Raw genomic sequence first — 56,280 nt, 5'->3', positions numbered from 1 at the left:
GATCAGCCAAGTCGTCTATGTCCAGCGCGAGAGCCAGAAGGCCATCGTGTTGGGCAAGGGCGGCAGCCGCATCAAGCGCATCGGGCAGGCGGCGCGCACCGAGCTGGAGGCGATGCTGGAGCAGCGCGTGCACCTGATGCTGTTCGTCAAGGTGCGCGAGGACTGGGAGAACGACCCCGAGCGCTTCGCCGCCTGGGGACTGGACTTCAAAGCCTGACCGTCGGAGGGCCACCATGGCCGGTGACGATGCGACCGAGGCAGCCGGCGGGCGCGCCCGTTGCGCCATAACCGGGGTGTCGCGTGACCGGCGCGACCTTGTGGCGCTCGGGACGATGCGGCCCAGTCTTGTCGAGCGCATCCGTAAGGACCACCCGGACCTGCCGGCCGATGCGCTGATCGACCGCGAGGAGGCGGCCCGTTATCGCGCCCTGCACATCACCGAGCTGCTGGAGGACGAGCGGGGCGAATTGACCGAGTTGGACCGCCGCGTGGCCGAAAGCATCGCGCGCGAGGAGACGCTGGCCGAAAACCCGGACGAGTCCTATGAGGACCGCCGCACATTCGGGGAGCGGTTGTCCGACAAAATCGCCACCTTCGGTGGAAGTTGGTGGTTCCTGAGCTCCTTCGGAGGCTTCCTGTTCTTCTGGATCGCCTGGAATGCCGTAGATTGGGATCGCTTCGACCCTTATCCGTTCATCCTGCTCAACCTGCTGCTGTCCTGCCTCGCCGCCGTGCAGGCGCCCATCATCATGATGAGCCAGAGGCGCCAGGAGGCGAAGGACCGGCTGCGGTCGGAGAACGACTACCGCGTCAACCTGAAAGCGGAGTTGGAGATCCGTCACCTGCACGAGAAGATGGACTACCTGATCCTGCGGCAGTGGGAGCGGCTGGCCGAAATCCAGCACCTGCAGATGGAGATCATCCGCGACGGCAAACGCTCGTCGAAGCCGGAATGACGGGAACGGGGCGCTGGCGCGAGCGCACTCCTCGTACTATCTTTGTTCCATGGAATGGTCGGATCGGGGCATCGTGTTGGCGACACGCGCGCATGGCGAAGCTTCCGCCGTGGCGACGCTTCTGACGCGCGGGCACGGCCGGCACGGCGGCTTGGTCCATGGCGGCCGGTCCAGCCGGCAGCGCGGCAACCTCGAACCCGGAACCCTGGTGGACGTGCGCTGGCGCGGCCGTCTGCCCGAGCATCTCGGCAGCTTCACACTGGAAGCGGTGCACGGCTACGGCACCGCGATCCTGGACGATCCGCCGCGGCTGGCGGCGCTGGCGGCCGCCTGCGCGCTCGCGGCGGAGGCGGTGCCGGAGCACGAGCCGCACCCCGTCCTGTTCGACGGGCTGCTGGCCCTGTTCGGGCTGCTGGACAGCCCGGCCTGGGCGGAAACCTATGTCCGGTGGGAGGTCGGGCTGCTGGCCGAGCTGGGATTCGGTCTGGATCTCGGCCGCTGCGCGGTGACCGGCACCAACGATTACCTCGCCTATGTCAGCCCGCGCACGGGGCGCGCGGTGTCCGCCGCGGCGGGGGAACCGTTCCGCGACCGGCTGCTGCCGCTGCCGCCCTTCCTCATCGGCCGCGGCGGGGGCGGGGCGACGGAGGTGGCGGACGGGCTGAAGCTGACCGGCCATTTCCTCGAACGCCACCTGCTGGCCGGGCCACTGCCGGCGGCGCGCGTGCGACTGATGGAACGTTACGCGAACGCGGTAGCGCCGGCCGTCTAAATCCGGTAGCGTCCCCGCCATGACGACGCAAGACCCTGCTATGGACATCCAGGACAAGCCGCTCGCCGAAGCGCTGGGCGAGCGTTACCTGAGCTACGCGCTTTCCACCATCATGGCGCGGTCGCTGCCCGACGTGCGCGACGGGCTGAAGCCGGTGCACCGGCGGCTGCTCTTCGCCATGAGCCAGCTGCGGCTGGAGCCGAACACGCCGCCGAAGAAATGCGCGCGCGTGGTCGGCGACGTGATCGGCAAGTTCCACCCGCACGGCGACGTCGCGGTGTACGAGGCGCTGGTGCGCCTCGCGCAGGACTTCGCGGTGCGTTACCCGCTGATCGACGGGCAGGGCAATTTCGGCAACATCGACGGCGACAACGCCGCGGCCATGCGGTACACGGAAGCCCGCCTGACCGACGTCGCCAAGGCCCTGCTGGAAGGAATCGACGAGGACGCGGTCGATTTCCGCGCCACCTACGACGGCGACGGGGAGGAGCCGGCGGTGCTTCCCGCCAGCTTCCCCAACCTGCTGGCCAACGGCGCCAGCGGCATCGCCGTGGGCATGGCGACCAGCATCCCGCCGCACAATGTGGGCGAGATCTGCGACGCGCTGAAGCATCTGATCAAGCATCGCGACGCGAGCATCGAGACGCTGGCCGGGCTCCTGCCCGGACCGGACTTCCCGACCGGCGGCGTTCTGGTCGAGCCGCGGGCGAACGTGCTGGAGGCCTACCGGACCGGGCGCGGCGGCTTCCGTCTGCGGGCACGCTGGACGCAGGAGAAGCTGCCCAACGGCACCTGGCAGATCATCGTGACCGAGATGCCCTACCAGGTGCAGAAGGCGCGGCTGGTCGAGAAGATCGCCGAGCTTCTGGCCGCCCGCAAGCTGGTGCTGCTGGAGGACATCCGCGACGAGTCGGCCGAGGATGTGCGGCTGGTGTTGGTGCCCAAGAGCCGCAACGTCGATCCCGACGTGCTGATGGCCTCGCTGTTCCTGGCGACCGACCTGGAGGTCCGCTTCCCGCTGAACATGAATGTGCTGGGAGCGGACAATGTCCCGCGCGTCATGGATCTGCGCGAGGTGCTGCAGGCCTTCCTCGACCACCGGCACCAGGTGCTGGTCCGCCGCTCCAACAACCGCATGCGGCAGATCGACCATCGGCTGGAGGTGCTGGGCGGCTATCTGATCGCCTACCTGAACCTCGACGAGGTCATCCGCATCATCCGTGAGGAGGATGAGCCGAAGCAGGAGCTGATGCGCCGCTTCGAGCTGACCGAGGTGCAGGCCAACGCCATTCTCGACATGCGGCTGCGCAACCTGCGCAAGCTGGAGGAGTTCGAGATCCGCAAGGAATTCGACGCTCTCATGGCGGAGAAGGCGGAACTGACCGAGCTGCTGGGCGACGAGGGGCGGCGCTGGAAGCGGATCGGCGAGGAGATCACGGCGATCAAGCGCCGTTTCGGCAGCGGCGAGCTGGGCAAGCGCCGTACCGACATCGCCGACGCGCCGACCGTTATCGACATCCCGCTGGAAGCCACGGTCGAACGCGAGCCACTGACCGTCTTCTGCTCGAAGAAGGGCTGGATCCGCGCCGTGCGCGGCCACATGACCGACGTCGAGCGGGCCGACGTGAAGTACAAGGAGGGCGACGAGGCCGCCTTCTTCGTGCACGCGGAGACGACCGACAAGATCCTGCTGTTCGCCGGCAATGGCAAATTCTACACGCTGGCGGCCGACAAGCTGCCGCGCGGACGCGGCTTCGGCGAGCCGTTGCGGCTGATGGTCGATCTGCCCAACGACGCCGAGATCGTGACGATGTTCCGGCACGAGCCGGGGCGCCGGCGGATCGTCGCCGCCGACGACGGCCGTGGCTTCCAGGTCGACGAGTCGGAGGTGATCGCGCAGACCCGCACCGGCAAGCAGGTCCTGAACCTGGACGACGGCCATGCTGCCCGGATCTGCGTGCCGGTCGAGGGCGACCATGTGGCCGTCGTCGGGAACAACCGGCGGCTCTCCGTCTTCCCGCTCGACCAGTTGCCCGTGCTGGGCCGCGGCAAGGGGCTGCAATTGCAGAAGTACAAGGATGCGAGCCTGTCGGATGTGAAGGTGTTCGTGCTGGCCGACGGGCTGACCTGGCTGTCGGGGACACGCACCTACCGCGTCACCGATCTGACCGGTTGGCTGGGCAATCGCGGCGAGGCCGGCAAGATGCCGCCCAACGGCTTCCCGAAGGACAACCGATTCGGGTGACCGTGGCGTCGGCGCTGCGCGATGGGGGTGGTGACTTCGGCACCCGGACGCGCAGCGGAGCCTTGCGGATTCACGTACAATTCCGGCATACTAGCAAAATCAATCAGGAAGCCAGAACAAGCTGGACGTGCGTTGCCCGGCAGACCGGGCCATGAACGGGGAGGATCGCTTGATCGGAGACGGAAAGGCCGCATCCCGCTGCGGCGCATCTTCGTGCCGCACGTGGCGTTCCGACCCGTCATTCCTCATGAGTTGAACCCGGGCACCGGATCGGTGTGCCGGGCGGTGCGTGTGCCGCCATCACCCTGCCGCCCTCCGGCGGTGCGGCGGGCGGTGGTGTGCGGTCGAATGACGAGAAACTGGACTGGGAGACTTCCATGAAGCGCCGTACTTTCCTGACTTCCGCTGGCGTCGGCGTCGCCGCCAGCACCGTGGCCGCGCCGGCCATCGCCCAGAGCATGCCCGAAGTCCGCTGGCGCTGCGCGTCCAGCTTCCCGAAGAGCTTGGACACCATCTACGGCGGTGCCGAGGAAGTCGCCAAGCGCGTGTCGGAAGCCACCGACGGCAAGTTCCAGATCCGCGTGTTCGCCGCGGGCGAGATCGTTCCCGGCCTCCAGGTGCTGGACGCGGTGCAGAACAACACCGTGCAGTGCGGCCACACCGTCTCCTACTACTATGTCGGCAAGGATCCGACCTTCGCCTTCGACGCCTCCATGCCGTTCGGCCTGAACGCCCGCCAGCAGATGGCGTGGATGACGCATGGCGGCGGTCTGGAATTGATGCGGGAGTTCTTCAAGGGCTACAACATCGTCCAGTTCCCCGGCGGCAACACCGGCACCCAGATGGGCGGCTGGTTCCGCAAGGAAATCAAGAACGTCCAGGATCTGAACGGCCTGAAGATGCGCATCGGCGGCTACGCCGGCAAGGTGATCTCGAAGCTCGGCGCCGTGCCGCAGCAGATCGCCGGTGGCGACATCTACCCGGCGCTGGAGAAGGGCACGATCGACGCGACCGAGTGGGTGGGTCCCTACGACGACGAGAAGCTCGGCTTCTACAAGGTCGCCAAGTACTACTACTACCCGGGCTGGTGGGAAGGTGGGCCGCAGGTGTCCTTCCTCACCAACATCAACGAGTATGAGGGGCTGCCGAAGGCCTACAAGGCCGTTCTCGAGCAGGCCTGCGCCGCGGCCAACACCTCGATGCTCGGCAAGTACGACGTCCAGAACATGGACGCGCTGAAGCGTCTGGTCGGTGCCGGCACCATCCTGAAGCCGTTCCCGCGCGATGTCATGCAGGCCTGCTATCAGGCGGCCTTCGATCTGTACGAGGAAGAGGCGAAGACCAACGAGAAGTTCAAGAAGGTCTACGAAGCCTGGCGCAAGTTCCGCGACGAGGAGTATCTGTGGTTCCGCGTCGCCGAGTACAGCTTCGATAACTTCGTCTACACCGCCCCGCCGCCGAAGAAGGGCTGACGGTTCGGCAAAGCTGGATGGCCCCGCTTCGGCGGGGCCTTTCCTTTTCAGTGCCGGAGGATGGAAGCGGATTGGGAGACGGCGGCGGGCGCGGCTTCCGCGCGTTCGAGCCGCAGCTTCGCGAGCTTCTTCTCCAGCTTGCGGATCTTCCGATCCAGTTTGCGCATCCGCTTGCGGGATGGCGCCCCGGTCCGCATGCGCTCGATCAGCGGCGATACCCGCGCCAGGATGGCCGCGCGGGCGCCGTCACCAAGGCGCTTCCAGTGCCGCACCTCCGTCCGCGTGCGGTAGCAGCCGCGGCACATCCCCGCATCGTCGAACTTGCACAGTTTGATGCAGGGATTGCCGGTGTCGGATTTTGCCATGCCTTGCTCCAGGCCAACGCGCCGATGGTCCCATCCCTATAGAGAACGGGGCGGGACGGTCAGCGGATCCGGAAGTCGATGGGGACGGCTATTTCGAGACGGTCCTGATCCATGTCGGGCGGGATCGGCGGCAGCGGCTGGGCGCGCTGGATCATCGCCTCCACGGCCTCGTCCAGGATGGTGAAGCCCGACGAGCGCTCGATGCGATGGAACAGAACGTTGCCCTGCCGGTCGATGGCGAAGCGCAGGATCGCCGTACCCTGCTGACGGGCGAACTGCGCCCGCCGCGGATACTCCTTGTGCCGGTCGAGCCACGCCCCGAGCTTCGCCAGGTAGTTGGGCGGCGGCCCCGACGGCCGCGGACGCACCGGCTCGGGCGAGGAGGGTGCCGCGACCGAGGCGGTCTGCGGCGGCGGTGGCGGAGCGGGATCGGGGCGCCGGTCCACCACCTTGCGGGTCTCGGTCTTCGGCACTGGACGCGGCGGCGTGCGCGGCTTCGGGGGCGGGGCGGCGACCAGTTCCGGGTTGTCCTCGACCGCCGTCGCGACCACAGGCGCGTCGGCCGCCTCGGCGACCACCGTCTCCTCGGGGGGCGGCTGCTCGGGTTCCGTCACCGGCACGTCCGGAGGCACCTCGGCGGTTTCGACCGGTGTGCGCACGGGATCGGGTGGCGGCGTCACGGGATCTGGCGGCGGAATCACCGCGGTCTCGGGCGGCGGCGGGTCCACCGTCGGGGTCGCCTCGTGGACTTCCGTCGGCGTCTCCGCGACCTGTTGCGCCGGCGGAGCGGGTGCCGGCAACGCCATTTCCATGAGGGCCGGCGGGGGTGGCGGCACAGCCGCTTCCGGGCCGACGAGCAGGCCACCGATCACGGCGGCGTGGAGCCCGGCGGACAGTCCGATGCCGGCGAAACGTACGGAGCGTGACATGGGATCAGCGCGCCGTCACCGGCGTGGCGGCCGCCGTCGCCGCTTCGGCCATCAGCGACACCTTGGCGAATCCGGCGTTCGCCACTTGGCCCATCACCTCCATGATGCGGCCATAGGCCACGGTCTTGTCGCCGCGGACATAGACGACGGCATCCTTGTCCGCCTTGGCGAGCTCGGCGAGGCGCGGGCGGATCTGGTCCTCGGCCAACGCCTCGTCCTTCAGGAAGACCTTACCCTCGCGGTCGATGCTGACGATCACCGGCTGGCGGGGCTGGCTGACCTTCTGGGCGCTGGATTTCGGAAGCTGGATCGGCACGCCCACCATCATCAGGGGAGCCGCCACCATGAAGATGATGAGGAGCACGAGCATCACGTCGATGAAGGGCGTGACGTTGATCTCGGCCATCGGGCGGTAGTTGCCCTCGTCGCCGTCGCCGCCGGACTGGTTCAGTGCGATCGCCATCACTCGGCCGCCTTCACCAGCGGAGCCTTGCGCACGCGCGACAGCGCCACGCCCAGGACGGCGATGCTCGCCCCCATCCTCTGCGACAGCCGCCCGAGACGGGTGGACAGCGCGTTGTACGCGATGACCGCCGGGATGGCCGCCACGAGGCCGATCGCCGTGGCGAACAGCGCCTCGGCGATGCCGGGGGCGACGACGGCGAGGCTGGTGTCGCTCGACTGCGCGATGGCGGTGAAGCTGTTCATGATGCCCCACACCGTGCCGAACAGTCCGATGAAGGGTGCCGCCGATCCGATCGTCGCCAGGAAGGGCAGGCCGGTTTCCGAATCGCGGAGCTGGGCGGTCATGGCGGCGCGCATTGCGCGTTCGATGCGGTCGCGGCGCTCGCCGCGGGACTCGTCCCCGTCATCGTCGCGCCACGCCTGCCACGCGGCCTCCACGATGCTGCGCGTGCTCTTCGGCATGGCGGCCATGTTGGTCATGGCGCTGCCCGCCCGCACCTCGTTGTCGAAGTCGCGCGCCGCGCGGCCGAGGCGATGCAGCCGCACCAGCTTCTCGATGATGATCGCCCAGCAGATCACCGAGCAAAACAGCAGCAGGAGCATCACCCCCTTGACGATCGGATCGGCCTGCAGGAACAGGCTGAGCATCGACAGGTCATGCGCCGCCGGCAGCATGCCGTGGGCCGCCACCGCCGCATCGGCCGCGGGAGCCGCGACCGCGGGCCCGCTCACGGCGGCGTCCACCGCCGGCGCGGCGATGGCAGGCGCGTTCACGGCGGCGTCCGCCGCCGGTGCGGTGACAGCGGGCGCGGGGAGGGTGGATCCGGCCGACTGGGCCAACTGGGTGGGGTTCATCGGGCGTTACCCTGAGATGCGGTAAGGTTACTTCGTGAAGGCCACGGACGACCGGCTGCTCGGTTGGACCGAGGCGACACAGTCGGTGGCGGAGACGTCGGTGCCACGGCACTCGATGACGTCGTTGAGAAGCACGCTGCCGATACCGGCGCAGGGAAGGCCGCTCACGTCGAACAGCTTGACGGTCGTCTTGGTCGGGCGCAGCGGGGCTGTGTCCACCGCCACCCGGCGGGCGATCACGCCGTCGGTACCGAAGAGCACGAGGTCGAGCTTCAGCGCCTCGTATGAGCGCGGCGACGGGTTGCTCATCACCAGATAAACGCGGCAGGATCCGTCGCGCTCCTCCAGCCGGTTGAGCTCGACGCCCAACGGTTCTGCGGCCCAGGCCGCTGCGGTGGACAGAACCGTAAGGGCGGCAAACCCGAAGGCTCGGGCGGAACGGAAGAATGAGCGATTGCAATTCATTTGCACGATCGATCCGCAACGGTTGGCCGATGTCGAATTTCTCCAACGGCCGCGGATGTTACTCGCTATGCGAACGACTCGCAATCGAGTTTATGCTGCGCTGCATGTGATGCATGGCCGATGATCCGGCAGGCGGATCGAAGACTCCGGAAAGCAGAACGGCTCCGACCCCGTTCCCGGACGCCGAAGCCGTCGTGTCTTCACTCCGCCGGTGACGCCGGTTACACCATGGCGGCGACCACCCTTTGTGCACCGTCCTTGTAAAGACGCTCAAGCGCCATGGTGACCGGCAGCACGAAGGCGGGATTGGTCGACAGATCATCCCCGAAGACCGCTTTGACACCGAGCAGAGCCGGCGCCAGCCTTGCCGCAACGGGTCCGGCCTCATCGGCGATGGCGCGGAGCTGGGCGGCCATCGGGTCACGCACATCGATCGGCTGGCCACGCTCGTCGGTGCCGGTGACGTAGCGCATCCAGGCGGCGACCCCCAGGGCCAGCCGGTCGATCGGGGCCCCGGCGGCCAGCCGGTCCCGCACGGTGTTGAGCCAGCGCTGCGGGATCTTCTGCGTGCCGTCCATGGCGATCTGCCAGGTCCGGTGCTTGAGCGCCGGGTTGTGGAAGCGCTCGATCAGCGACGATTTGTAGCGGCCGAGGTCGGCGCCCGGCGGGACGGGCAGGGTGGGGGTCACCTCCTCGTCCATGAAGCGACGGACGTGGGCGGCGAAGGCCGGATCGGCCATCGTCTCCGACACCGTCTGATAGCCGGCAAGGTAGCCGAGATAGGCGATGCAGGAGTGGCTGCCGTTCAGCAGCCGCAGCTTCATCAGCTCATAGGGATGGACGTCGGCCACCAGCTCGGCCCCGCAGGTCTCCCACGCCGGCCGGCCGGCGGTGAAACGGTCCTCGATCACCCATTGCGTGAACGGCTCGGTCATCACCGGCCACGCATCCTCCATGCCCAGCGCCGCCGTGACCGCGCCGCGGTCGGCCTCGGTGGTGGCCGGCACGATGCGGTCGACCATGCTGTTGGGGAAGGCCACCGTGTCCTCGACCCAGCGCCCGAAAGCCGGATCGCGCAGCGTGGCAAAGCGGCGGAGCAGGCGCGCCACCGTCTCGCCGTTGCTGGGCAGATTGTCGCAGCTGATCACCGTGAAGGGCGCCAGCCCGGCCTCGCGGCGCAGCCGCAGCGCTTCCGCCATGAAGCCCAGCGCGGAGCGGGGGTTCCCCGGCTCGGCGAGGTCGTGGCGGATGTCGGGGTGGTTCTCGTCCAGCGTGCCGGTGGCCGGGTCGTGGCAGTAACCCTTCTCGGTCACGGTCAGGCTGACGATGCGGGTGCCGGGGGCGGTGAGGCGCGCCAGCACCGCGGACGGGTTCTCCGGTGCCACCAGCGTCTCGATCACCGAGCCGATGACGCGCAGCCGCTCGCCGTCGGCGCCACGCACCGCGACGGTGTAGAGGTTTCCCTGCGGGGCGAGCGCGTCGCGGGTGTCGGGGCTGCGCAGCGACACGCCGGAGATCCCCCAGGCGCCGCCGTCGCGGTTCAGCACGTCTTCGGTGTAGACGGCCTGATGGGCGCGGTGGAAGGCGCCGATTCCCAGATGAACGATGCCGGTGGCGAGCGAACGCCGGTCGTAGCCGGGGGTCTGCACGGTGGCGGGGAGAGCCGCCAGACGGTCGGGGTGGAGCCTCACGGCGGTCGTTCCCTCCGGTGACTTATGATTTGCCGGTGTGTTCCGGATGATGTGGGTGGATGGTCGTCCGAAAAAGCGCCCGCCCGGTTGCCCGGAGGCACCGGGCGGGACACAGTTGGAGGAGACGCTACTCCACCCGGCAACGCGCGGCCACAGCGCGTGCCGAGTTCCTCAAAGCTTGTAGGCGGCCTTCACCAGCCGGTAGGTGAGGTCGATCGCCGTCTCGCGCGCCTCGTCCTCGTCCAGCCGGTGCTCGGCGACCAGCCGCGCCAGGAAGGCGCAATCCACGCGCCGCGCCACATCGTGGCGGGCGGGGATCGAACAGAAGGCGCGGGTGTCGTCGTTGAAGCCGACGGTGTTGTAGAAGCCGGCCGTCTCCGTCACCAGTTCGCGGTACCGGCGCATGCCTTCCGGCGCGTCGAAGAACCACCAGGCGGGGCCGAGGCGAAGGGCGGGGTAGTGCCCGGCGAGCGGCGCCAGCTCGCGCGAATAGACGGTCTCATCCAGCGTGAAGAGGATGATTGTCAGGTCGCGCTCGTTGCCGAACCGGTCGAGCATCGGCTTCAGCGCCCGCACATAGTCGGTGCGCATCGGGATGTCCGCGCCCTTGTCGCGGCCGAAGCCGGCGAACAGCGCGGCGTTGTGGTTGCGGAAGGAGCCGGGATGGATCTGCATGACCAGCCCGTCCTCCAGGCTCATGCGCGCCATCTCGGTCAGCATCTGCCCGCGGAACTGGTCCGCCTCCGCCGCTGACAGGGTGCCCTTCAGCGCGCCGTCGAACAGGCGGCGGCACTCGGCTTCCGGCAGGTCGGCGGTGGTCGCCGCGGCGTGCCCATGGTCGGTGGAGGTCGCTCCGTGATCCTTGAAGAAGGCGCGGCGGCGGGCGTGCGCGGCGAGGTAGCCGGCCCAGGTCCCGGTGTCCTCGCCGGTCAGTTCGCCCAGCCGTGCCACATTGGCGGCGAAACCCTCGAACTCCGGATCGACCACCGGGTCGGGGCGGTAGGCGGTAACGACACGCCCGGTCCAGCCGCTCTCGCGGATGGCGCGGTGATGCTCCAGCGTGTCGGTCGGTGATTCGGTGGTGGCGATCACCTCGATCTTGAAGCGCTCGAACAAAGCGCGCGGGCGGAACTCCGGCGTCCGCAGGCTGGCGTCGATGCGGTCGTAGATGGCGTCGGCCGTGTCGGGCGACAGCCGGTCGGTGATGCCGAACAGCGTCTCCAGCGAATGCTCCAGCCACATCTTGGTGGGCGTGCCGCGGAACAGGGGCCAGTGGGCGGCGAAGCGGCGCCAGATGGTGCGCGGGTCCGTCTCCACCGCAGCGCCGTCGCGGCGGCCGATGCCCAGGCTTTCCAGCGTCACGCCCTGGCTGTAGAGCATGCGGAAGATGTAGTGGTCGGGAACGACGAACAGCGTCGCGGGATCGGGGAAGGCCTCGTTGCGCGCGAACCACGACGGATCCGTGTGGCCGTGCGGGCTGACGATGGGCAGGTCCCGCACCTCCGCGTAGAGACGGCGCGCGATGGCGCGCTGCGTCGGATCGCTCGGGAAAAGCCGGTCTTCGTGAAGCATGTCCATCCCTCCCGTGCGTCTCCGCTTCCGCCCTGGACGACGCGCACGGTGCGTCTCATCCTCCGTACCACCGACTGTGCGGGTGGCTGAGCGGTCGATGTTGTAAACTTACATCTACGCCGCCGGACCATCAAGCGGTAATGTGGCCTGACCAATTGACGGCATCCTAACCCTCTGATTGGCGCACCGTCGGGCACATCGGCCGGAGCAACGGCCGTTCCCAGGGGAGGCATCGGTTTATGGAACAGACTTGGCGCTGGTTCGGTCCCAAGGATCCGATCCCGCTCGCGCACATCCGCCAAGCCGGGGCGACCGGCATCGTCACCGCCCTGCACCACATCCCCAACGGCACCGAGTGGCCGGTCGAGGAGATCGCCGCGCGCAAGCGGATGATCGAGGACGCCGGCCTCACCTGGTCGGTGGTCGAGAGCGTCCCGGTGTCGGAGGAGATCAAGACCCGCACCGGAGCTTGGCGGGCGCACATCGACGCCTACGCCGCGACGCTGCGCAACCTCGCCGCTTGCGGCGTCCGCACCGTCTGCTACAACTTCATGCCGGTGCTGGACTGGACCCGCACGGATCTCGCCTACGAGCTGCCGGACGGGTCGCGCGCGCTGCGCTTCGACGCCGACCAGTTCGCCGCCTTCGAGCTGTTCATCCTGCGCCGGTCCGAGGCGGAGGCCGAATATGGCCCCGACCGCGCGCGCAGCGCCCGCGCCGCCTTCGAGGCCATGGACGAGTCGGCGCGCGAGCGGCTGGTGCGCACCATCATCGCCGGGCTTCCGGGGGCGGAGGAGAGCTACACGCTGGACCAGTTCCGCGGCCAGCTCGACCGTTACCGTGACATCGGGGCCGACGGCCTGCGCTCGACCCTGTCGGCGTTCGTCCAGGCGGTGGCGCCGGTGGCCGAGGAGGCGGGGGTTCGCCTTGGCATCCACCCGGACGACCCGCCGCGTCCGCTGCTCGGCCTCCCGCGGGTGGTCAGCACCGCCGCCGACGTGCGCTGGCTGCTGGAACAGAGCGCGAGCCCCAGCCACGGGCTGACCTTCTGCGCCGGGTCCTTCGGCGTGCGGCCGGACAACGACCTGCCGGCCATGTTCGCCGAATTCCGTGACCGCGTGCACTTCCTGCACCTGCGCAGCACCAAGCGGGAGGCCGACCCGCAGTCCTTCCACGAGGCGCACCATCTGGACGGGGACGTCGATATGGTGGCCCTGATCCGAGTCATCTGCGCCGCGCAGCGGGAGCGGCAGGCGGCCGGCCGGCCGGACGCGGTGATCCCCATGCGCCCCGACCATGGGCTTCAGATGCTCGACGACCTGGGCAAGGTGGTGAACCCCGGCTATTCGGCGATCGGCCGGCTGAAGGGGCTGGCGGAACTGCGCGGCATCATGCGCGCGGTTCAGGTGCTGGACGCGGCCTAACCGAGGTCACCCGCCATGCTTGCCATCGATGCTCGCGCGCAGGCGTTCCCGGCTGCTGGTCAGGTGCAGCCGCATCGCCGCGCGCGCGGCGTCGGAATCCTGCCGGACGATGGCCTGGAAGATGTCCTCGTGCTGGGCGTTGATCCGGTTGAGGTAGCTGTCCATCTCCGCCGGCCGGTAGGCGGCCCGCAGCCGGGCCCGCGGGATCAGCAGCGTGCCGAGATATTCGAACAGGTTCAGGAAGTGGCGGTTGCCCGTCGCCTCCGCGATGCCGCGGTGGAAGTCCAGGTCGGGTTCGACGGTGTCCTCGCCGCCGCCGATGGCGGTGATCATGCGGTCGAGCGCGCCGCGCAGGGATACTATGTGATCGTCGCGGCGTCGTTGGGCGGCCAGCGCCGCGCATTCCGTCTCCACGCCGATGCGCAGTTCCAGCACGGCGATGACTTCGTACACCACCTCCAGCTCGGCAGCCTGGATGGTGAAGGGCGTGTTGCCGGGGTTCAGCACGAAGGCGCCGACCCCCTGCTGCGTAGCCACCACGCCACCGGCGCGCAGACTCGATATGGCCTCCCGCACCACGGTGCGGCTGACGCCGAACTCGTCGATCAGGTCCTGCTCGCTGGGAAGTTTGCTGCCGACCGGGTAATCGCCCGCGGCGATGCGCTCTTGCAGCGTGCGCGTGAGCTGCGCGGTCAGCGTCTCCCGCCGTTGCAGGCCCATCGGGCCGTCCTCCCGTCATTCTTTTCGTATTGCGAACTATAGCCACTGGGAACTTGTACGACAAGGCATCGGGTGCGGACTGCCGAAAATGGCTTGGCGAGAGGAAAGTTCACACCAGAACAATCGACAGCTTGTATGACATGATGATGTGAGGTATAGAAGCTTCAGCGTGCAACCGCAGGCGAATCCGGCGACGAATGTCGCGGACCGACGCTGTGCCGGAGCCCGCTCATCATACAACCGACACCGGCACGGACGGCACCCATCGCCGCCGCAGGAGCGTTCTCGGTATGCAGCCAGACGAACTGAAGCACGCGCTGTCTTCCGGACTGCTGTCCTTTCCGGTGACCGACTTCGACGCGGCCGGAGAGTTCGACGCGACCGGCTATCGCCGTCGGCTGGAATGGCTGTCCACCTATGGCGCGTCGGCCCTGTTCGCGGCGGGCGGAACCGGGGAATTCTTCTCCCTCGATCTGGACGAGTATCCGGAGGTCGTGCGGACGGCGGTGGACACCTGCCGCGGAAGCGTGCCCATCGTCGCCGGTGTCGGCTACGGAACCCGGATCGCCGTCCGGCTCGCCCGGCAGGCCGAGGAATTGGGGGCTGCCGGCATCCTCGTGTTGCCGCATTACCTGACGGAGGCGGACCAGGAGGGCATCGCCCGCCACGTGGCCGCCATCTGCCGCTCGGTCCGGATCGGCGTCATCGTCTACAACCGCGGCGTCTGCCGGCTCGGCCCCGAGACCCTGGCGCGGCTGGCCGACGAATGCCCGAACCTGATCGGCTTCAAGGACGGCATCGGCGACCTGGAATTGCTGATCTCGATCCGCCGCCGCATGGGCGACCGCTTCGCCTACATGGGCGGCCTGCCGACGGCGGAGTTCTTCGCGGCACCCTACCGGGCGGCCGGCGTGCCGGTCTATTCGTCGGCCGTCTTCAATTTCATCCCGCGCACGGCGATGGCGTTCCACCAAGCCGTGTCGGCGGGCGATACGGACACCGTCAACAGCCTTCTCGACAGCTTCTTCATGCCTTACGCCGCCATCCGCAACCGGCGGCCGGGTTATGCGGTCAGCATCGTGAAGGCCGGTGCCGACCTCGTCGGCCACGGCGCGGGACCCGTGCGCAGCCCACTGGTCGATCTCCGCCCGGATGAGCGGACGGCGCTGGGCGTGTTGATCGAATCCCTGGGGCCGCAGTGAGCGGATCCCGGAACTCCTGAAACCTGGACTGGGAGGAAACAAGGATGAGGAAACTTCTTTCGGCTCTGGCTTTCGCCGCGGTGGCGGGCCTTGCCCTGCCGTCGGCAGCCCGCGACTTCCGCTCGGCCGACATCCACCCGGGCGACTACCCCACGGTGGAAGCCGTCAAGTACATGGGCAAGCTGCTGTCGGAGCAGACCAACGGCCGGCTCGGCGTCCGCACCTTCCCCAACGGCGCGCTGGGCAACGAGAAGGACACCATCGAGCAGATCAAGCTCGGTGGCCTCGACATGATGCGCATCAACACGGCGCCGCTGAACTCGGTGGTGCCGGAGACCATCGTCACCGGCCTGCCCTTCATCTTCCGCGACACGAAGCACATGCGGACGGTGCTGGACGGTCCGATCGGTGACGAGATCCTGAAGTCGATGGAAAAGGAGGGGCTGATCGGTCTCGCCTTCTACGACAGCGGTGCCCGCTCCTTCTACACCACCAAGAAGCCGGTGCAGACGCTGGCCGACTTCAAGGGCATGAAGATCCGCGTGCAGCAGTCCGACCTGTGGGTCGGCATGATGAACGCGCTGGGCGCCAACGCCACCCCGATGCCCTTCGGCGAGGTGTACACCGCGCTGAAGACCGGCATCGTCGATGGCGCCGAGAACAACTGGCCGAGCTACGAGTCCTCCCGCCACTTCGAGGCGGCGAAGTTCTACACCCTGTCGGAGCATTCGCTGGCGCCGGAGGTGCTGGTCTTCTCCAAGAAGATCTGGGACACGGTGAAGCCGGAGGATCAGGCCCTGATCCGCAAGGCGGCCAAGGACTCCGTGCCCTACATGCGCAAGCTGTGGGACGAGCGCGAGATCGCCTCGCGCAAGGTGGTGGAGGCTTCCGGCGTGCAGGTCGTGACCATCCCGGACAAGACCGAGCTGATGAACGCCATGAAGCCGGTCTATGAGAAGTTCGCCGGCACCCCGACGCTCGCCAGCCTGGTCAAGCGCATCCAGGACACGAAGTGATCGTCTGACATCGAAGCGGCGCCGTCCCCGCGAGGGGGCGGCGCCGCTTCTGATTCAGGTTCCGGCGATGGTCATGCCCTCGATGCGGATGGTCGGGGCGTCCATACCGAAGCGCAGTTCCAGGTCGCTGGCCGGCTCCATGTTGAGGAACATGTCCTTCAGGTTGCCGGCGACGGTCAGTTCGCTGACGGGATGGGTGATCGTGCCGTTCTCGATCCAGAAGCCGCTGGCGCCGCGGCTGTAGTCGCCGGTCACCCCGTTCACGCCCATGCCCATCAGCTCCACCACATAGAGCCCCTGGTCGATGTCGGCGATCAGCTCGTCCCGGCTGCGGCGCCCGGCGGCGAGGTAGACGTTGGACGGCGACGGGCCCGGCGGGCCGGAGGTGCCGCGGGATGCGTGCCCCGTGGTGGACAGGCCGAGCTGGCGGGCCGAGCGCAGGTCGAGCAGCCAGGTCGTCAGCACGCCGTCCTCGATGATCGTCCGCTTCTGCACCGCCACGCCCTCCGCGTCGAAGGGGCGGGAGCGGAGGCCGCGGCGCACGAACGGGTCATCGACGATGCTGATGCCCTCGGCGAAGATCCGCTGGCCCATGCGGTCCTTCAGAAAGCTCGTGCCGCGGGCCACCGACGGGCCGCTGATGGCGCCGGTCAGATGGCCGAGCAGCCCGCGCGAGGCGCGCGGGTCGTAGACGACCGGCACCCTCTGCGTCTTCACCTTGCGCGGATTCAAGCGCCGCACGGCGCGCTCGCCCGCCTCCCGCCCGATCGCCTCGGGGGAACGGAGATCACCGCCATAGACTTTCGAGTCGAAGTCGTAGTCGCGCTCCATCCCGGTGCCGGTCCCCGCCAGCACCGACGCCGACAGCGAGCGGCGCGACACGGAATAGGATCCGGCGAAGCCGTTCGACGCGGCGATGCAGACCACGGACCGGCTCCAGCCGGCGTCCGCCCCTTCGGAGTTGGTGACGCCGGGCACGGCCATGGCCGCCTCCTCGGCGATGCGGGCCTGCTCGATCAGCGCGTCGGCCGCCGGCTCCTCCGGGTCGCAGGTGTCGAGGTCGGGCCAGTCGCGGGCGAGCTGGTCGGGATCGGCAAGACCGGCGTACTGGTCCTCCGGCACCACGCGGGCCATGGCGATCGCACGCTCCACCAGCTCCTCCAGCGCGCGGGCGCTGCGGTCGGTGGAGGAAACGATGGCCTGGCGCTGCCCGACGAAGACCCGGAGGCCGAGATCACCCGATTCCGAACGCTCCAGCTTCTCCGGCTTGCCCAGCCGCTGCGACAGGGAGAGGGAGGCGCTGTCGAACAGCACGGCGTCGGCCGCGTCGGCCCCGGCGGCCTTCGCCTTGCGGATCAGGTCTTCCAGCAGGTTCAGCGCTTCGGGCATTGGTCACTCCGGTTGGTCTCTGGCCTGTCTAGCAAATGGAGCGGCCCGTCAGGAAGGGGAAGTGGCTGATTGCGCCCGCCCGCGCCGTGCCAGCACGAGAGCGCCGACCGCCAGGATGTTCATCAGCATCATGCCGGTCACCATCACCAGCGGTTCCCCCGCGTGGATCGCCGCCACGGCGGTGGAGGCGACGGCGCCGAGGCCCATCTGCATGAAGCCCAGCAGACCCGACGCGGTCCCGGCAAGGCGCAGGTCGACACTGACCGCCGCCGTCATCGACGCCGGCATGAGGAGCCCGTTGCCGAAGCACAGAAGAACGGTGGGCAGGAACAGGACGCTCGGCGTCATGATCCCGAAGGCGAGGAAGGCCAGGATCACGGCCGGCCCCACCAGCCCGCAGAGAATGCCGGCGAAGGCCAGCGCCTCCGCGCTGAAGCGGGACGCGACGCGCGACACCGCCATGTTGCCGCCCATGTAGCCCAGCGACAGCAGCACGAAATACAGGCCGTACTCGCTGGGCGGGCGGCCCATGCGCTCCACCATCGCGTAAGGCGCACCGGCGAGGAAGGCGAAGAAGGCCGCGGTGGAGAAGCCGGCGACCAGCGCATGGCCGAGGAACAGGGGCTTCGCCAGCAGGCTGCGGTAGGCGTGCCACAGCGCGAGTGGTCCGGGGATGGGCGTGCGGTGCCCGTTGGTCTCCGGCAGCGCCATCACGCCGGCGATCCACACCACGAGCCCGAACGCGACGAGAAGGGCGAAGTTGGCGCGCCAGCCGATCCACACATCGACGAACCCGCCGACCGCCGGCCCGACCATCGGCGCCACCGCCATGCCGGCGATGACCACCGCGAGCACGGCCGTGGCGTCCTCCCGGTTCCAGGCGTCGCGGACGATGGCGCGGGCGATGACCATGCCGGCGCAGCCACCGAGTGCCTGGGCAACTCGGCCGGCGATCAGCGCGCCGATGGAGGGCGCAACCGTGCAGGCGAGGCTGGCGACGACGAAGACCGTCAGCCCGGCCAGCAGCACCGGTCGGCGCCCGAACCGGTCCGAGAGCGGGCCGTAGACGAGCTGCCCGAACGCCACGCCGACAAGGTAGAGCGACAGGGTGAGCTGCACCGTCGCCGGCACCGTGTCGAACGCCTCCGGCAGCCCCGGCATGCTCGGCACGAAGATGTTGAGCGCGAGCGGCCCCGTCATGGTGGCGGCGACGAGAAGCCAGACCGGCGGCGGCGTCGCGGTGGTGCTGCGGGGCATGCGGAGGGTGTCTCACGACAAACGTGCGGGGAGGCCGGAGCCTACCCGCACGCGCCGCGACCCGAGAAGCGGTATTTCCACGTGTACGATCAGCGTTGTGTCAGTGGGCGTCCTGCAGGCCGCGGGCCGGAACCGGGAGCTTGAGGGCGTAGGCCCCGTCGCCCAGCAGCGCCTGGACGAACAGAAGGACCGTCCACAGGACCGGGAATTCGTAGCCGCCGCCGGCCGACGCGAACATCCAGCCGTTCGGCAGGTGCTGGACCGTGGCGCCGACGAGGATCGGAACCAGGGCCAGCGCGATCCAGCGGGTGTAGAGGCCGAGGATGAGGAGCAGGCCGCCGCCGAGCTCGCCCAGGATCACGGCATAGGCGAAGACGCCCGGATAGCCGATGGTTTCGAAGAACTGGACGGTGCCGGGAACGGTGAAGACGAAGACTTTCAGCAGCCCGTGGGCGACGAGGAGAACGCCGAGGCTGACCCGGAGGATGAGCGCGGCGTAGGGGGCGGTGCGGGTGTCGATCATGGTGCGATCCTTCCAATCGGGGGGTGTGTGCTGGAGGGGATCTAACCGTAACCTCACGTCGCGATAAACAGCGGTGTGGAGCAAGAATTGTGCTCCATTCAGCAACAATGGCCGGGGAATACGAGCAGGTCGGTGTGCCCCACCAGCATTTCACCGCTGACCGCCGTTGCCCGGCGGAAGGCCAGCCACGCCTCCGCCTCGGCCACCGACACCGCTCCCAGTTCGACGGCGGAGCGGGCGTAGCCGGCGCTCGTGGCCATCACGAGCGCGGCATCCGCGCCGGTCAGTGTCCAGGGACTGTCCGCCGTCCGCACCTCGCAGCCGTACGACTCCAGCGACTGCCGCATATGAACCGTTGCGTCGGGGCCGAGCGCCGGGCCGAAGCCCTTGTCGGTCCGCTGGTGGTCGTTCAGCGCCCGGATCATGACGGGATCAAGCGGATGGGCCGGCGTCCACGTCGTGTTCCCGTCATAGGTCAGCACGGCGTAGAGGGGCAGCCGCGCCGCCGCCAGCCGCTTGGCGAAGCGGTCGAACCATGCCGCGGACACCAGATCGAACAGCGCGGCGGCGGTGACCAACGTGGCCCCGTCGAGCGGCAGCGCGTCGATGTCCCGCAGGTCGGCGGCGATGCGTTCGGTTCCCTCAGGCGCCCCGGCGGCGGCAAGAGCAAGCAGCGCCGGGTCGTGATCCACCAGCCGCCAGCGTTGCGCCGGGGGCAGGCGGGGAGCCAGGGCACGGAGGTTCGACCCCGTCCCGCAGCCGAGGTCGACCACCGTAGGCCGGTCCCCCGCTGCGGCGACGGTCTCGGCGAACAGCGACGGCGCGCGCGCGGCGTGGTCGGCCGGCTCACGCAGGGCCAGCCAGCCGGGATCGAAGCCGCTCACCCTTCGACCGGGCCTTCGAACCAGGCTCGGGCGACGTGCGATTCGTTGAGCGTGACCCGCATGCGGGCGATGTCGCTGGACCGCACGCCGAGCCGGCCGCTGCGGCAGGCCGTGGCCATGGCGTCGAAGATGTGCCGGCACAGGAACTCCGTCGTGGTGACCTGCCCGCGGAATTCCGGCACATCGTCCAGGTTGGCGTAGTTCAGCGGCTTCAGCACGGCCTTCAGCTCGTCGAGCGCGCGGCCGATATCGACCACGATGTTGTCGGCGTCCAGCGTCTCCCGCATGAAGGCCACATCGACCACGTAGGTGGCTCCGTGCAGGGCCTGGGCGGGGCCGAAGACGGGGCGGGGCAGGCTGTGGGCGATCATGATGTGCTCGCGGACTTCGACGGCGTACATGCGCGGGGGCTCCTGATGGTTCACGGGTAGGTGACGCGATGGCACAGCGCGCCCGGCCGGTCGAGCAGGGCGGGCAGAGCCGCGGGAAGCGAGGCGAACGGTGTCTCGCCGGACAGCAGCGCGTCCAGCCGTTCGTCGGCGAGCAGGGAGAGCGCCAGCTCCAGCCGCCGCCGGTACGGCCAGCGCGGGCGGCGCGCCGGTGCCACGCTGCCGACCTGGGAGCCGAGGATGGTCAGGCGCTGGCTGTGGAAGGCGCCGCCGAGCGGCACGGCGACCGGGGCCTCCCCATACCAGCTCAGCTCGACCACCGTCGCCTCGAATCCGGCGCAGCCGATGGCGGTGGAGAGACCGGCGGCGCTGGCGCTGGCGTGGAAGACAAGATCGCAACCCGCGGGCGCGTGGTCCGGATCGGCGCAGGCGATGCCCAGCGCCGTCGCGACCGCCGCGCGGCCGGGATCGATGTCGATCAGGGTGACCGCGGTGCCGGGCATGCGGCCGCACAGCCACGCCACGAGGCAGCCGACGACGCCCCCGCCCACCACCGCGATGCGGTCGCCGGGCCGCGGTGCGGCGTCCCAGCAGGCGTTGAGCGCCGTTTCCATGTTGGCGGCGAGCACGGCGCGGGCCGGCGGCACGGTGTCGGGGACGGGCAGCGCTTCGCTCGCCGGTATCGTGAAGCGGGTCTGGTGCGGGTGCAGGCAGAAGACCGTGCGACCAGCAAGCTCAGCGGGGCCATCCTCGACCACGCCCACCATCTGGTAGCCGTACTTGACCGGGAAAGGAAAGTCGCCCTCCTGATGCGGGCCGCGCATCCGCTCCCGCTCGCTGTCCGGCACCCGGCCGGACCAGATCAGGGATTCGGTGCCGCGGCTGATCCCGCTGGTCAAGGCCCGCACGCGCAACTCTCCGGCAGCCGGTGCGGGGGCCGCGGCCGGACGGATCTCCGCCCGGTGCGGTGCGACGTACCACAGGGCGGATGCGGAATCGGACATGCGCGTGTCATCCATGTGCCGTTCCCGGCGTAAGAAGCTGCATCGCCCCCCTTGCGGCGGCGGCCCGCAGCAACATGTGGCTGCCGGCCGGAATGACCACCCTCCGAAGGAGCCCCTATGACGACGTCCGCCGCATCCGATTGCCCGAACCCCGAGGCCGCCCCCGTGGAGGGGCTGGCCGGGCGGCGCCTGCTGGTGGCGGGGCTGGCGCTCGCCGGCGCGGCGGGGCTGGGATGGGCCATGGCGGCGCTGCTGGCGACCAATGGCTGGCACTGGCTGGAGGTGCTGGTGCTGCTGCTGTTCCTGGCGAGCCTGCCCTGGACCCTGCTCGGCTTCTGGAATTCGGTCATCGGCTTCGTGATCCTGCGGCTGGCCCGCGATCCGGTCGGGCTGACCTGCCCGGCGGTGCGGCGGGCCGGTGCCGAGGAGCCGGTGACGGAACGCACGGCGGTCGCCGTCTGCATCCGGCACGAGGACCCGCAGCGGGTGTTCCGCCGGGTCGCCACCATGCTGGAGAGCCTGGAGGCCACCGGCCATGCGGGAATGTTCGAGTTTCACATCCTCAGCGACAGCGCCCGGCCCGAGATCGCCGCGGCGGAGGGGGCGGGATTCGCGCGGCTGCTGGGTCGGCCGGGGTGGGAGGGTCGGCTGCATTACCGGCGGCGGGGGCAGAACACCGGCTTCAAGGCCGGCAACCTGCGCGAGTTCGTGGAGCGGGTGCGCGGGCGCATCCCCTTCATGATCGTGCTGGACGCCGACAGCCTGATGACCGGGGAGGCGATGGTCCGGCTGGTGCGCGTCATGCAGGCCAATCCGCGGCTCGGCATCCTGCAGACGCTGGTGGTCGGGCGGCCGGCGGAGAGTGCCTTCGCGCGGGTGTTCCAGTTCGGCATGCGGCATGGCATGCGCACCCACACCACCGGCATCGCGTGGTGGCAGGGGGACAGCGGTCCCTATTGGGGCCACAACGCCATCATCCGGGTGGAGCCCTTCGCCCGCCATTGCCACCTCGCCCCGCTGCCGGGCAGCCCGCCGCTCGGCGGTCCGGTGCTCAGCCACGATCAGGTGGAGGCGGCGTTGATGCGGGCCGCCGGCTGGGAGGTGCGCGTGATCCCGGAGGAGACCGGAAGCTGGGAGGAGAACCCGCCCAGCCTGCCCGACTTCGTGAAGCGCGACCTGCGCTGGTGCCAGGGCAACATGCAGTATCTGCGCATCGTCGGGCGGCCGGGGCTGCTGCCCATGGGCCGCTTCCAGCTCGTCAACGCCATGCTGATGTACGCCGGCGCGCCCCTGTGGATGCTGATGATGGCGGCGGGTCTGGGCCTTGCCGTCGTGACGCAGCCGGGCGGCGGCGAGCCGTTCCCGTTCGGGCTGGCGGTTGGGCTCTACGCCGGGGTGCTGGCGATCGGGCAGGCGCCGCGCATCCTGGGTGTGCTGGACGTGCTCCTGCGACCGGAGGAGAGGCGGCGTTATGGCGGCACCGGGCGGCTTCTCGCCGGATGGCTGGTGGAGACGCTGTTCTCCTTCATTGTCGGGCCGCTGATGATCGTGGCCCAGACGGTGTTCCTGGCGGGTCTGGCGCTCGGCCGGCGCGTGGCGTGGGAGGCGCAGAACCGCGACGGCCACGCCGTGCCGGCGGGGGAGGCGGCGCGCGGGTTGTGGCCGCAGATGTTGTTCGGCCTGCTGTTCGGCGGTGCGCTGTGGGCGCTGGCGCCCGGTGCCCTGCCGTGGGCCTCGCCCACCCTGGTCGCCTGCGCGCTGGCGGTTCCCTTCACCGCGCTGACGGCTGGTCCCCGGCTGGCCCGTGCCATGCGGCGCACCGGTCTTTGCGCGGTGCCGGACGAGATCGAGCCAGCGCCGGAGCTGCGGCGGCTGGAGTCGGCGGAGGACCCGGAGCCGGCTACGCCGGTGCCGGCGGCCACGCCGTCTTTTGCATCCTGAGCAGCAGGTCGGCCAAGCCCGATACGGCGTGGCCGACCAGCGTCTCTCCCCTTTCCGCGCTGGCAAGCGACGGGTTGCCGAGCACGCCCGCCGGGTTGAGGTCGCCGGTCATCCAGGCCCAGTGGGCGGGGCCGTCGGGCGGCAGGTCGTGGGGGTGGGTGACGGGGGAATCGGCAGCGTGCTCCATCCGGACCAACGCCGGGTGCAGGTGCAGCATCACCGATGTTTCGATCCAGCCACCGTGCCAGTCCAGCGCCGGGGCACCGGGCGGGGCGGTTCGGCCGGGTTCGGCCAGCGTCTCCCAGTGGGATTTCACCACCAGCAGGCCGTGATCGGCGCGCAGCCTCATGGCTGTGATATCGATGGCGGGTGGATTGCCGCCGTGGCTGTTGAGGATCAGGAGACGGGTGAAACCCGACCGCTTCACCCACACACCCAGCTCCGTCCAGGCACGGACGAGCAGTTCGGCGTCCAGCGACAGGGTACCGGGAAACCGGCCATGCTCCGGTGACCAGCCCACCGGCTGGACGGGGAGGGCGACCGCCTCCGCGTTCGGTGCAGTCCGCGCGGCGGCCTTCAGGATGCCGTCGAGGATCAGGTGATCGGTGCCCGTGGGCAGATGGGGGCCGTGCTGTTCGGTTGCGGCGACGGGCAGGATCGCCACCGCGTCCGCGGGCAGGGTGCGGAAATCCGCCGCCGTCATCTCCTGCCAGAACCGCAGCATGGGCCCTCCCGCAAGGGTCGATGCGCGAGCCTAGCAGGCGATGACGGTGATGGCCACCGGCCGGGTCAGACCGTGGTGCGACGGCCGACAAAGAGGCGGTAGAGGACGAGCAGGATGATGGCTCCGAGAACGGCGCCGATGAAGCCCGCCCCGTCGCCGGCCCGGTACCAGCCGATGGCGGCACCCAGATAGGTGGCCACGAAGGCGCCGGCGATGCCGAGCAGCGTGGTCACGATGAAGCCGCCCGGATCGCGGCCCGGCATCAGGAACTTGGCGACGAGCCCGGCCAGGAACCCGATGATGATCGTCCAGATGATTGCCATGAGGCTCTCCTACGTCATGTTTCCGCCCGCCGGGCGGGTCACGGGATCATCAACGGTCGAGAGCGGGCTTGGTTCACACCCCGAAGGTCCTCTCTTAGGGGTGAGGCATTCCAGCCACGCTTCAGGATGCCAGGAACGCCTCCACCGCCTCCCGCCGGGGGATCGGGGCGACGGCGCCGAAGCCCTGGGTGGACAGGGCGGCGGCGGCGTTGGCGTAGCGGGCGGCGGCCCGCGGCTCCGCCCCGCGGGCGAGCTCGGCGAGGAAGGACCCGGCGAAGGTGTCCCCGGCCCCGGTCGCGTCCACCGCCTTCACCGTGCGCCCCGGCACCCGCTCCCGCCAGTCCGGCGACGCGACGAGCGAGCCCTGCGGCCCCAGCTTCACCGCGACCAGCTTCGCGCCCAGCTTCAGGTAGAAGTCGGCGATGGCGTCGGCGTCCTCCAGCCCGGTCAGGGCTGTGGCGTCATCCAGGCTCGGCAGCAGCACGTCGGCCATGGCGGCGGTGGCGTTCATCACCGCGCGTGCCCGCTCGATCGGCCACAGCCGCAGCCGCAGGTTGGTGTCGTAGCTGACCTTGGTCCCGGCCTTGCGGGCGGCGTCGATGGCGGCGAAGACGCTGTCGCAGGCGTCGGCGCTGATCGCCTGGCTGATGCCGGAAATGTGCAGGAACTTGGCGGATGCGACATAGTCGGCCGGCACCTGCTCCGGCTTCATGCGGCTGGCGGCGGAACCCGCCCGCATGTAGCTGAACTCGTGCCCCTTGGCCCCGTGGGTGACGAAATAGATGCCGGTGTGGGCGTCGGGGTTGCGGAGGACGCGGGAGGTGTCGATCCCCTCCCGCTCCCACAGCGCCATGAAGTCGTCGCCGAAGGCGTCGGTGCCCAGCGCCGTCAGATAGCCGACGCGCGCCCCCTGGCGGGCCGCGGCGACCGCGCTGTTGGCGGTGTCACCGCCATGGCCCTTGCGGTAGAGCACGGGGTCGGTGGAGGCCGGATCCTGGTTGAACTCCAGCATCGGCTCGCCCATGCAGACGATATCGAGCGCCATCGCGGCGGCCCTCCCTGTTCCGTTGTCGTTGGTGCTCGCGGGTCAGCAGGCGGCAGTGCCGAGGATCTGGCGGGCGACCTGGGCGATGGAGTCGCGGTCGCCGCGCGCAACGGCCTTCTCGTCCACCAGCTTGCCGCCCATGCCCACGGCGATGGCACCGGCAGCGCGGTAGGCTTCGATCATCGGCGGCTCGATGCCGCCGGTCGGCATCAGCGGCACGTCGGGGAAGACGGCGCGCAGAGCCTTGACGTGGGACGGACCGCCGGCGCTGCTGGCCGGGAAGATCTTGACCACGTCGGCCCCGGCGGCGACGGCGGCCAGCACCTCGGTCGGCGTCATCGCGCCCAGCATGACCGGGATCCCGTGGGCGCGGCAGGCGGTCGCCACGTCCGGCACCACGGCCGGGGAGACGATGAATTTCGCCCCAGCTTCGATGCAGGCCTGCGCCACCCCCGGATCGGTCACCGTGCCGGCGCCGATCAGCAGGTCGTCGCGCCGCGACAGCTCGCGCAGCAGCCCGACCCCGTCCGGCACGGACATGGTGATCTCGAAGGTGCGGAACCCTTCCTCCGCCAGCCATTCCACGGCGCGGGCGGCGGTCTCGCGGCTCGCGGTGCGGATGACGGGGACGACGAAGCGTTCGCGCAGCAGCGCCAGCACGGCGCGGGAGTCAGTCATCGGTCTCGGTCTCCAGAACCCGTTTGGTTTTCAGGGCGTCCTTCATCTGGCCCAGCCGCCCGGCGGTGGTCGGCGGCAGCAGCAGGGCCACGCCCACGGCGATGGCGTCGATCACGGTGAGGTGGGCGAGGCGGGACACCATGGGGGTGTAGACGTCGGTGTCCTCGCGGACATCGACGGCCACGGGAATGTGGGCGAGGCGGGCCAGCACGGAGTTCGCCGAGGTGATGGCGATGACCGTGGCGTCGGTCCGCCGCGCCCGCTCCACAGCCTCCACCAGCTCGCGCGTGCGGCCGGTGTGGGAAATGGCGATCACCGCGTCCTCGCCGCCCAGCGCGCTGGCCGCCATGATCTGCATGTGCGGGTCGCGCCGGGCGACCGCACCGGGGACGAGGCGGAACAGCTTGTGGGCCGCATCCTCCGCCACCACGCCCGACGCGCCATAGCCCCAGATCTCCACCCGGCGGGAGCGGGCGATGGCGAGCGAGGCCCGCTCCACCGCCACCGTGTCGAGCGCGTCGTGCACGCGGACCAGACAGTCGATGGCGGCGGCGAACACCTTGGACACCGCGGAACCGGCGGTGTCGTCGCGCGACAGCTCGATCTGCGACAGCGACACCCCGCCGCCGTCGCGCACCGCCACATCCTGCGCCAGCCGGATCTTGAAGGCGTTGAAGCTCTCGAACCCGATGGCGCGGCAGAAGCGCAGCACCGACGGCTCGCTGACCCCGGCCATGCGGGCCAGATCGGCCATGCGCCCGGCGATCACGGCACCAGGATCGCGGGCCACCACGTCCGCCACCTTGCATTCGGAGGCGCGAAGCTGCCCGCGCAGGGAATCCATGCGCGCCAGCAGGGGACCAGCCACCCGCGGCGCACCGTCCATCAGATCGGTCATGTAGTATAACTACAACGCGCCGTTGGCGGGGTCAACGATTGCCGGGCGAGGGCGGCGTGGCCGTGCGACATCGTGCGACACTTTTCGATGCACGGCATCGTGTGTCGCACGGTCGGAAAGGGAAGATTTTCCAACAGGTTCAACAGCTTGCGCCTCGCCACCCGGACCCGGCCGTGCGACAGGTGTGTTGCACGGGGTTCGGTGGTTGCGGGCGGGGCTGGCGGGTGGAACACGATGGCTTCCTTGGCGACCGGATAAAGGAATATTTTCATATCATATAAGGAACAATCCGGCAACTCTGGCATCCGGCGATGGGCGGTCCTGATGATTCACCATGCCCGCAAGGCGGGGCTCTGCTATGCTGGGGGACATGAAGCAGCCGCAAGACCATGGTTCGAAGCAGACCGGTGATGGACCGCGCACCAAGCGGACGCGGCGCCCGCCGGCACGGGCCAGCCACGCCCGCAGCGGGCAGGGCGGGGTGATGCCGCGGGCGGGGGCAGCGCCATCGGTCGCCGGTGCCCCGCGGCGGGACGCGATCCTTGCGGGCGCGACCGGGCCGCGCACACCGGTTCCGGACCTGTCCGGGGACGATCTGGTCGCCTACATCCTTGGGCTGGCGAAGACGTGTCCCGAGCGCGACGCTTAGAGCAGCGGCCGGTGGCATCGGGCACCGGAGATCCCGATGCACGCTGCAACGCATACACGATCTGGACCGCGGACGGGGTGTTTGCGTCGTCGCTCCTAACGTTCCAGCAGGAGTATGACCCGCTGGCGCTTGCCATGAGAATCGCGGCGTTCATCACCTGGAAGCGATCGGGGGGCCATGGTCGCCTAACGACGGGGGACAAGGCGTCCGGCTACGACCCGACCGGGACGACGATCATCCACGCGCCCTATGTCTCGGAGGGGATCCACCATTTCCACATGGACTTGAAAGGGACCGAGCCGCTTCTGGCGTATCGGCTCGATGCCCGGACCTGCGAAGTCACCCTCATCTGCCTGACGACACACCGCGCGATGTTCCATCAGAACGAACGGTCGTGGATGAGGCGGTACGGCGGCACGTGGCGGAAGCGGTCGCTCGCTCCCGCATGATGCGGGGCAAGGACGCCGGACCGCGTGGAAGGCGGAGCCGGCGTCGCCCCGACCCTACGCGAAGGCCACCGGGGTCGGCATGAACACGGCGCGGGTGATGGCGGCGGAGATGGCGTCCTTGGTGAAGGGTTTGCGGACGACCTGGCCGAGGTGGCGGGCGTCCTGCTCCTCCAGCACGTCGTCGAAGCCGGTGACGAAGATGGTGCGCAGCGAGCGGTTGCGGCGGATCTGGCGGGCGATCTCGACGCCGCTGTCGCCGTCGGCGAGCTTGATGTCGAGAAGAGCCAGGGTGGGGCGGGCGGATTCCATGATCTCCATCGCCTCCCGCTCGTTGGCGGCGGTGCCGCAGACGACGTGCCCCATGTCGGCCACCAGCGACTCGATCTCCATGGCGAGGATCGGGTTGTCCTCCACCACCAGCACCCGCTGGGTCAGTGCGGCGCGCACCGTGTCGCGGGCGTGGGTGAGGCGTTGGTTGGCCTCCGCCGGGGTGACGTGCATGACCGCCGCCGCTTCGGCCAGCGCCAGCCCTTCCAGGGCGACCAGCAGATAGACCCGCCGTTCGCCCTCCGGCAGGGTGGCGAGCGCGCGTTCGATGGGGTGGGGGGAGGCGACGGGGCGCCCCTCCCCATCGTTGTCCTCGTCGAACAGCAGGTTGAGCAGGGCGTAGAGCGGAACACGCGTGCCGTCGGGCAGGCCGAAGCGCTGCGGCGCCATGACCGCGACCTCGACGCCGCGGGTGACGAGATCGTCGCCGCGCTCCGTCGCACCGGTCAGGGCCCGCGCGTAGCGGCGCAGGAACGGCACGTGTTCATACAGATTCCGAGCGTAGACCCGCATGTCCTCGATTCTCGCGCCGGGCCGGCCGGAGAGTGCGGAACGGCACACCCCGGACAGGGACAAGATTGATCAGACGCTAACGTATCACGGCGCGGTCGGATGTCGAACCGTTCAAAAGCCTTAACCGCCTCTCCCGTTGGTTCAGGCGAAGGTGGGTGGTGTCAGCGGGCCTCCAGCAACTTTCGCGACCGCCACTGCCAGGGTTTTTCCACCTTGCCCGCCCACAGGCCGAGCCGCCGGCTGACGGCGTAGGCTTCCGCCTCCTGATAGGCCGGCGACAGGCTGCGGTAGGCGAAGGCCCAGCCGCGCAGGACCATCGCCCGGCCGAGATCCACCCCGCTCACGCGGCATTCGCCCATCTCCTGCCCGTTGCGGTCACGGTCGGCCACGGTGCACTCCACCTCGCCACCCTGGATCAGGCCCCGCAGGACGGCGGTGGAACTGGCGAAACAGTCATAGGACCGCCCGCCGCGGGTCAGGCAGGTCTGGCCGGGATCGGGCGCGTCGATGCCCATCAGCCGCACCGGCCGGCCGTTGACCGTCAACAGATCGCCCTCCACCGCGATGCCGGTGCCGGTGACGCGCTGGTTGGGGACGGAGGGGGAGGCGGGCGACCTGCCGGTCTGGGCGGCGGCGGGCGTCGCCAGCAGGAGCAGGGTGATGACAGCGGCAAGCCGCTCAGAACAACGTCGGCTGCTCATGGAGCGGAGCGATGCAGGCTTCGTCGTCGTTGCGGACGTTGCCGACGCGCGGGCCGACCGGCACCGCGTCGAGCCGATCGTCGGGCGCCGGGCGGATCAGGGTTTCCGCGACGGAGGCGGGCGTTTCCGGGTTGAGCCAGGCGTCCCAGTCGGCCTCGTCGACGATCACCGGCATGCGGTCGTGCAGGGGGAACAGCGTGGCGTTGGCCGTGGTGGTGACGATGGTCACCGTCTCCAACGGCGTTTCCAGCGGCGGGCCACCCTTGGGGCCCTTCCACCGCTCCCACAGCGCGGCGAGCGCCATCGGGCGGCGGTCCCGCCGGCGGATCACGTAGGGCTGCTTGCGCTTGCCGCCGTCGGCCGCGGCCTGCCACTCGTAGAAGCCGTCGATGAGGATGAGCGCGCGGCGGTGCTTCAGCGCGTTGCGGAATGCGGGCTTCTCCGCCACCGTCTCGCCGCGCGCGTTGATCATCCGGTTGCCGATCGACGGGTCGTCCGCCCAGTGCGGCACGAGGCCCCAGCGCAGCAGCGCCAGATGCCGGCCGGTCTCGTCGGCGCGGACGGTGGCGATGTCCTGGGTCGGCGCGATGTTGTAGCGGGGCGACAGGTTCGGCAGCTCCGGAAACCCGAAGAGCCGTTGCAGTTCGGCCACCGGCGTGGCGAGGAGGACGCGTCCGCACATGCGCCGATTATGGGGCGGGCGGGGCTGCATTGCCAGCGCGCGCGTGCCCGCGGCCTTTGCGCGCCGCATCATCTGGCCTATCTTCGGCGGCAAGGGTTACGAGAGAAGGCGATCACGGCATGACGAAGTTCGGCATCGGCCAGCCCGTTCCGCGCACCGAGGACGCGAGGCTGCTGACGGGCGGCGGGCGTTACACCGACGATGTGTCGCTGCCGGGGCAGGCGTACGCGGCCTTTGTCCGCTCGCCCTACGCGCACGCGGACGTGACGGGGATCGACAGCGCGGCGGCCCTGGCCGCACCCGGCGTGCTGGCGGTCTACACGGCGGCCGATCTGGATGCGGCCGGCATCGGCCCCATCGAATGCCAAGCCCCCGTGCGCAACCGCGACCGCAGCCGCTGCGCCAACCCCAAGCGGCCGGCGCTGGCGCGTGGCCGGGTGCGGCATGTGGGCGATCCCGTCGCTGTGGTGATCGCGGAAACGGTCGACCAGGCGCGCGACGCCATGGAGTTGGTCGCGGTGGAGTACGCCGAACGCCCGTCGGTCAGCGGCACGGGCGAGGCGATGGAGCCCGGCCGGCCGCTGGTGTGGGACGAGACGCCGGACAACCGCTGCTTCGACTGGGGCATGGGCGACGAGGCGGGGGTGGAGGCGGCCTTCGCCGCCGCCGCCCGCGTGGTCGAGCTGGACCTGATCAACAACCGCGTCGTCGCCAACCCGATGGAGGGGCGCGCCTGCCTCGCCGCGGTGGAGGAGGGCACGGGGCGGCTGGTGCTGTACGTGTCCAGCCAGGGCGTGCACGGGCTGCGCAAGCAGTTCTCCAGCATCTTCAAGCTGCCGGAGGAGCGGTTCCGCTTCCTGACCACCGACGTCGGCGGCGGCTTCGGCATGAAGATCTTCAACTACCCGGAATATGTGGCGGCGCTCTTTGCCGCGCGGGAGCTGGGGCGGCCGGTCAAGTGGACGTCGGAGCGGACGGAGGGCTTCCTCAGCGACGATCACGGCCGCGACCACGTGACCAAGGCGCGGATCGCGCTGGACGCCGAGGGTCATTTCCTGGCGATCCGGGTGGATACCATCGCCAACATGGGGGCGTACCTGTCCAACTACGGCCCCTTCGTGCCGACCGACCTGATGGCGCCGATGCTGGTTGGGTCCTACCGTACGCCCGTGCTGTACGCGCGCGTGCAGGGCGTGTTCACCAACACCCAGCCGGTCGATGCCTACCGCGGCGCCGGCCGGCCGGAGGCGGCCTATCTGCTGGAGCGGCTGGTCGATCACGCCGCGCGCGAGGTGGGCATCGACCCGGTGGAGATCCGTCGCCGCAACTTCGTCCCGGCGACGGCCATGCCCTACAGCACCCCGCTCGGGCAGGTGTACGACAGCGGTGATTTCGCGAAGAACCTGGACGACGCGCTGGCGATGGGCGACCACGCCGGGCTCGCCGCCCGCAAGTCCGACGCGGCGCGGCGCGGCAAGCTTCGCGGGGCGGGCATCTCCACCTACATCGAGGCGTGCTCGGGCGGCGGGCCGGAGCAGGCGACGGTGGAGGTGGCGGGCGACGGCCGCGTCGTGCTGTTCATCGGCACCCAGACCAACGGGCAGGGGCACGAGACCGCCTACAAGCAGATCCTGGCCGACCGGCTGGGCGTGCCGCCCGAGGACATCGAGGTGGTGCAGGGCGACACCGACCGCGTGTCCTTCGGCAGCGGCACCGGCGGTTCGCGCTCGGTTCCGGTGGGCGGGGCGGCACTGGCGGAGAGTGCCGGCAAGGTGGTGGCGAAGGCCAGCGCCGTCGCCGCCGACCTGCTGGAGGCGGCACCGGTGGACGTGGAGTTCAAGGACGGCGCCTTCACCGTGGTCGGCACCGACCGCGCCGTGAGCTGGAAGGAGGTCGCCGCCAAGGCGGCCACGGCAGCACCGGGCGCGCCGGCCTTTTCGGAGATGGCGCAGTGGACGCCGCCGTCCAACACCTACCCCAACGGCACGCACTTCTGCGAGGTCGAGGTGGACCCGGATACGGGCGAGGTGGAGGTCGTGTCCTACACCGTGGTGGATGATTTCGGCATGGTCATCAACCCGCTGCTGGTGCAGGGCCAGATCCATGGCGGCGTCGCTCAGGGGATCGGGCAGGCGTTGCAGGAGCGGGTGGTGTTCGACCCGGAGTCGGGCCAGCTCCTCACCGGCTCTTTCATGGACTACCAGCTCCCCCGCGCGGTGGACATCCCGCCCATCGCCATCAAGCTGAACTGCGTGCCGAGCACCACCAACGCGCTGGGCATGAAGGGCGCGGGGGAGGCCGGGGCCATCGGCTCGCCGCCCGCGGTCATCAACGCGCTGGTGGACGCGCTGTCGGTCTACGGCATCCGCCATGTGGACATGCCGGCCACCCCGCAGGCGGTGTGGTCGCTGATCCAGGCGCACCGGACGGCCGCCGCGGCGGAATAGGCGGGAGGGTCCGGGCCGCCGGCTGTTGTCTCCATCGTTGGAACTCACCAACGATGGAGGAACCGGCCGTGAAGACCAACCTGACCGTCGATATCGGACTGGACGTTGCGGACCAGCGGGAGGCGGAGCGCTTCGAGGAGGCGCTCGCCGGCTGGCTGAACGGGCAGAAGGGCGTCACCGACATGCGGGTGCTGCACAACAGCGACCTCAACAGCGCCGCCTGGCGCCAGTCGCGCGCCCGGGTGTTCGGCTCCGAGCGACCGAGCCCCTTCAGCCGGCCGGGGGAGACACGCTGAGGGCAGACCGCCGCCCCCGTCCCGCGCGCCGTGTCACGCGGTCGGCACCAGCCGGCGCAGCCGCTTCAGCCGGGCGGCGACTCCGGTCGCCGGCTCGGTTTCCGGCTCCGGCGCGGCGCGGCGGGAGGGTTCCGGCCAGCGGATGAGTTCGAGCTGGCCGTTCTCGTCCTCGACCAGCGCGGTGCAACTGTCCACCCAGTCGCCGTCGTTGTAGTAGGTGATCGCGCCGATCTGGCGGATCTCCGGGTGGTGGATGTGGCCGCAGACGACGCCGTCGACGCCGCGCCGCTCCGCTTCCAGCACCAGCGCCGCGTCGAACTTGGCGATGAAGGCGGCGCGGTGCTTCACCTTGTGCTTCAGGTAGCCCGACAAGGACCAGTAGGGATAGCCGAACACCCGCCGCCACCAGTTGAACCACTGGTTGACGAGCTGCGACACCGCCAGCGCGTGGGTGCCGAGATGGGCCAGCCACGGCGCGCGGGCGACCACCGTGTCGAACTGGTCGCCGTGGATCACCAGCAGCCGGCGGCCATCAGCCGTTTCGTGGATGTGGTCGGGCTTGATCAGGATCTGGCCGAACTCCAGCCCCACGTAATCATGCAGCACATCGTCGTGGTTGCCCGGCACCAGGATCACCCGGGTGCCGCGCCGCGCCTTGCGCAGCAGCTTCTGCACCACGTCGCTGTGCTCCTGCGGCCAGAAGCGGCGGCGGCGCAGGCGCCAGACATCGACGATGTCGCCGACCAGATACAGCGTCTCCGCCTCGCATTCGCGGAGGAAATCCAACAGCCGCGCGGCCTGACAGCCGCGCGTGCCGAGGTGGACGTCGGAGATCCACACCGTGCGATAGCGCCGGTCGGGGGATGTCGACATGCTCGTCCTCGTCAGGCCTTCCGTAGCGACCGTAGGCGCACATTGTGCACTGCCGAGGGGCGGAACGAAAGCCCCGGTTGCCGCGCAACGGCGTTGCGCGACCGCCGGGACGTATGGTCACACGCAGCGGCCGCCGTCCACCTCCAGGCAGACGCCGGTCAGGAATTCCGCCTCGTCGGAGCAAAGGTACAGCGCGGCGTTGGCGATGTCGGACGGCAGGCTCAACCGCCCGAGCGGAATCGTGGAGCGGAACTGCGCCCGCTTGGCCTCGGTGTCCTCGCCCATGAACAGGTGCAGCATGCCGGTTTCGCCGGCCACCGGGTTGATGGCGCAGACGCGGATGCGATCCGGCGCCAGCTCGACCGCCATCGCCTTGGTGATGGTGATGGCCGCACCCTTGCTGCCGTTGTACCAGACCAGCCCCGGCCGCGGCCGGACGCCGGCGGTGGAGGCGATGTTGAGGATCACCCCGCCGCCGCCCTGGGCGCGGAACAGCGGCACGGCGTGCATCGCGCCGTGATAGATGGACTTCACGTTGGTGGCGTAGACGCGGTCGAAGGTCGCCTCGTCCACCTCCGTCATCGGCATGTTGCGGTGGGTCCAGCCGGCGTTGTTGATGAGGATGTCGAGCCGGCCCCAGGCGTTGACGGCGGCGTCGATCATCGCCTTCACGTCGGCGCCGACGGTGACGTCGGCGGTCACCGCGACCGCGTCCGCCCCGACCTCCGCTGCCACGCGGCGGGCGGCGTCGCCGTTGATGTCGGCCACCACCACCTTCGCCCCCTCGGCGACGAAGCGCTTGACGATCCCCTCGCCGAACCCCGACCCGCCGCCGGTGACGACGGCGATCTTCCCTGCCAGACGCATGATTGTTCCTTTCCGACGCGTGAATCCGGTCGTCAGTCGTGCTTGATCGCCACGGTCTTGACGACGGAGAAGCCGTAGAGCGCCTCGAAGCCCTTTTCGCGGTTGAAGCCGCTCTTCTTCATGCCGCCGAAGGGCAGCTCCACACCGCCGCCGGCGCCGTAGTTGTTGATGAAGACCTGACCGGCACGGATGCGTTTGGCCATCCGCAGTTGCCGGCCGCCGTCGCGGGTCCACACACCGGCCACCAGCCCGAAGGGCGTGCCGTTGGCGAGCCGCACCGCCTCCTCCTCCCCGTCGAAGGGGGTGGCGGCGAGTGCGGGGCCGAACACCTCCTGCTGGGCGAGCGGGCTGTCTTGCGGCACGTCGCCGAACAGCACGGGGGCGACGTAGTAGCCGCCGGTCGGCGCGCCGTCGGCGATCCGCCCCTCCGCCAGCACGCGGAAGCCGTTGTCCTTGGCGGTCCGGATCATGCCGGCGACGCGGTCGCGCTGCTTCTCGTTGATCAGCGGGCCAAGGTCGCGGTCGTCCAGCGCCGGGCCGACGGTGAGCGCCGCGAAGCGCTCCGCCACCATGGCGGTGAAGCGGTCGTAGATGGAGCGCTCCACCAGCGCCCGGCTGCCGGCCGAGCAGGTCTGGCCGGCGTTCTGGATGGCGCCGCGCACCACGAAGGTGACGGCCTGCTCCAGATCGGCGTCCGCGAACACCACCTGCGGCGACTTGCCGCCCAGCTCCAGCGTCACCGGCACGATGTTGCGGGCGGCGGCCTGCTGCACGAGCACGCCCACCTCCTGGCTGCCGGTGAAGGAAATGTGGTCGATGCCGGGGTGCGCGGACAGCGCCGCCCCCGCCTCCTCGCCATAGCCGGTCACGATGTTGATCGAACCGGCGGGGAATCCGGCCTCCACCGCCAGCTTGGCGAGGTAGAGCGTGCTGAGCGACGCGTCCTCCCCCGGCTTGACCACGCAGGCGTTGCCCATGGCGAGCGCGCCGCCGACGCTGCGGCCAACGATCTGCAGCGGGTAGTTCCACGGCACGATGTGCCCGGTCACCCCGTGCGGCTCGCGCAGGGTCATCACCGTGTAGCCGTTCTGGTAGGGGATGGTGTCGCCGTGGACCTTGTCGGCGGCGCCGCCGTAGAATTCGAAATAGCGGGCGCAGGCGACGACGTCGGCGCGGGCCTGGGTCAGCGGCTTGCCGACGTCGCGCGACTCGATCTCGGCCAGCGTGTCGGTGTCGCGCAGGATCAGGGTGGCGAGGCGCTGCATCAGCCGCCCGCGCTCCATGGCGCTGAGCCGGCCCCAGTCGCCCTCCAGCGCGTCGCGGGCGGCGGCGACGGCGGCGTCCACATCCTCGGCCATGCCGCGGGCGATGGTGGCGAAGGTCTCGCCGGTCGACGGGTCGATGGCGGGAATGGTGCCGCCCGTGGCGGCGTCCACCCAGCGGCCGCCGATCAGGAGCTTGGTGTCCATGACGGATCTCCGACGGTTACAGCAGGCCCCGGAAGATCAGGGAAATTCCGGGGACATAGGTGATGATCATCAGGCAGGTGATCACCACCAGGACGAAGGGCACCAGCCGCGGGACCATCCGCTCCAGACTGATGCCGGCCACCTGGCAGGCGGCGAACAGGTTGACCCCGAAGGGCGGGGTGATCATGCCGAGCGCCAGATTGACCACCATCACAAGCCCGAAATGGATCGGGTCGATGCCGAAATGAATGGCGACCGGCGCCAGGATCGGCGCCAGCACGATGATCGAGGCCGAGGTCTCGATGAACATGCCGACGATGAAGAGGAACAGGTTGACCGCCAGCAGGAAGCTCCAGCCGGCGTTGAAGGTCTCGGCGATCCAGGCGCCGATGGCGGCCGGGATGCCGGCGCGGGTGATCAGGAAGCTGAACAGCCCGGCGGCGGCGATGATGAACATGATCATCGCCGAGGAGATCACCGACTTGCGCAGGATGGGCACGAGGTCGCGCGGGGTGATGGCGCGGTAGACGACCAGGCCGACGAACAGCCCGTAGAACACCGCCACCACCGACGCCTCCGTCGGGGTGAAGACGCCACGGTAGATGCCGCCGATGATGATCACCGGCATGAGCAACGCGAGCGCCGCGCGCTCCGTCGCCTTGACGAAGCCGATGCGCCCGTCGCGGTCGGACTTGCCCCAGCCGTTGAGCTTGCACAGCGTGTAGGTGAACAGCGTCAGCGCGCCGCCGATCAGCAGGCCGGGGCCGATGCCGGCGACGAACAGCTCGCCGATCGACACCTCGGCGCTGACGCCATAGAGGATCATCGGGATCGAGGGCGGGATGATGACCCCCAGCTCCGCCGAGGTGGCCTGGAGGGCGGCCGCGAACTCCTTGGGGTAGGCGTGCTTGATCATCGCCGGAATGATCACCGCGCCGATCGCGAAGGTGGTCGCCACGCTCGATCCCGACACCGACGCGAAGATCATGCAGGTCAGCACGCAGGAGCAGGCGAGCCCGCCCTGCACCCCGCCGACGATGGATTTCGCGAAATCCACCAGCCGGTTGGAGATGCCGCCCGCCTCCATCAGGTTGCCGGCCAGGATGAAGAAGGGGATCGCCATCAGCGGGAAGCTGTCGATGGTCGTCATCAGCTTCTGCGCGACGACGATCAGCGGCATTTCCGTGAACAGCGCGATGCCGCCGATGGCCGCCCCGGCGATGGCGATGGCGATCGGCACCGACAGCGCGAACAGCGCCACCATGGCGATGAGGACGAAGCTGGTCATGGGGCGGGAATTCCAAACGATCCTCTCCCCGGCGGGGAGAGGTGGTGTTCCAGGATTGCGGCGTAAGGAAAGCGGCCCGGCATCGATCTACAGCTCGAAGATCTCGCGCCCGACGGTCGAGGTCTCGCTGGTGCCCAGGACCTCGCGGACCTGTTCCACGGCGCGGGCGAGCAGGCCGACGATGGCCAGCGCGGCGCCGACGGGGATCGCCATGTAGACGGTGGCGATCGAGATCCCCTCGCCGGTCAGCGGGTTTTCCACCCCGGCCAGCATCTGGAACTGAACGCGCCCCGCCATCTCCCAGCCGAACCACGCGATGACCAGCAGCACGCCCAGGCACAGGCCGGTGATGACGGCGATCAGGACCAGCTTGGCCGTGCCGCGCAACTTTTCGTAGAGAAACTCCACCGACATCAGCGCGCCGGTGCGGAAGGCCACCGCGACACCGAGATAGACCATCCAGATGTTGAGCGAGCGGGCGGCGACCTCCGACCAGGTGGATGGCTGTTCGAAGACGAAGCGTGTGATCACCTGCCAGAGCGACACGCAGGCGGTGAGCACCAGAAGCGCCATCGCCACGCGCAGAGTCCAGCGCATGAGGAAACGTTCGGCGGCGGAGAGGGCGGAGAACATCTGGGGGCTCCGGTGCGCGGGGTCGCCGGGCGGTCAAGCCCGGCGCCCGGTCACGGTCGGTACGTCTCGGTCAGTACTTGTAGTTCCGGATCTCGTCGATCTTCTCCTGACCGAACTTCTTGGCGTACTGCTCGTAGGCCGGCTTCAGCGCCTCCTGGAAGGCGGCGCGGTCGATGTCGGTGACCACGGTCATGCCGCGCTTGCGCAGCTCCTCCACGCCGTTGGCGGCGTCGGACCGTGCCTTCTCGCGCATGGCCTTGGCACCGGCGAGACCGGCGGTCTTGAACCAGCCCTTCTCCTCCGCCGACAGCTTGTTCCACACCGCCGGCGACAGGATGATCAAGGCCGGCGAATAGACGTGCTGGGTCAGCGACAGGTACTTCTGCACCTGGTCGAACTTGGCCGACATGATCACGCCGATCGGGTTCTCCTGACCGTCCACGGTGCCCTGCTGGAGGGCGGTGAACAGCTCGGGGAAGGCCATCGGGGTGGGCAGCACGCCCAGCGTCTGGAAGGCGGTCATGTGCACCTGGTTCTCCATGGTGCGGATCTTCAGGCCCTTGGCGTCCGCCGGGGTCTTCACCGCGACCTTGGAGTTGGTCAGGTTGCGGAAGCCGTTCTCACCCCAGGCCAGAGCGATCAGCCCATGCTTGGGGAACTGGTCGAGGATGCGCTGGCCGATGGGGCCGTCCAGCACCGCGTCGACATGCTTGAAGTCCTTGAACAGGAAGGGGATGTCGGTGAGCAGCGTGTCCGCCACGAAGTTGCCGACCGGGCCGGAGGAGGTGACGACCACATCGACCGTGCCGATCTGAGCGCCTTCCACCATCTCGCGCTCGCCGCCCAGCGCGTTGGCCGGGAACTGCTTGATGGTCCACTTGCCGCCGGACAGCCGGGCCAGCTCCTCGCCCATGGCGGTGGCACCGACGCCGTAGTGCGAGGTGGGGGCCAGCGAATAGCCCAGCTTCAGCTCGGCCGCACCCGCCACGCCGGCGGTCGACACGAGGGCGGCGCCCAGCACCGTGGCGGTGAGAATCTTCTTCAGGAACATGGGGGTCCTCCCTAGACCGTCCGTTGAGACCGTTCGTTGGCTCAGCACTCTAATGCACACGCGTTTGCGGTGCATTCATTCTTCGATCGGGCCGGCACCGGTTTCGCCGATTTTCGCAGCGCACCCGAAGTGTCCGGCCGCAACGGGGTTTGGCTCAACCGCCACCGCGGGTCAAGTGGTTGAACCAAGCAACCGCAACGCGGCCAGCGCCATCACCTGGGCCGAGTGGATCAGGTCGTCGATGCCGACATACTCGTCCGGCTGGTGGGCGAGGTCGAGGATGCCGGGGCCGTAGGCGATGCAGTCCTTGAGATGGCCGACGCGCACGATGTGCTTCTGGTCGTAGGTGCCGGGGGAGACGACCTGCTGCGCCGGGCGGCCGAGCACGGTGAGGATGGCGTCCTCCACCGCCCGTACGACCGGGCTGTCGGCGTCGGTCATGGTGGGCAGGAAGGCCAGCACCTCGCTCAGCTCGTAATCGAAGCCGGGGCGCTCGGCCTTCAGCGACTCCAGGATGCCCACGATCTCCGCCCGCACCTCCTCGGGGTCCTCCTCGATCAGATAGCGGCGGTCGAGCACCAGCCGGCACGAATCGGGGACCATGGGGGAGGGGTAGCCGCCGTGCTTCTCGATCTGGCCGCCATGGATGGAGTTGAGGTTGATGGTGGACTGGCGCGCCCCCTCCGGCACCACCGGCATGGTGGTGCGCTTGGCGGCAAGGCGCGGGATCAGCTCCGTCTCGATCCGGTGCAGCACGGCGCCCATGTGGCGCACCGCGCAGTTGCCGAGGAAGGGCATGGAGCCGTGGGCGACGCGGCCCTTGGTCTCGACTTCCGCCCACCAGACGCCGCGGTGGCCGATGCAGACGCGGTCGACGTTCAGCGGCTCCGGGATGATGACGTGATCGACGCGCGGGCGGGAGAAGTAGCCGAGCTTCGCCAGATGGCCGACGCCGCCGTAGCCGCCCGACTCCTCGTCCACCGTGCCGGAGATCTCCAGCGCGCCGTGGAAGGGGATGCCGCTGTCGAGGATGGCCTCCACCGCGATGATGGAGGCGGCGATGCCGCCCTTCATGTCGCAGGAGCCGCGGCCGTAGACCTTGCCGTCCTTCACCACCCCCTCGAAGGGATCGACGGTCCAGCCGCGCCCGGCCGGCACCACGTCGGTGTGGCCGTTGAAGTGGACGCAGGGGCCGGGGCCGCGCCCTTCGATGCGGGCGATGACGTTGGTGCGGGGGTAGCGGTCGCTGTCGCCCGGCACCCCCTCCGCCCGCACATACTCCACCTGGAAGCCGCGGGCGGCCAAGCGGCGGCCGATGAACTCGGCGCAGTCGGTGTAGGCGTCGCCCGGCGGGTTGACGGTGGGGATGCGGATCAGGTCACGGGTGAGGGCGACCGCCTCGTCGGTGCGGTCGGCGATCAGGCGGCGCAGCGTGTCGAGCTCGGGCAAGGGAGGATGATCCCCGCGAAACGGCCCGCCACCGCGGCGGGCCCGGTCACGCCAGTGTCGCGCAAGCGGCGGGGGAGGGGCAAGGCGCCCCTTACGACACCGCCGTTTCCACCGCGCGGGCGACGGCCAGCAGGCGGCGGTCCTGGCCGCGGATGCCGACGATCATCAGGCCGGTCGGGCAGGCGCTGCCGCAGCAGGGGACGGTGGCGGCCGGGCGCTCCAGGAAATTGAAGGCCGAGGTGTTGCGCAGGACCAGCATGTTGATGCGGTTGTAAGCCTCGTCGACCTGCAGCGCGTCGAAGCGCGGCGGCACGATGGCGACGGTCGGCAGCACCAGCGCGTCCACATCGGCGGTCAGCGCGTCGGTCTCCGCCATCAGGGCGGCGCGGGCGCGGGTCAGCTCGATGTACTCGGCGGCGGTCTGCTGGGCGCCGCGCTGGATGCGGCTGCGCACACGCGGGTCGTAGCGGTCACCGGCCTGCTCCAGCAGCTCGCGGTGGCGGGCGTAGGCCTCCGCGGTGACGAGGCCGCCGCGGGCGTTGAGCGCCGGGATGCGGTCGAGGATCGGCAGGGCCCGGTCCTCGATCTTGGCCCCGGCCTGGGCGAGGCGATCGAGAGCGTCGTCGAACGCCTCCGACACGCAGGCGTCGAGCCCGTCGAGAAGGTAGCTGCGCGGCACCACCAGGCGCAGCCCTTCCAGCGACGGTTCGCAGGGGGCGGTCGGCTCTTCGCCCGCCAGCACCGCGTCGATGATGGCGCAGCAGGCGATGGAGCGGGCGATCGGGCCGACGCTGTCCAGCGACCAGGAGAGCGGGAAGGCGCCGTCGCGCGGCACGCGCGCCTGCGTCGGCTTGAAGCCGGCCAGCCGGCAGAAGGCGGCGGGAATGCGGATGGAACCGCCGGTGTCGCTGCCGATCGCCGCCACCGCCATGCCGTCGGCCACCGACACCGCGGCGCCCGACGACGAGCCGCCGGGGATGCGCGTGCGGTCGCAGGGGTTGGCCGGCGTGCCGTAATGCGGGTTCAGGCCGAGACCGGAGAAGGCGAACTCCGTCATGTTGGTGCGGCCGATGATGACCGCGCCGGCGGCGCGCAGCCGGGCGATGGCGGCGGCGTCGTGCTCGGCCGGGGGCGCATCGGCCAGCACGGTGGAGCCGGCGGTGGTCACCTGCCCGCGCACGTCGAACAGGTCCTTCACCGAGATCGGGATGCCGGCGAGCGGCGAGGGGACGATGCCGTGGGTGCGCTGGAGATCGCTGGCGCGCGCCTGGGCCAGCGCCGCCTCGCGGTCGAAGCGCAGGAAGGCGCGGGCGCCCTCGCCCTCGGGGTCCTCGATGCGGGCGATGGCGGCTTCGGTCAGGGCGAGGCTGGTGGTGCGGCCGTCGGCGAGGGCCGCGGCAAGCGACAGGATGGTGTCGGTCATGGCGATGGCCCGATGATCGTGCGATGCCGGAGCCTGCCCCAGCGCCGTCGACTCGTCCACATCGCAAATCTCATGGCCGCCCGGCGTCTGTACCAAGACGTACTTGCCTAAACCGTGGGCGAAATGGCTGAAAACCGCCATGTTCGTGAGCAGACATGGCTGCCATCCCGCGATGTATGGCGTGGAACGGCCTTGGTATGGCGCTTGCTGAAGAGCAGGGCCTTTGCAACATCCAGTCTGGACGTGACCGCCGCCATGACCCGCCGCCTCGCCGCCCTCCTGACCGGCGCCGCCCTGGCGCTCGCCGCCCTGCCGGCCGCCGCCCAGACCTCCGTCAAGGTGACGCTGGACTGGGCCTTCCAGGGGCCGCAGGCGCCCTTCCTGCTGGCGGCCGAGCGCGGCTATTACAAGGCGGAGGGGCTGGACGTCACCATCGACCGGGGCGAGGGCTCCGGCGCCGTGCCGGGCCGCATCGCCGCCGGCACCTACGACGTCGGCTTCGGCGACATCAACCCGATGATCCGCTTCAAGGCGGAGCGCGACAGCGACCTGATCGCCGTCGCCGTGCTCTACGACGCCTCGCCGCTCGCCGTGATCACCACCAAGAAGAGCGGCATCACCACGCCGAAGCAGCTCGCGGGCACGACGCTGGCAGCACCGGAGACGGATTCCGGCCGGCAGCTCTTCCCCGCCTTCGCGCGGGCGGTCGGCATCGACGCCGGCTCCGTCACCTGGCAGACGGTCACGCCGCAACTGCGCGAGACGCTGCTGGCGCAGGGCCGCGTGCCGGCCATCACCGGCTTCCTGACCACCGGCATCTTCTCGCTGCGCGCGGCCGGCGTGCCGGACGGGGACATCGTCGTCATGCGCTACCGCGACCACGGGGTGGCGCTCTATTCCAACGCCATCATGACGTCGAGGAAGTTCGCCGAGGCGAACCCCAAGGCGATGGCGGGCTTCGTCAAGGCGACGCTGAAGGCGCATGTCGATGCGGTGAAGGAGCCGGAGGCCGCCATCGCGGCGCTGCGCAAGCGCGACAGCCTGATCGACCCGAAGATCGAGCTGGACCGCATGAAGCTCGCCTTCGACGAGCTGATGCTGAGCGACAACGCCAAGGCCAACGGCCTGAGCCACGTGGACCCGGCGCGCATGCAGGCGGCCATCGACATCCTGAAGGCCACCTATGGCTTCCCCAAGGACCTGACCACGGCCGACGTCTACACCGACGCCTACCTGCCGCCCAAGGCCGAGCGGTCGCTGCCCTGACGCCAGAGGAACCCACGCACGTGCATCCCTTCGTGGAGCTGGACCGGGTGCGGCTTGCCTATGGCGGCGGCACGCTGGCGGTGGACGGGTTGTCGCTCAGTGTCGCGGCGGGGGAGTTCGCAGCGGTGGTCGGGCCGTCCGGCTGCGGCAAGTCGACCCTGATGAAGCTGGTCACCGGGCTGATGCCGCCGACCTCGGGCGGGGTCATCGTCGATGGGCACGAGGTGGCGGGGCCGCTGAAGATCGCCGGCATGGCGTTCCAGAACCCGACCCTGCTGCCCTGGCGCACGACGCTGGGCAACCTGATGCTGCCGTTGGAGATCGTGCAGCCGCACCGCGCCCGGCTGCGGCGGGAGCGCGCCGCCTACGACGCACAAGCGCGGGCACTGCTGGCCTCGGTCGGGCTGGCGGGGTTCGAGGGGCGGTTTCCCTGGCAGTTGTCGGGCGGCATGCAGCAGCGGGCCTCGCTGTGCCGGGCGCTGATCCACGAACCGAAGCTCCTGATGCTGGACGAGCCGTTCGGCGCGCTCGACGCCTTCACGCGGGAGGAGCTGTGGGCGGTGCTGCAAACCGTGTGGATGGAACGGCGTTTCACCACCATCCTGGTCACCCACGACCTGCGCGAGGCGGTCTATCTGGCCGACACCGTCTTCGTGATGTCGAGCCGGCCGGGCCGCGTCGTCTCCCGCTACGAGATCGACCTGCCGCGCCCGCGGACGCTGGAGACGACCTTCACGCCGGAGTTCGGGCGGCTGGTCCACGCGCTGCGTGACGAGATCAGCCGGGTGCGCCAGACCGCGGCGGAGGGAACGGCATGATGACGCGCAGGCGGCTTGAAACGGTGATGCCCTGGGCCGTGGTGGTCGGGCTGTTCGTCCTGTGGGAGCTGGTCTGCGTGGCGCTGGCGGTGCCGGATTTCGTGCTGCCCCGCCCGTCCGTGGTCTTCGTGGCGGTGGTCGATTACGCCGGGCCGCTGTGGCAGCACGCCAGCCACACCCTGTTCACCACCCTGGTCGGCTTCGCGCTGGCGGTGGCGGCCGGCGTGCTGCTGGGGCTGGCCGTGGGGTCGTCCACGCTGGTCTATCACGGGCTCTACCCGGTGCTGATCGGCTTCAACGCCATCCCGAAGGTGGCGATCGTGCCGGTGCTGGTGGTGTGGTTCGGCATCGGCACGGTGCCGGCCATCCTCACCGCCTTCCTGATCAGCTTCTTCCCCATCGCGGTCAACGTCGCCACCGGTCTCGCCACGCTGGAGCCGGAGCTGGAGGACGTGCTGCGCTCGCTGGGGGCCAGCAAGCGCGACATCCTGATCAAGGTCGGGCTGCCGCGCTCGCTGCCCTATTTCTTCGCGTCGCTGAAGGTGGCGGTCACGCTGGCCTTCGTCGGCTCGGTGATCGCGGAGACGGTCGCGTCGAACGAGGGCATCGGCTACCTGATGCTCCAGGCCAGCTCGCGCTTCCAGATCCCGCTGGTCTTCGCCGGGCTGCTGGTGATCGCCGCCATGGGCGTGGTGCTCTATTTCGCCTTCGCCGCCGTGGAGCGCCGCACCACCGGCTGGGCGACGCGGCGCACCGAGTTCGCGGGCGGGGGTTGAGCGGCGGTGCCGGCTTCTCCATGATGGGCGCAACGGGTGGGCGGAGAGGCGAGATGACGGACGCGCTGCGGTTCGTGCTGGGGGGCCGGGTGGTGGAGGTGCCGCAGGCGGACCCCGCCATGACCGTGCTCCAATGGCTGCGCGCCAACGGGCGCTGCGGCACGAAGGAGGGCTGTGCGGAGGGCGACTGCGGCGCCTGCACCGTGGTGCTGGGCGAGCTGGACGGCGGCGGCCACCATCTGCGCTACCGCGCGGTCAACGCCTGCATCCTGTTCCTGCCGCAGATCGACGGCAAGCTGCTGGTCACGGTGGAGGATCTGGCCGACGGGCCGGAGCTGCACCCGGTGCAGCGGGCGATGATGGAGAACCACGCCTCCCAATGCGGCTTCTGCACGCCGGGCTTCGTGATGGCGCTGTTCGCCCTGCACCGGACGGGTGGGGGTACGGACGATGACACCATCCACGACGCGCTGGCCGGCAACCTCTGCCGGTGCACCGGCTACCGCCCGATCCTCGACGCCGCCCGCAGCCTGCCGCCGAAGGACCCGGCGACCGACCGCTTCGATCGGGCGGAGGGCGGTCTGGCGACGCTGCTGCGCTCCATCGCGCGGCCCGACGCGCTGACCGTCTCGGGTCAGGGCCGGGTGCTGCACCAGCCGAAGACCCTGGCCGACCTGTCGGCGCTGGTCCTGGCCCACCCAAAGGCGACGATCCTGGCCGGCGGCACCGACGTGGGGCTGTGGGTCACCAAGCATCTGCGCACCCTGCCGGAGGTGATCCACCTCGCCGAGGTGGCCGAACTGCGCACGCTGGTGGAGGGGGAGGACCGGCTGGACGTGGGAGCGGCCGTCACCTACACGGCGCTCCTGCCGGTGCTGGAGCGGCGGCTTCCGGCGTTGGCGGCGCTGGTGCGGCGGATCGGGGCGGCGCAGGTGCGCAACTCCGGCACGCTGGGCGGCAACGTCGCCAACGGATCCCCCATCGGCGACAGCATGCCGGCGCTGCTGGCGCTGGGGGCGGAGCTGGTGCTGCACCGCGACGGCCAGCGGCGCACCGTGGCGCTGGAGGATTTCTACCTCGGCTACCGCCGCAGCGACCTGCGCGAAGGGGAGTTCCTTGAGCGGGTGCTGATCCCGTACCCGCGGCCGGGAGACGTCTTCGCCACCTGGAAGGTGTCCAAGCGCCGCGACCAGGACATCTCCGCCGTCTGCGCCGCCTTCCGGCTGACGCTGGCCGAGGATGGCACGGTGGCGGAGTTCCGGGCCGGCTATGGCGGCATGGCGGCCACCCCGGCGCGCGCCCGCGCGCTGGAGGCGGCCTTGACCGGCGGGTCGTGGAGCGAGGCCGCGGTCACGGCGGCCTTGCCGGCGCTGGACGCCGACTTCACGCCCTTGTCCGACATGCGGGCAAGCGACCGCTACCGCGCCGCCGTCGCCCGCAACCTCGTGCTCCGCTTCCTCCGCCACACGGGCGGCGAGGAGGCCTACGCGCTGGAGACCGCCCATGCCTGACACGGCCCTGCCCCCCGTGGCGCGCCCGATCCGCGGTGGCGTGCACGCGGCCCTCCAGCACGAGAGTGCCGCCGGGCACGTCACCGGTGCGGCCCGCTACATCGACGATCTGCCGGAGCTGCCGGGCACGCTGCACGCCGCCGTGCGCCTGTCCGACAAGCCGCACGCCCGCATCGTCGGGGTGGACGCCGGGCCGGCGCGGCTGGCGCCCGGTGTGGCCGTCGTGCTGACGGCGGACGACGTGCCGGGGGAGCTGGACATCGGTGCCGTGATGCCGGGCGACCCGGTGTTGGCGTCCGGCCTGGTGGAGTATGCCGGTCAGGCCGTCGTGGCGGTGGCCGCCGACAGCATGATGAGGGCGCGCGCCGCGGCGAAGCTGGTCGAGGTGTATTACGAGGAGCTGCCGGCGATCCTGACCGCCGAACAGGCGCTGGAAGCCGGGGCGATGGTCTCGCCCCCCATCACCATGGCGCGCGGCGACGCGGCGGCGGCGGTGTCCGCGGCGCCGCACCGGCTGACCGGCACGCTGGAGATCGGCGGCCAGGACCATTTCTACCTGGAAAGCCACATCGCCTACGCCATCCCGCGCGACGACGGGGATTTGCTCGTCCACTCCTCCACCCAGCACCCGTCGGAGGTGCAGCACGCGGTCGCCAAGGTGCTGGGCATCCCCATGCACAGCGTGGCGGTGGAGTGCCGGCGCATGGGCGGCGGCTTCGGCGGCAAGGAGAGCCAGCCGGCGCAGATCGCCTGCATCGCCGCCCTTCTGGCGCGGGCCACCGGGCGGCCGGTCAAGTTCCGGCTGGACCGCGACGACGACATGCTGATGACCGGCAAGCGCCACGACTTCCACGTCCGCTACGACGTGGGGTTCGACGCCGATGGGCGCATACGGGGGCTGGAGATGGATCTGGCCGGGCGCTGCGGCATGTCGCTGGACCTGTCCAACGGCGTGGTCGACCGCGCCATGTTCCACGCCGACAACGCTTATTTCCTGCCCGCCGCCCGGGTGACCGGGCACCGCTGCAAGACGCACACGGTGTCCAACACCGCTTTCCGCGGCTTCGGCGGGCCGCAGGGCATGGCCGCCATCGAGCATGTGGTGGACGAGATCGCCCGCAGCCTGGGCAAGGACCCGCTTGCGGTTCGGCGCGCCAACCTCTACGGCGGCGGCCTGGGCGGCAGTCCGGGCCGCGATACCACCCATTACGGCATGCGGGTGTCCGAACCCGACCTGCTGGCCGAGTTGATCGACGAGATCGAGCGCAGCAGCGACTACCGGCGGCGCCGGGAGGGGATCGCCGCCTTCAACGCTGCCAACAGTGTGCTGAAGAAGGGTCTGGCGCTCACCCCGGTGAAGTTCGGCATCTCCTTCACCGTCAAGCATCTGAACCAGGCCTCGGCGCTGGTGCATGTCTACACCGACGGGTCGGTGCAGGTGAACCATGGCGGCACCGAGATGGGGCAGGGCATCCACACCAAGATCGCGCAGATCGTGGCGGAGGAGTTCCAGATCGACATCGACCGCGTGCGGGTGACGGCCTCCACCACCGAGAAGGTGCCGAACGCCCCGCCCACGGCGGCGTCCGCCGGCACCGACCTGAACGGCCACGCCGCCCGGCTGGCGGCGCGCGCGATCCGCAACCGGCTGACCGATTGGGTCGCCGGGCATTGCAAGGTCGGGGCGGAGGCGGTGATGTTCCGCGACAACGCGGTGTTCGCCGGCAACCACGCCATGGGCTTCGCCGAGCTGGCGAAGAAGGCCCATCTCGACCGTGTGCACCTGTCCGCCACCGGCCATTACACGACGCCCAAGATCTGGTGGGACCGCGAGAAGGGGCGCGGCCATCCCTTCTTCTACTTCGCCTGCGGCGTGGCGGTGGCGGAGGCGGTCATCGACACGCTGACCGGCGAGTACCGCTTCCCGCGCGTCGATCTGCTGCACGACTGTTCCGGCTCCATCAACCCGGCCATCGACCTGGGGCAGGTGGAGGGCGCCTTCGTCCAGGGGCTGGGCTGGCTGACCTCGGAGGAGCTGTGGTGGGACGGACAGGGGCGGCTGCGCACCCACGCCCCCAGCACCTACAAGATCCCGACCTCCCGTTGCCTGCCCGAGGATTTCCGCGTCCGCCTGTTCGACGCCCGCCCCAACCGGGAGGAGACCATCCACCGCTCCAAGGCGGTGGGCGAGCCACCGCTGATGCTGGCGCTGTCGGGCTGGCTGGCGTTGAAGGACGCGGTGGCCGCGGTGGGCGACCACCGGGTGCCGGTGCGCCTCGACGCCCCGGCGACGCCGGAGCGGGTGCTGCTGGCGGTGGAGGCGGTGCGGGCGGCGGCAAAAGCGGCGGGAGCCGCGTGACACAACGGGATTGCCGGGACATGTCCGAAGCACTCGCACCGCCGCGCGCGGGCGAAACGAAGAAGGTCGCCGTGCACGGCGCCGCGGAGATCCGGTTCGAGCGGCGGGACGGGGCGACCCGGCTCGCCACGCTGTACCACCACGACCCGCTGCGCTGGCTGATGCCGACGCCGCGGGTGGGGGACCTGCCGAACGCGGTGCTGGTCACCACCTCGGGCGGGCTGGTCGGCGGCGACCGGCTGGATCTCGCCGTGTCGGCCGGGCCGGGGGCTGCGGCGCTGGTCACCAGCCAGGCCGCGGAGAAGGTCTACCGCTCCACCGGGGCCGACTGCCGCATCGACACGGCCGTGACGGTGGAGGCGGGGGGCTGGCTGGAGTGGATGCCGCAGGAGGCCATCGTCTTCGACGGCTCGCGCCTGCGCCGCTCCACCCGGCTCGACCTGCACGAGGACGCGCGGGCGCTGGCCGGGGAGATGCTGGTGTTCGGCCGCGCCGCCCATGGCGAGCGGCTGACCCGCGGGCTGGTGCGCGATGCGTGGGAGGTGGCGGTGGACGGCCGGCTGGTCTGGGCCGACGCGCTGCATCTGGATGGCGACCTCGCCGCCACCATCGCCCACCCCGCCGCCTTCGACGGGGCCGGGGCCGTCGCCACGCTGCTGCTGGCCGGGCCGGGGGCGCCGGATCATCGCGACGCCGCGCGCGCGGTGATGGAGGGGTTGGCCGGCGTGCGTGCCGGGGCCAGCGTGGTCGATGGGCTGCTGGTCATGCGGGTGCTGGGGAGCGACGCACGGCACGTACGGCGCGCGTACGCCGCCCTGTGGAGCGCGCTCCGCTCGGCCGCGGCCGGCCTGCCGGCGCGGCTGCCGCGGCTCTGGGAAATTTAGGCGGGGTTCAGCCGGTCTCCTCCCCACCCTCCGGCCGCAGCAGCAGGGCGTAGCGGCGGATCAGCCAGACGTGGCGCTCGAACAGGATCGTCATGGCGAACAGCGCCTGCTGCACGGGGTAGGGCGGCGGGGTCTCCGACCGCAGGAGCGTGCGGCGGATGCGCTCCATCAGCTCGGCGCGGTCGGCGGTCAGGTGGATCAGCAGATCGATCGACTCCGCTTCCGGGTGGGCGGCGGCCTCCGCCAAGGTGAGCAGCAGGGCGTGCAGGCTCTCCACGAGGTTGCCGGTGAGCGGCTGGGCGCGCACCTCGGGCGGGGCGGCGGCGATGGTCCGGACCAGCTCATGCACGCTGTCGTTCAGGGAGACGACGATCTCCTGCCGGGTCTTCACCAGCACGCCACGCTCCAGCGCGCCGCGCGACAGGGGCGCGTCCAGCAGCTCGGTCAGGAAGGAGTCGATGACGCGGGCGACGCTGCCGGTCGCGGCGTGCAGCTCGTCCGGCGGGACCGGCTGCGCGGCCGGCGGCTCCGCGCGTACACTGTCGAGATAGTCCGGCAGGTGGCGGATCAGCCGCTCCTGTTCCCGCTCGACCAACGGCAGGGCGCTTTCGGCGTCCACCAGCGCCTGATCGTAGAGGAAGGCGGGGCGCGACAGCACCTCGACCCGGCTGGCCGGCAGCAGCCGGTCGAACAGGCGCGCCAGCGGCCCGTAGACAGGGGCCAGCACCAGCGCCGGGACGAGCTGGCAGAGCAGATACACCGCGGCGGCGCGGTGGGCGAGGTCGGGGACGTGGCCGTCGATGGCGTGGCGCAGCAGCGGCACGCCCTGGTGCGATTCGATCAGGAACAGGGGCAGCAGGATGGCGACGCCGACCGCCTTGAACAGCGCCTGGAACACGGCGAGTTGGCGCGGCGTGCCCTCCAGGTTCCCGGCCATCAGCCAGGTGGTGGCGCCGGAGCCGAGGCTGGCACCCAGCACCAGCAGGATCGTCGCCTCCTCCCCGAACAGGCCGGCCGACGCCATGGTGACGGCCAGGACGGACACGGTGGCGGAGGATTGCGCCACCATGGCGACGGCGGCGCCGATCAGCACCAGCAGCGCCTCCGACGAGGCGGCGAAGCGCAGGGCGGACTGCACCATCGCCAGCTCGCGCAAGGGGGCCGCCCCGCCCTTCATCAGTTGCAGGCCGAGGAAGAGGATGCCGAGCCCCAGCAGCGCCCCCACCAGATGCCGCCAGCGGGCCGAGCTGTCGAGGTCGAAGTAATGGCAGAGGCCGGTGACGCCCAGCAGATACAGCACGGCCAGCCGCAGATCGACCACCGCCAGGATCACCAGCACCGAGGTGCCGAGATTGGCCCAGGCGACCAGCGGCATGGCGCGCCGCACCGTCAGCGCCCCGGCGGAGATGAGGTTGATGACGATGAAGGTGGCGGCGTTGGTGCTCTGCGTCAGCACCCCCAGCGCGGTGCCGGCCAGCGCGGCGGTCAGCGGATTGCCGGTGGCGCGCGCCACCAGCGCGCGGAAGCGGCGGCCCACCATGTGTTGGAGGTTGCGGCCGATCAGCTTCACGCCGGTGAAGAACAGGCCGAGTCCGCCGAACAGGGAAGCGACGATCTCCACCGGTCTCAGCCCGCCCGCGCGCCGCGCACGAGGATGACGCCGATCAGCGCCAGCCCGGCCAGCAGGCTGGCGAGCGACACCGCGCGCAGGGTGGCGTAGCGGTCCGCCGCTTGCGCCTGCTGCTCCATCCGGACGGCGGCGGCGCGCCGTCGCAAGGCTTCGGCCAGCCCGTCGATGCCCTGGTCGAGCGGCCGGTCGATGCCGCGCACAGCCGTGTCCACCGCGCGTACGCTGGCCGGGTCGGCGCGGTCGAACAGCGGCAGGGCGCCGCGGTAGCGCGCCGCCAGGGTGGCGTGGTCGGCCAACAGCCGTTCCGGCGTCGCGGCGTCGATGTCGAGGGTGGCGGCGTCGTCCTTCAGCGTGGCGAGCGCCCGCGCGACCGCGCGCTCCTGCTCCTCGAAGCGTCGGAGGAAACGGTCGAACTCCACGGGATCACCGCCGCGCAGCAGGATGTTCTTCCACTCCTGCACCTGGATCTTGAAGGCGACCTGCGCGGTGCGCGCGGTGTCCAGCGCCGTTTCCAGCCGGGCCTCCATGGCCTGCTCCGCCATGTCGCTGTCGCGCTCGTGCTGGATGGCGAACAGCCCGATCAGCCCGTTCACCAGGAACACCGCGATCAACGCGCCGCCCAGCGCCGCGATCGGGCGCCGCCGCCTCGGCGATGCCGCCACCCTCTCCGCCATGCCCCGCCTCCGTCACCCCTGCGCAGGGTCTATCGAAGCCATTGTTGGTCAGGCAAGTGACGGTCCTGTTACAGTTTGGTGGAAGCCCGGCACCAGCGCCGCCACAGGTTGCGGTAGGCGTCCTCGACCGCGCGGGTGTACTGGGCGAAGTCGCCGACGGGCGAGGCGGCGAAGTGCCGGCGCAGCCCGGCGCGCAGCGGTGCCAGCGCCGCGGGGTCGGCGGCCTTGGCGGTGGCGATGGCGATGTACGCGTCCTCGTCCGTCGCCACCCAGTCGCCCATGCCCAGGCTGGCTTCGATGGCGCCGGCAACGCGTCCCGGCGGCTTGCGGTCGAGCAGCGTGACCACCGGCACCCCCATCCACAGCGATTCCATCGTCGTGATGCCGCCGCCGAGCGGGAAGGGGTCGAGGGCGATGTCCACTTGGCCGTACGCGGCGAGATGGTCGGCGTGCGCGCTGCCGCCGAGAAGCCGCAGCCGCTCCGGGTCCACGCCGTGGGCCGCGAAGGCGCTGTGCAGGCGCTCCCGCTCCGCCGGATCGCCGAGCGCCTTGTCCTTCAGCAGCAGCGCCGTGCCGGGGCAGGCGCGCAGCAGCCGCGCCCACAGCGCGATCACCGGCGGCGTCACCTTGGACAGCCGGTTCAGGCAGCCGAAGGTGATCCGCCCGCTGGCCTGCGACGGCGGTGCCACCACCGGCGGCGCGTAGGAGGGCGCCTCGAAGCCGATGCAGCAGGGCAGGTCCCAGACCTGTTCCATGAACAGATGGCGTTCGGCCGCCGGGATGGTGACGGTGTCGGAGAAGACGGCGTCCATCGTCTCCAGCCCGATGCCGTGCGGGTGCGTCCAGCCGCTGAGCTGCACCGGGGCCGGCCGGCGGGCAAACACCGCCAGCCGGTTGCCGGAGGAATGGCCGGACATGTCGACCAGCACGTCGATGCCGTCGGCGCGGATCCGCTCGGCCAGCGCCTCGTCGCCGAGACCGGCCGTGTCCCGCCACAGCGTCGCCATCATGCGGAACTCGCGCGTCATCGCGTCCTCGACCGTGACGCCGGAGTAGCAGACGACCTCGAAGCGGGAACGGTCGAGCAGCCGCAGCACCGGCCCGAAGGCGAAGGCGGCGGAGTTGACACGGAAATCGGCCGAGACATGGCCGACGCGCAGCCGTCGCTCCGGGTCCGGATCGTTGCGCAGCGGCCGGCGCACGGCGCGGAGCGGCACGGCGTGGCGCTCGTTGAAGCGCCGCCGCTCGGCCTGGAGGTCGGCGGTCGTGGCGGTGCTGTCGAAATCCATGGTGAAGATCAGGTCGGAGTGCGTCTCCGTCCAGCCCGGATCGACGGCCAGCGCACGGCGGTAGGCGGTCAGCGCCTCTGACACCCGCCCGATATCCTTCAGCGTCAGGCCGAGGTTGGCGTATTGGGTGCGGTCGTCCGGCCGGAGGACCGCGGCAGCGGCGAGGCTGCGCAGCGCGTCCGTCGGCCGCCCGGCGCGGAGCTGCGCCATGCCCAGATTGCCGTACGCTTCGGGAAACGCCGGGCGGCGGGCCAGGGCGGCGCGGTAGGCGGCCTGCGCCGCGCCAAACAGGCGCCGGGCCTGGAGCGCGTTGCCGAGCGCCAGATGATGGTCGGCGTTCGCCGGGTCCAGCGCTACTGCCCGTTGCGCCAGCTGCAGCGAGGCGTCGAGCCGCGCAAGCTCGCCAAACGCGGTGCCCAGATTGACCAGCGCCTCCGGAAGGGCCGGGGCGAGGGCGAGCGCCCGCCGGTGGCCGGCGGCGGCCTCGGCCGTGCGGCCGGCGCGCTGGTGGAGCAGCGCCAGCGCCGCGTGGGCGTGCGCGTGGTCCGGGGTGCCGGCAATGGCGCGGCGCAGGGGGGCGGCGTCGGTGGTGACGGTGCCCAGCGCGTACAGCGCATCGGCGTGCCCCGGAACGGTGGCGAGCGCACGGCGCAGGGCGCGCGCGGCCTCGGCCGGCCGGCCCAGCCGGTTCAGCGCAAGCCCCTGCTCCAGATGCGCCGCGGCCAGCTCCGGTTGCCGCCGCGCCGCGTCGGCGAAGCCCGCCGCGGCGTCCGCGGTATGGCCGGAGTCGCGGTCGGCGACGGCAAGGTTGAAGCGCAGTTCGGTGGACTCCGGGCGTAGCGCCAGCGCCTCCCGGTATAGGCGCGCGGCCACGGCGGGCGTTCCACCATCCAGCGCCCGGTCGGCCGCGGCGACCAGCGCGCGCGCGAGCCGGTCGGCGGTATCCGCGTGCGCCGGGATCAGCCGGTGCGCCGCGCGCAGTGCGGGCAACGTGTCGGCCCCGCAACCGGTGGCGTCCAGCAGGGCGGCGAGGTTGCGGTGGTGGTCGGCCATGGCGGGGGCGAGCGCCACCGCTTCCCGCAGCAACCGCAGGGCGGGACCGCCGCGCCCCGTCTGCCCGCACAGCACGCCCAGCAGATGCCGCGCGTTCGCCTCGTCCGGCACCGCGGCGAGGATGCGTCGGTACAACGTCTCCGCCTCCACCACACGGCCGGCGCCGTGGTGGTCGAGCGCGATGGACAGGGCTTCGGCGACGCTGGCCATCGGTGCGAGGACTCCGGGGTGGGACAGGCGGGACCAGACTGCCCGGAAGCCCCGGCCCGCGCCATCCCTTTCGATTACGTCCCCTCCTGCTTCACCGGCCGGTCCTGCCGGCCTCAGGCGCAGTGGATCGGCGGGTGACGGTCGTCGAACGGCGTCGCTGCTTCGAAGGCGAGCGCCATGCGAAGGAGCAGCGCTTCCTGGAAATGGTCGCCGACGATCTGCAGCCCGATGGGCAGGCCCTTCGAATCGAAACCGCAGGGAACGACCACCGACGGCAGGGCGGTGTAGCTGAAGGGGATGGTGAACTGCCGGCCGCGGCCGTAATCCTGCGCCGATGCCTTGAGCAACGGAGCGGTGGAGGGCAGGGCCGGGGTGAGCAGGGCATCCATCTGACGGAAGGCGGCCTTCACCTCCGCGATCACGCCGGGGCGTTCGCGGATGCGCTGTTCGTAGGTCTCCTTCGCCACCTTCGAGCCGACATCGATGTTGCTCTGCACGATCGGGCCGTAGAGATCCTTGGCGTTCGGCGTGTTGCGGTACTGGTCGCCCAGGATCTGGTTGAACTCGTACAGCAGCACGTCGCTGAACAGCTTGGAATAGTCGAGCTTTCCTTCCAGCGGGGCGATCTCGACCTCGGTGATCCGGGCGCCGAGCTGGGCCAGCGTGTCGGCGGCGGCCCGCACCGCGTCGGCGACGGGCTGGTCGACGTCGCGGTAGGTGTAGTTCTTGACGATGCCGAAGGTCAGGCCCTTCACGCCGCCGTCGAGGCTGTCGGCGTAGCGCGCGTGGGGCTGGGCGAAGGAGGAGTTGGGATCGCGCGGGTCATAGCCGGCCATGGCGTCCAGCATCACGGCCAGATCGCGCACGTTGCGCGCCAGCGGCCCCGCCGTGTCGAGCGACAGAGAGCGCGGGAACAGCCCGGCCAGACTGACCAGCCCGGCGGTCGGCCGGATGCCGGTGATGCCGCACCAGCTTGCGGGCACGCGGATCGAGCCGCCGGTGTCGGACCCCGTGCCGCCCAGTCCGACCCCCGCCGCGAGCATGGCTCCGGTGCCGCTCGACGAACCGCCGGGCGAGTGATCGAGCGACCAGGGATTGTGGGTGTCGCCGAACTCCGTGTTGGTTCCGGACACGCCGGCGGCGAACTCGTTCATGTTGGTCTTGCCAAGGATGACCACGCCGGCCTCCCTCAGCTTGCGGATGGTGGTGGCGTCCTCCGTCGCCATCCGGTCGCGGAAGGCCTTGGAGCCGACGGTGGTCGGCAGCCCCTTCATGTCGTAGAGGTCCTTCACCACGATGGGGATGCCGTGCAGCGGCCCGCGGTCCCTGCCGGACGCCAGTTCGCGGTCGCGCTCCCGCGCCGTCTCCAGCGCCGCGTCGCGGGTCTGGAGGATGAAGGCGTTCAGCTTCGGTTCGAGACGGTCGATGCAGTCGTAGCAGCGCCGGGTGAAGTCCTCCACCGTCAGGGAGCCGTTGCGGATGCGTTGGC

53 protein-coding genes (2 of these 53 running past the window's edge) are annotated in these 56,280 nt (G+C 70.3%); 19 read left to right on the top strand and 34 right to left on the bottom strand.

Going from position 1 to position 56,280, the window contains the following annotated elements; all coding sequences use genetic code 11:
- The 5 genes from era to HL658_RS07380 all read left to right on the top strand — a co-directional run.
- Positions 1–217: the 3' end of a GTPase Era gene (gene era, locus HL658_RS07400; protein ID WP_211109677.1), read on the top strand. Its footprint begins 686 nt before the window's first position; only the last 217 of its 903 coding nucleotides appear in the window; its start codon lies off the left edge, out of view; it ends in the stop codon at positions 215–217.
- Positions 218–233: 16 nt separating this feature from the next.
- Positions 234–956 (top strand): DUF1003 domain-containing protein, encoded by a 723-nt coding sequence (locus tag HL658_RS07395; RefSeq protein ID WP_180281267.1) that lies wholly within the window; start codon positions 234–236, stop codon positions 954–956.
- A 49-nt stretch (positions 957–1,005) separates the two neighbouring features.
- Positions 1,006–1,728 (top strand): DNA repair protein RecO, encoded by a 723-nt coding sequence (gene recO / locus HL658_RS07390; protein WP_180281266.1) that lies wholly within the window; start codon positions 1,006–1,008, stop codon positions 1,726–1,728.
- A 19-nt stretch (positions 1,729–1,747) separates the two neighbouring features.
- Positions 1,748–3,973, top strand: coding sequence for a DNA topoisomerase IV subunit A (gene parC / locus HL658_RS07385; protein ID WP_180281265.1), 2,226 nt, complete (start codon positions 1,748–1,750; stop codon positions 3,971–3,973).
- Between the two features lie 377 nt (positions 3,974–4,350).
- Positions 4,351–5,445, top strand: a complete 1,095-nt coding sequence (locus tag HL658_RS07380; RefSeq protein ID WP_180281264.1) for a TRAP transporter substrate-binding protein — start codon at positions 4,351–4,353, stop codon at positions 5,443–5,445.
- Between the two features lie 47 nt (positions 5,446–5,492).
- Here HL658_RS07380 and HL658_RS07375 read toward each other — a convergent pair whose 3' ends face one another.
- From HL658_RS07375 to uxaC, 7 genes are all read right to left on the bottom strand, one after another.
- A complete protein-coding gene (locus HL658_RS07375) occupies positions 5,493–5,810 on the bottom strand; it encodes a DUF1289 domain-containing protein (RefSeq protein WP_180281263.1) in 318 nt (105 codons plus the stop codon).
- Positions 5,811–5,869: 59 nt separating this feature from the next.
- Complete coding sequence (locus tag HL658_RS07370; RefSeq protein WP_180281262.1) at positions 5,870–6,739, bottom strand: energy transducer TonB; 870 nt, start codon at positions 6,737–6,739, stop codon at positions 5,870–5,872.
- A gap of 4 nt (positions 6,740–6,743) precedes the next feature.
- Positions 6,744–7,202, bottom strand: coding sequence for a protein TolR (gene tolR, locus HL658_RS07365; protein WP_180281261.1), 459 nt, complete (start codon positions 7,200–7,202; stop codon positions 6,744–6,746).
- Positions 7,202–8,059 (bottom strand): MotA/TolQ/ExbB proton channel family protein, encoded by an 858-nt coding sequence (locus HL658_RS07360; protein WP_246337356.1) that lies wholly within the window; start codon positions 8,057–8,059, stop codon positions 7,202–7,204. The genes tolR and HL658_RS07360 overlap by 1 nt, the downstream gene beginning before the upstream one ends.
- A 27-nt stretch (positions 8,060–8,086) precedes the next feature.
- Positions 8,087–8,428 carry a Tat pathway signal sequence domain protein gene (locus HL658_RS07355; RefSeq protein ID WP_180281260.1) on the bottom strand — a complete coding sequence of 114 codons (342 nt, stop codon included), beginning with the start codon at positions 8,426–8,428 and terminating at the stop codon, positions 8,087–8,089.
- A 317-nt stretch (positions 8,429–8,745) separates the two neighbouring features.
- Positions 8,746–10,215: a mannitol dehydrogenase family protein gene (locus tag HL658_RS07350; RefSeq protein WP_180281259.1), complete on the bottom strand. Its 1,470-nt coding sequence runs from the start codon at positions 10,213–10,215 to the stop codon at positions 8,746–8,748.
- Positions 10,216–10,386: 171 nt separating this feature from the next.
- Positions 10,387–11,787, bottom strand: a complete 1,401-nt coding sequence (gene uxaC, locus HL658_RS07345; protein WP_180281258.1) for a glucuronate isomerase — start codon at positions 11,785–11,787, stop codon at positions 10,387–10,389.
- Between the two features lie 239 nt (positions 11,788–12,026).
- Here uxaC and uxuA point away from each other — a divergent pair, with 239 nt between their 5' ends.
- On the top strand, positions 12,027–13,211 hold the full coding sequence (gene uxuA / locus HL658_RS07340) for a mannonate dehydratase (RefSeq protein ID WP_180281257.1): 1,185 nt from the start codon (positions 12,027–12,029) through the stop codon (positions 13,209–13,211).
- A 6-nt stretch (positions 13,212–13,217) separates the two neighbouring features.
- Here the strand turns inward: uxuA and HL658_RS07335 are convergent, their stop codons facing one another.
- Positions 13,218–13,931 (bottom strand): FadR/GntR family transcriptional regulator, encoded by a 714-nt coding sequence (locus HL658_RS07335; protein ID WP_180281256.1) that lies wholly within the window; start codon positions 13,929–13,931, stop codon positions 13,218–13,220.
- A gap of 290 nt (positions 13,932–14,221) precedes the next feature.
- Here HL658_RS07335 and kdgD point away from each other — a divergent pair, with 290 nt between their 5' ends.
- Entirely contained in the window at positions 14,222–15,133 is a 912-nt protein-coding gene (kdgD, locus tag HL658_RS07330; protein WP_180281255.1) for a 5-dehydro-4-deoxyglucarate dehydratase, read from the top strand.
- Between the two features lie 44 nt (positions 15,134–15,177).
- Positions 15,178–16,149 carry a TRAP transporter substrate-binding protein gene (locus tag HL658_RS07325; RefSeq protein WP_180281254.1) on the top strand — a complete coding sequence of 324 codons (972 nt, stop codon included), beginning with the start codon at positions 15,178–15,180 and terminating at the stop codon, positions 16,147–16,149.
- A gap of 54 nt (positions 16,150–16,203) precedes the next feature.
- Here the strand turns inward: HL658_RS07325 and HL658_RS07320 are convergent, their stop codons facing one another.
- From HL658_RS07320 to HL658_RS07295, 6 genes are all read right to left on the bottom strand, one after another.
- Positions 16,204–17,538 carry a TldD/PmbA family protein gene (locus tag HL658_RS07320; protein WP_180281253.1) on the bottom strand — a complete coding sequence of 445 codons (1,335 nt, stop codon included), beginning with the start codon at positions 17,536–17,538 and terminating at the stop codon, positions 16,204–16,206.
- 48 nt (positions 17,539–17,586) lie between these two features.
- Positions 17,587–18,795 carry a multidrug effflux MFS transporter gene (locus HL658_RS07315; protein WP_180281252.1) on the bottom strand — a complete coding sequence of 403 codons (1,209 nt, stop codon included), beginning with the start codon at positions 18,793–18,795 and terminating at the stop codon, positions 17,587–17,589.
- Positions 18,796–18,895: 100 nt separating this feature from the next.
- Entirely contained in the window at positions 18,896–19,318 is a 423-nt protein-coding gene (locus HL658_RS07310; RefSeq protein ID WP_180281251.1) for a DoxX family protein, read from the bottom strand.
- 98 nt (positions 19,319–19,416) lie between these two features.
- Positions 19,417–20,202, bottom strand: coding sequence for a methyltransferase domain-containing protein (locus HL658_RS07305; protein ID WP_180281250.1), 786 nt, complete (start codon positions 20,200–20,202; stop codon positions 19,417–19,419).
- On the bottom strand, positions 20,199–20,603 hold the full coding sequence (locus tag HL658_RS07300; protein ID WP_180281249.1) for a 6-pyruvoyl trahydropterin synthase family protein: 405 nt from the start codon (positions 20,601–20,603) through the stop codon (positions 20,199–20,201). Before HL658_RS07300 ends, HL658_RS07305 begins: the two co-directional genes overlap by 4 nt.
- Positions 20,604–20,623: 20 nt before the next feature.
- Entirely contained in the window at positions 20,624–21,595 is a 972-nt protein-coding gene (locus HL658_RS07295) for a zinc-dependent alcohol dehydrogenase (protein WP_180281248.1), read from the bottom strand.
- Between the two features lie 117 nt (positions 21,596–21,712).
- On the opposite strand from HL658_RS07295, the gene mdoH reads away from it, so the two are divergent.
- Positions 21,713–23,536 (top strand): glucans biosynthesis glucosyltransferase MdoH, encoded by a 1,824-nt coding sequence (mdoH, locus tag HL658_RS07290; protein ID WP_180281247.1) that lies wholly within the window; start codon positions 21,713–21,715, stop codon positions 23,534–23,536.
- Here mdoH and HL658_RS07285 read toward each other — a convergent pair.
- The 5 genes from HL658_RS07285 to HL658_RS07265 form a co-directional block, all read right to left on the bottom strand.
- The gene (locus HL658_RS07285; RefSeq protein WP_180281246.1) at positions 23,496–24,260 is read right to left on the bottom strand and encodes a creatininase family protein; all 765 of its coding nucleotides are present in this window, start codon (positions 24,258–24,260) and stop codon (positions 23,496–23,498) included. The genes mdoH and HL658_RS07285 overlap by 41 nt on opposite strands.
- A 65-nt stretch (positions 24,261–24,325) precedes the next feature.
- Positions 24,326–24,583, bottom strand: coding sequence for a GlsB/YeaQ/YmgE family stress response membrane protein (locus HL658_RS07280; protein ID WP_180281245.1), 258 nt, complete (start codon positions 24,581–24,583; stop codon positions 24,326–24,328).
- 121 nt (positions 24,584–24,704) lie between these two features.
- Positions 24,705–25,628, bottom strand: a complete 924-nt coding sequence (locus HL658_RS07275; RefSeq protein WP_180281244.1) for a sugar kinase — start codon at positions 25,626–25,628, stop codon at positions 24,705–24,707.
- A gap of 42 nt (positions 25,629–25,670) precedes the next feature.
- Positions 25,671–26,306 (bottom strand): bifunctional 4-hydroxy-2-oxoglutarate aldolase/2-dehydro-3-deoxy-phosphogluconate aldolase, encoded by a 636-nt coding sequence (locus HL658_RS07270; protein WP_180281243.1) that lies wholly within the window; start codon positions 26,304–26,306, stop codon positions 25,671–25,673.
- Positions 26,299–27,204 carry a MurR/RpiR family transcriptional regulator gene (locus tag HL658_RS07265; RefSeq protein WP_180281242.1) on the bottom strand — a complete coding sequence of 302 codons (906 nt, stop codon included), beginning with the start codon at positions 27,202–27,204 and terminating at the stop codon, positions 26,299–26,301. Before HL658_RS07265 ends, HL658_RS07270 begins: the two co-directional genes overlap by 8 nt.
- A 370-nt stretch (positions 27,205–27,574) precedes the next feature.
- Here HL658_RS07265 and HL658_RS07260 point away from each other — a divergent pair, with 370 nt between their 5' ends.
- Together HL658_RS07260 and HL658_RS07255 are read left to right on the top strand one after the other, a co-directional pair.
- Entirely contained in the window at positions 27,575–27,853 is a 279-nt protein-coding gene (locus tag HL658_RS07260; protein WP_180281241.1) for a hypothetical protein, read from the top strand.
- Between the two features lie 11 nt (positions 27,854–27,864).
- Positions 27,865–28,302, top strand: coding sequence for a hypothetical protein (locus tag HL658_RS07255; protein WP_180281240.1), 438 nt, complete (start codon positions 27,865–27,867; stop codon positions 28,300–28,302).
- 54 nt (positions 28,303–28,356) lie between these two features.
- On the opposite strand, the gene HL658_RS07250 is transcribed toward HL658_RS07255, so the two are convergent.
- The 3 genes from HL658_RS07250 to HL658_RS07240 form a co-directional block, all read right to left on the bottom strand.
- Positions 28,357–29,142 carry a PhyR family response regulator anti-anti-sigma factor gene (locus HL658_RS07250; protein WP_180281239.1) on the bottom strand — a complete coding sequence of 262 codons (786 nt, stop codon included), beginning with the start codon at positions 29,140–29,142 and terminating at the stop codon, positions 28,357–28,359.
- Positions 29,143–29,303: 161 nt separating this feature from the next.
- Complete coding sequence (locus tag HL658_RS07245) at positions 29,304–29,843, bottom strand: thermonuclease family protein (protein ID WP_180281238.1); 540 nt, start codon at positions 29,841–29,843, stop codon at positions 29,304–29,306.
- Positions 29,821–30,525 (bottom strand): SOS response-associated peptidase, encoded by a 705-nt coding sequence (locus HL658_RS07240; protein ID WP_180281237.1) that lies wholly within the window; start codon positions 30,523–30,525, stop codon positions 29,821–29,823. Before HL658_RS07240 ends, HL658_RS07245 begins: the two co-directional genes overlap by 23 nt.
- A gap of 119 nt (positions 30,526–30,644) precedes the next feature.
- Between HL658_RS07240 and HL658_RS07235 the strand changes: the two genes are divergently transcribed.
- Positions 30,645–32,972: a xanthine dehydrogenase family protein molybdopterin-binding subunit gene (locus tag HL658_RS07235; RefSeq protein ID WP_180281236.1), complete on the top strand. Its 2,328-nt coding sequence runs from the start codon at positions 30,645–30,647 to the stop codon at positions 32,970–32,972.
- Between the two features lie 68 nt (positions 32,973–33,040).
- Entirely contained in the window at positions 33,041–33,268 is a 228-nt protein-coding gene (locus HL658_RS07230) for a hypothetical protein (protein WP_180281235.1), read from the top strand.
- A gap of 33 nt (positions 33,269–33,301) precedes the next feature.
- Here the strand turns inward: HL658_RS07230 and HL658_RS07225 are convergent, their stop codons facing one another.
- The 8 genes from HL658_RS07225 to HL658_RS07190 all read right to left on the bottom strand — a co-directional run bounded on the left by HL658_RS07225 (position 33,302) and on the right by HL658_RS07190 (position 42,381).
- Positions 33,302–34,141, bottom strand: a complete 840-nt coding sequence (locus HL658_RS07225; protein ID WP_180281234.1) for a UDP-2,3-diacylglucosamine diphosphatase — start codon at positions 34,139–34,141, stop codon at positions 33,302–33,304.
- Positions 34,142–34,258: 117 nt separating this feature from the next.
- On the bottom strand, positions 34,259–35,008 hold the full coding sequence (locus HL658_RS07220) for a glucose 1-dehydrogenase (protein ID WP_180281233.1): 750 nt from the start codon (positions 35,006–35,008) through the stop codon (positions 34,259–34,261).
- A 32-nt stretch (positions 35,009–35,040) separates the two neighbouring features.
- Positions 35,041–36,477: an aldehyde dehydrogenase family protein gene (locus HL658_RS07215; protein WP_180281232.1), complete on the bottom strand. Its 1,437-nt coding sequence runs from the start codon at positions 36,475–36,477 to the stop codon at positions 35,041–35,043.
- 16 nt (positions 36,478–36,493) lie between these two features.
- Complete coding sequence (locus HL658_RS07210; protein WP_180281231.1) at positions 36,494–37,765, bottom strand: TRAP transporter large permease; 1,272 nt, start codon at positions 37,763–37,765, stop codon at positions 36,494–36,496.
- 87 nt (positions 37,766–37,852) lie between these two features.
- Positions 37,853–38,398 (bottom strand): TRAP transporter small permease, encoded by a 546-nt coding sequence (locus HL658_RS07205; RefSeq protein ID WP_180281230.1) that lies wholly within the window; start codon positions 38,396–38,398, stop codon positions 37,853–37,855.
- 70 nt (positions 38,399–38,468) lie between these two features.
- On the bottom strand, positions 38,469–39,449 hold the full coding sequence (locus tag HL658_RS07200) for a TRAP transporter substrate-binding protein (protein ID WP_180281229.1): 981 nt from the start codon (positions 39,447–39,449) through the stop codon (positions 38,469–38,471).
- Positions 39,450–39,620: 171 nt separating this feature from the next.
- The gene (locus HL658_RS07195) at positions 39,621–40,898 is read right to left on the bottom strand and encodes an acetylornithine deacetylase/succinyl-diaminopimelate desuccinylase family protein (protein WP_180281228.1); all 1,278 of its coding nucleotides are present in this window, start codon (positions 40,896–40,898) and stop codon (positions 39,621–39,623) included.
- Between the two features lie 91 nt (positions 40,899–40,989).
- Positions 40,990–42,381: an amidase gene (locus HL658_RS07190; protein ID WP_343055029.1), complete on the bottom strand. Its 1,392-nt coding sequence runs from the start codon at positions 42,379–42,381 to the stop codon at positions 40,990–40,992.
- 195 nt (positions 42,382–42,576) lie between these two features.
- Here HL658_RS07190 and HL658_RS07185 point away from each other — a divergent pair, with 195 nt between their 5' ends.
- The 6 genes from HL658_RS07185 to HL658_RS07160 are packed head-to-tail and all read left to right on the top strand — an operon-like array spanning position 42,577 to position 49,935.
- Entirely contained in the window at positions 42,577–43,587 is a 1,011-nt protein-coding gene (locus HL658_RS07185) for an ABC transporter substrate-binding protein (protein WP_180281227.1), read from the top strand.
- Positions 43,588–43,607: 20 nt separating this feature from the next.
- Complete coding sequence (locus HL658_RS07180; protein WP_180281226.1) at positions 43,608–44,405, top strand: ATP-binding cassette domain-containing protein; 798 nt, start codon at positions 43,608–43,610, stop codon at positions 44,403–44,405.
- Positions 44,402–45,181: an ABC transporter permease gene (locus HL658_RS07175; RefSeq protein ID WP_180281225.1), complete on the top strand. Its 780-nt coding sequence runs from the start codon at positions 44,402–44,404 to the stop codon at positions 45,179–45,181. The genes HL658_RS07180 and HL658_RS07175 overlap by 4 nt, the downstream gene beginning before the upstream one ends.
- A 53-nt stretch (positions 45,182–45,234) precedes the next feature.
- Positions 45,235–46,692: a xanthine dehydrogenase small subunit gene (gene xdhA, locus HL658_RS07170; protein ID WP_180281224.1), complete on the top strand. Its 1,458-nt coding sequence runs from the start codon at positions 45,235–45,237 to the stop codon at positions 46,690–46,692.
- Positions 46,685–49,051: a xanthine dehydrogenase molybdopterin binding subunit gene (xdhB, locus tag HL658_RS07165; protein WP_180281223.1), complete on the top strand. Its 2,367-nt coding sequence runs from the start codon at positions 46,685–46,687 to the stop codon at positions 49,049–49,051. The genes xdhA and xdhB overlap by 8 nt, the downstream gene beginning before the upstream one ends.
- Before the next feature lie 20 nt (positions 49,052–49,071).
- Positions 49,072–49,935, top strand: a complete 864-nt coding sequence (locus tag HL658_RS07160) for an urease accessory protein UreD (protein WP_180281222.1) — start codon at positions 49,072–49,074, stop codon at positions 49,933–49,935.
- 7 nt (positions 49,936–49,942) lie between these two features.
- Here the strand turns inward: HL658_RS07160 and HL658_RS07155 are convergent, their stop codons facing one another.
- The 4 genes from HL658_RS07155 to HL658_RS07140 form a co-directional block, all read right to left on the bottom strand.
- The gene (locus tag HL658_RS07155; protein ID WP_180281221.1) at positions 49,943–51,556 is read right to left on the bottom strand and encodes a Na/Pi symporter; all 1,614 of its coding nucleotides are present in this window, start codon (positions 51,554–51,556) and stop codon (positions 49,943–49,945) included.
- 5 nt (positions 51,557–51,561) lie between these two features.
- Positions 51,562–52,239 (bottom strand): hypothetical protein, encoded by a 678-nt coding sequence (locus tag HL658_RS07150; RefSeq protein ID WP_180281220.1) that lies wholly within the window; start codon positions 52,237–52,239, stop codon positions 51,562–51,564.
- Between the two features lie 68 nt (positions 52,240–52,307).
- Positions 52,308–54,791, bottom strand: a complete 2,484-nt coding sequence (locus HL658_RS07145; protein WP_180281219.1) for an O-linked N-acetylglucosamine transferase, SPINDLY family protein — start codon at positions 54,789–54,791, stop codon at positions 52,308–52,310.
- Positions 54,792–54,904: 113 nt separating this feature from the next.
- Positions 54,905–56,280: the 3' portion of an amidase gene (locus HL658_RS07140; RefSeq protein ID WP_180281218.1), read on the bottom strand. Its footprint extends 199 nt past the window's final position; only the last 1,376 of its 1,575 coding nucleotides appear in the window; its start codon lies beyond the right edge, outside the window — the gene reads right to left on this strand; it ends in the stop codon at positions 54,905–54,907.

The sequence above is a fragment of the Azospirillum oleiclasticum genome (assembly GCF_013423485.1).
Classification (GTDB): domain Bacteria; phylum Pseudomonadota; class Alphaproteobacteria; order Azospirillales; family Azospirillaceae; genus Azospirillum; species Azospirillum oleiclasticum.
The sequence above is the reverse complement of the archived record's forward strand: the minus strand, read 5'-3'. Positions and strand labels throughout refer to the sequence as shown.

What these genes read in the sequence shown, in the direction of transcription:
- HL658_RS07315 (WP_180281252.1), bottom strand. Translation starts at nt 18,795, where the DNA reads ATGCCCCGCAGCACCACCGCGACGCCGCCGCCGGTCTGGCTTCTCGTC.
- HL658_RS07210 (WP_180281231.1), bottom strand. Translation starts at nt 37,765, where the DNA reads ATGACCAGCTTCGTCCTCATCGCCATGGTGGCGCTGTTCGCGCTGTCG.
- HL658_RS07200 (WP_180281229.1), bottom strand. Translation starts at nt 39,449, where the DNA reads ATGTTCCTGAAGAAGATTCTCACCGCCACGGTGCTGGGCGCCGCCCTC.
- HL658_RS07260 (WP_180281241.1), top strand. Translation starts at nt 27,575, where the DNA reads ATGAAGCAGCCGCAAGACCATGGTTCGAAGCAGACCGGTGATGGACCG.
- HL658_RS07265 (WP_180281242.1), bottom strand. Translation starts at nt 27,204, where the DNA reads ATGACCGATCTGATGGACGGTGCGCCGCGGGTGGCTGGTCCCCTGCTG.
- HL658_RS07235 (WP_180281236.1), top strand. Translation starts at nt 30,645, where the DNA reads ATGACGAAGTTCGGCATCGGCCAGCCCGTTCCGCGCACCGAGGACGCG.
- HL658_RS07245 (WP_180281238.1), bottom strand. Translation starts at nt 29,843, where the DNA reads ATGAGCAGCCGACGTTGTTCTGAGCGGCTTGCCGCTGTCATCACCCTG.
- HL658_RS07220 (WP_180281233.1), bottom strand. Translation starts at nt 35,008, where the DNA reads ATGCGTCTGGCAGGGAAGATCGCCGTCGTCACCGGCGGCGGGTCGGGG.
- uxaC (WP_180281258.1), bottom strand. Translation starts at nt 11,787, where the DNA reads ATGCTTCACGAAGACCGGCTTTTCCCGAGCGATCCGACGCAGCGCGCC.
- HL658_RS07270 (WP_180281243.1), bottom strand. Translation starts at nt 26,306, where the DNA reads ATGACTGACTCCCGCGCCGTGCTGGCGCTGCTGCGCGAACGCTTCGTC.
- mdoH (WP_180281247.1), top strand. Translation starts at nt 21,713, where the DNA reads ATGACGACGTCCGCCGCATCCGATTGCCCGAACCCCGAGGCCGCCCCC.
- parC (WP_180281265.1), top strand. Translation starts at nt 1,748, where the DNA reads ATGACGACGCAAGACCCTGCTATGGACATCCAGGACAAGCCGCTCGCC.
- HL658_RS07150 (WP_180281220.1), bottom strand. Translation starts at nt 52,239, where the DNA reads ATGGCGGAGAGGGTGGCGGCATCGCCGAGGCGGCGGCGCCCGATCGCG.
- HL658_RS07275 (WP_180281244.1), bottom strand. Translation starts at nt 25,628, where the DNA reads ATGGCGCTCGATATCGTCTGCATGGGCGAGCCGATGCTGGAGTTCAAC.
- HL658_RS07370 (WP_180281262.1), bottom strand. Translation starts at nt 6,739, where the DNA reads ATGTCACGCTCCGTACGTTTCGCCGGCATCGGACTGTCCGCCGGGCTC.
- xdhB (WP_180281223.1), top strand. Translation starts at nt 46,685, where the DNA reads ATGCCTGACACGGCCCTGCCCCCCGTGGCGCGCCCGATCCGCGGTGGC.
- HL658_RS07335 (WP_180281256.1), bottom strand. Translation starts at nt 13,931, where the DNA reads ATGGGCCTGCAACGGCGGGAGACGCTGACCGCGCAGCTCACGCGCACG.
- HL658_RS07380 (WP_180281264.1), top strand. Translation starts at nt 4,351, where the DNA reads ATGAAGCGCCGTACTTTCCTGACTTCCGCTGGCGTCGGCGTCGCCGCC.
- HL658_RS07295 (WP_180281248.1), bottom strand. Translation starts at nt 21,595, where the DNA reads ATGTCCGATTCCGCATCCGCCCTGTGGTACGTCGCACCGCACCGGGCG.
- HL658_RS07240 (WP_180281237.1), bottom strand. Translation starts at nt 30,525, where the DNA reads ATGTGCGGACGCGTCCTCCTCGCCACGCCGGTGGCCGAACTGCAACGG.
- HL658_RS07175 (WP_180281225.1), top strand. Translation starts at nt 44,402, where the DNA reads ATGATGACGCGCAGGCGGCTTGAAACGGTGATGCCCTGGGCCGTGGTG.
- xdhA (WP_180281224.1), top strand. Translation starts at nt 45,235, where the DNA reads ATGACGGACGCGCTGCGGTTCGTGCTGGGGGGCCGGGTGGTGGAGGTG.
- HL658_RS07395 (WP_180281267.1), top strand. Translation starts at nt 234, where the DNA reads ATGGCCGGTGACGATGCGACCGAGGCAGCCGGCGGGCGCGCCCGTTGC.
- HL658_RS07325 (WP_180281254.1), top strand. Translation starts at nt 15,178, where the DNA reads ATGAGGAAACTTCTTTCGGCTCTGGCTTTCGCCGCGGTGGCGGGCCTT.
- HL658_RS07320 (WP_180281253.1), bottom strand. Translation starts at nt 17,538, where the DNA reads ATGCCCGAAGCGCTGAACCTGCTGGAAGACCTGATCCGCAAGGCGAAG.
- HL658_RS07215 (WP_180281232.1), bottom strand. Translation starts at nt 36,477, where the DNA reads ATGGACACCAAGCTCCTGATCGGCGGCCGCTGGGTGGACGCCGCCACG.
- HL658_RS07375 (WP_180281263.1), bottom strand. Translation starts at nt 5,810, where the DNA reads ATGGCAAAATCCGACACCGGCAATCCCTGCATCAAACTGTGCAAGTTC.
- HL658_RS07160 (WP_180281222.1), top strand. Translation starts at nt 49,072, where the DNA reads ATGTCCGAAGCACTCGCACCGCCGCGCGCGGGCGAAACGAAGAAGGTC.
- HL658_RS07300 (WP_180281249.1), bottom strand. Translation starts at nt 20,603, where the DNA reads ATGTACGCCGTCGAAGTCCGCGAGCACATCATGATCGCCCACAGCCTG.
- uxuA (WP_180281257.1), top strand. Translation starts at nt 12,027, where the DNA reads ATGGAACAGACTTGGCGCTGGTTCGGTCCCAAGGATCCGATCCCGCTC.
- recO (WP_180281266.1), top strand. Translation starts at nt 1,006, where the DNA reads ATGGAATGGTCGGATCGGGGCATCGTGTTGGCGACACGCGCGCATGGC.
- HL658_RS07310 (WP_180281251.1), bottom strand. Translation starts at nt 19,318, where the DNA reads ATGATCGACACCCGCACCGCCCCCTACGCCGCGCTCATCCTCCGGGTC.
- HL658_RS07185 (WP_180281227.1), top strand. Translation starts at nt 42,577, where the DNA reads ATGACCCGCCGCCTCGCCGCCCTCCTGACCGGCGCCGCCCTGGCGCTC.
- HL658_RS07145 (WP_180281219.1), bottom strand. Translation starts at nt 54,791, where the DNA reads ATGGCCAGCGTCGCCGAAGCCCTGTCCATCGCGCTCGACCACCACGGC.
- HL658_RS07285 (WP_180281246.1), bottom strand. Translation starts at nt 24,260, where the DNA reads ATGCTGCGGTTCTGGCAGGAGATGACGGCGGCGGATTTCCGCACCCTG.
- kdgD (WP_180281255.1), top strand. Translation starts at nt 14,222, where the DNA reads ATGCAGCCAGACGAACTGAAGCACGCGCTGTCTTCCGGACTGCTGTCC.
- HL658_RS07225 (WP_180281234.1), bottom strand. Translation starts at nt 34,141, where the DNA reads ATGTCGACATCCCCCGACCGGCGCTATCGCACGGTGTGGATCTCCGAC.
- HL658_RS07205 (WP_180281230.1), bottom strand. Translation starts at nt 38,398, where the DNA reads ATGTTCTCCGCCCTCTCCGCCGCCGAACGTTTCCTCATGCGCTGGACT.
- HL658_RS07360 (WP_246337356.1), bottom strand. Translation starts at nt 8,059, where the DNA reads ATGAACCCCACCCAGTTGGCCCAGTCGGCCGGATCCACCCTCCCCGCG.
- HL658_RS07280 (WP_180281245.1), bottom strand. Translation starts at nt 24,583, where the DNA reads ATGGCAATCATCTGGACGATCATCATCGGGTTCCTGGCCGGGCTCGTC.
- HL658_RS07250 (WP_180281239.1), bottom strand. Translation starts at nt 29,142, where the DNA reads ATGCGGGTCTACGCTCGGAATCTGTATGAACACGTGCCGTTCCTGCGC.
- tolR (WP_180281261.1), bottom strand. Translation starts at nt 7,202, where the DNA reads ATGGCGATCGCACTGAACCAGTCCGGCGGCGACGGCGACGAGGGCAAC.